This window comes from Kitasatospora purpeofusca, assembly GCF_000718025.1.
In the GTDB taxonomy this organism is placed as follows: domain Bacteria; phylum Actinomycetota; class Actinomycetes; order Streptomycetales; family Streptomycetaceae; genus Kitasatospora; species Kitasatospora purpeofusca.
The window spans coordinates 1-57474 of sequence record NZ_JODS01000039.1; the positions used below are offsets into that span (position 1 = coordinate 1).

The 57474-nt window shown below is 73.7% G+C and carries 48 protein-coding genes, 1 pseudogene and 2 riboswitches (1 of these 51 only partly in view); of the genes and pseudogenes, 25 read left to right on the forward strand and 24 right to left on the reverse strand.

Annotated features, from left to right (window positions below; translation table 11 throughout):
- From IF01_RS49430 to IF01_RS0136035, 3 genes and pseudogenes are all read left to right on the forward strand, one after another.
- Positions 1-89: pseudogene (locus tag IF01_RS49430) on the forward strand (IS5/IS1182 family transposase); the annotation flags it as partial.
- Between the two features lie 337 nt (positions 90-426).
- Entirely contained in the window at positions 427-1647 is a 1221-nt protein-coding gene (locus IF01_RS0136030) for an ROK family transcriptional regulator (protein ID WP_030397847.1), read from the forward strand.
- Between the two features lie 210 nt (positions 1648-1857).
- A complete protein-coding gene (locus IF01_RS0136035; protein WP_157855452.1) occupies positions 1858-3321 on the forward strand; it encodes a sulfatase family protein in 1464 nt (487 codons plus the stop codon).
- Between the two features lie 45 nt (positions 3322-3366).
- On the opposite strand, the gene IF01_RS0136040 is transcribed toward IF01_RS0136035, so the two are convergent.
- Positions 3367-3831 carry an HD domain-containing protein gene (locus IF01_RS0136040; protein ID WP_030397849.1) on the reverse strand — a complete coding sequence of 155 codons (465 nt, stop codon included), beginning with the start codon at positions 3829-3831 and terminating at the stop codon, positions 3367-3369.
- Between the two features lie 173 nt (positions 3832-4004).
- Between IF01_RS0136040 and IF01_RS0136045 the strand changes: the two genes are divergently transcribed.
- Complete coding sequence (locus IF01_RS0136045; RefSeq protein WP_030397850.1) at positions 4005-4931, forward strand: AEC family transporter; 927 nt, start codon at positions 4005-4007, stop codon at positions 4929-4931.
- A gap of 9 nt (positions 4932-4940) precedes the next feature.
- Here IF01_RS0136045 and IF01_RS0136050 read toward each other — a convergent pair whose 3' ends face one another.
- Positions 4941-5396, reverse strand: a complete 456-nt coding sequence (locus IF01_RS0136050) for a MarR family transcriptional regulator (RefSeq protein ID WP_030397851.1) — start codon at positions 5394-5396, stop codon at positions 4941-4943.
- Between the two features lie 359 nt (positions 5397-5755).
- On the opposite strand from IF01_RS0136050, the gene IF01_RS0136055 reads away from it, so the two are divergent.
- Complete coding sequence (locus IF01_RS0136055; protein ID WP_030397852.1) at positions 5756-6451, forward strand: alpha/beta fold hydrolase; 696 nt, start codon at positions 5756-5758, stop codon at positions 6449-6451.
- Between the two features lie 65 nt (positions 6452-6516).
- Here the strand turns inward: IF01_RS0136055 and IF01_RS0136060 are convergent, their stop codons facing one another.
- Positions 6517-6780, reverse strand: coding sequence for a dsRBD fold-containing protein (locus tag IF01_RS0136060; RefSeq protein WP_030397853.1), 264 nt, complete (start codon positions 6778-6780; stop codon positions 6517-6519).
- A 322-nt stretch (positions 6781-7102) separates the two neighbouring features.
- On the opposite strand from IF01_RS0136060, the gene IF01_RS0136065 reads away from it, so the two are divergent.
- Both IF01_RS0136065 and IF01_RS0136070 read left to right on the forward strand, forming a co-directional pair.
- Positions 7103-8113: a DMT family transporter gene (locus IF01_RS0136065; RefSeq protein ID WP_167349796.1), complete on the forward strand. Its 1011-nt coding sequence runs from the start codon at positions 7103-7105 to the stop codon at positions 8111-8113.
- A 56-nt stretch (positions 8114-8169) separates the two neighbouring features.
- Positions 8170-8835 (forward strand): DUF6629 family protein, encoded by a 666-nt coding sequence (locus IF01_RS0136070; RefSeq protein ID WP_030397855.1) that lies wholly within the window; start codon positions 8170-8172, stop codon positions 8833-8835.
- A 130-nt stretch (positions 8836-8965) separates the two neighbouring features.
- Here the strand turns inward: IF01_RS0136070 and IF01_RS0136075 are convergent, their stop codons facing one another.
- From IF01_RS0136075 to IF01_RS0136085, 3 genes are all read right to left on the reverse strand, one after another.
- Positions 8966-10402, reverse strand: a complete 1437-nt coding sequence (locus IF01_RS0136075) for an MFS transporter (protein ID WP_078880607.1) — start codon at positions 10400-10402, stop codon at positions 8966-8968.
- On the reverse strand, positions 10399-11019 hold the full coding sequence (locus IF01_RS0136080) for a helix-turn-helix domain-containing protein (RefSeq protein WP_030397857.1): 621 nt from the start codon (positions 11017-11019) through the stop codon (positions 10399-10401). The genes IF01_RS0136075 and IF01_RS0136080 overlap by 4 nt, the downstream gene beginning before the upstream one ends.
- 127 nt (positions 11020-11146) lie before the next feature.
- Positions 11147-12148: a histidine kinase gene (locus IF01_RS0136085; RefSeq protein WP_030397858.1), complete on the reverse strand. Its 1002-nt coding sequence runs from the start codon at positions 12146-12148 to the stop codon at positions 11147-11149.
- A 339-nt stretch (positions 12149-12487) separates the two neighbouring features.
- On the opposite strand from IF01_RS0136085, the gene polX reads away from it, so the two are divergent.
- Positions 12488-14218 (forward strand): DNA polymerase/3'-5' exonuclease PolX, encoded by a 1731-nt coding sequence (gene polX / locus IF01_RS0136090; protein ID WP_030397859.1) that lies wholly within the window; start codon positions 12488-12490, stop codon positions 14216-14218.
- Positions 14219-14550: 332 nt separating this feature from the next.
- Here the strand turns inward: polX and IF01_RS0136095 are convergent, their stop codons facing one another.
- Both IF01_RS0136095 and IF01_RS0136100 read right to left on the reverse strand, forming a co-directional pair.
- Entirely contained in the window at positions 14551-15210 is a 660-nt protein-coding gene (locus IF01_RS0136095) for a response regulator (RefSeq protein WP_030397860.1), read from the reverse strand.
- Positions 15119-16684: a sensor histidine kinase gene (locus IF01_RS0136100; RefSeq protein WP_244215727.1), complete on the reverse strand. Its 1566-nt coding sequence runs from the start codon at positions 16682-16684 to the stop codon at positions 15119-15121. Before IF01_RS0136100 ends, IF01_RS0136095 begins: the two co-directional genes overlap by 92 nt.
- Positions 16685-17317: 633 nt before the next feature.
- On the opposite strand from IF01_RS0136100, the gene IF01_RS0136105 reads away from it, so the two are divergent.
- Positions 17318-18112 carry a (2Fe-2S)-binding protein gene (locus tag IF01_RS0136105; protein ID WP_030397862.1) on the forward strand — a complete coding sequence of 265 codons (795 nt, stop codon included), beginning with the start codon at positions 17318-17320 and terminating at the stop codon, positions 18110-18112.
- A gap of 69 nt (positions 18113-18181) precedes the next feature.
- Here the strand turns inward: IF01_RS0136105 and IF01_RS0136110 are convergent, their stop codons facing one another.
- From IF01_RS0136110 to IF01_RS0136135, 6 genes are all read right to left on the reverse strand, one after another.
- Positions 18182-19162, reverse strand: coding sequence for an NHL repeat-containing protein (locus tag IF01_RS0136110; RefSeq protein ID WP_244215728.1), 981 nt, complete (start codon positions 19160-19162; stop codon positions 18182-18184).
- 257 nt (positions 19163-19419) lie between these two features.
- Positions 19420-20589, reverse strand: coding sequence for a hypothetical protein (locus tag IF01_RS0136115; protein WP_051756886.1), 1170 nt, complete (start codon positions 20587-20589; stop codon positions 19420-19422).
- A gap of 163 nt (positions 20590-20752) precedes the next feature.
- Positions 20753-22414, reverse strand: a complete 1662-nt coding sequence (locus tag IF01_RS0136120; RefSeq protein WP_030397865.1) for an alpha-amylase family glycosyl hydrolase — start codon at positions 22412-22414, stop codon at positions 20753-20755.
- A 247-nt stretch (positions 22415-22661) separates the two neighbouring features.
- The gene (locus IF01_RS0136125; protein WP_030397866.1) at positions 22662-23288 is read right to left on the reverse strand and encodes a bifunctional 4-hydroxy-2-oxoglutarate aldolase/2-dehydro-3-deoxy-phosphogluconate aldolase; all 627 of its coding nucleotides are present in this window, start codon (positions 23286-23288) and stop codon (positions 22662-22664) included.
- 277 nt (positions 23289-23565) lie between these two features.
- Entirely contained in the window at positions 23566-25281 is a 1716-nt protein-coding gene (locus IF01_RS0136130) for an N-acyl-D-amino-acid deacylase family protein (protein ID WP_030397867.1), read from the reverse strand.
- The gene (locus IF01_RS0136135) at positions 25281-26687 is read right to left on the reverse strand and encodes an alanine racemase (RefSeq protein WP_244215729.1); all 1407 of its coding nucleotides are present in this window, start codon (positions 26685-26687) and stop codon (positions 25281-25283) included. The genes IF01_RS0136130 and IF01_RS0136135 overlap by 1 nt, the downstream gene beginning before the upstream one ends.
- 179 nt (positions 26688-26866) lie before the next feature.
- On the opposite strand from IF01_RS0136135, the gene IF01_RS0136140 reads away from it, so the two are divergent.
- The 4 genes from IF01_RS0136140 (at position 26867) to IF01_RS0136155 (ending at position 30781) form a co-directional block, all read left to right on the forward strand.
- Positions 26867-28240 (forward strand): sugar kinase, encoded by a 1374-nt coding sequence (locus tag IF01_RS0136140; protein ID WP_078880610.1) that lies wholly within the window; start codon positions 26867-26869, stop codon positions 28238-28240.
- Entirely contained in the window at positions 28237-28986 is a 750-nt protein-coding gene (locus tag IF01_RS0136145; protein WP_030397870.1) for an IclR family transcriptional regulator, read from the forward strand. The genes IF01_RS0136140 and IF01_RS0136145 overlap by 4 nt, the downstream gene beginning before the upstream one ends.
- A 195-nt stretch (positions 28987-29181) precedes the next feature.
- Entirely contained in the window at positions 29182-29598 is a 417-nt protein-coding gene (locus IF01_RS0136150) for a RidA family protein (protein WP_030397871.1), read from the forward strand.
- A 460-nt stretch (positions 29599-30058) separates the two neighbouring features.
- On the forward strand, positions 30059-30781 hold the full coding sequence (locus IF01_RS0136155; RefSeq protein ID WP_051756888.1) for a DUF2470 domain-containing protein: 723 nt from the start codon (positions 30059-30061) through the stop codon (positions 30779-30781).
- Positions 30782-31041: 260 nt separating this feature from the next.
- Here IF01_RS0136155 and IF01_RS51235 read toward each other — a convergent pair whose 3' ends face one another.
- Positions 31042-32100, reverse strand: coding sequence for a M23 family metallopeptidase (locus IF01_RS51235; RefSeq protein WP_030397873.1), 1059 nt, complete (start codon positions 32098-32100; stop codon positions 31042-31044).
- A 3-nt stretch (positions 32101-32103) separates the two neighbouring features.
- Positions 32104-32269: riboswitch (cyclic di-AMP (ydaO/yuaA leader) on the reverse strand.
- A 309-nt stretch (positions 32270-32578) separates the two neighbouring features.
- On the opposite strand from IF01_RS51235, the gene IF01_RS0136165 reads away from it, so the two are divergent.
- Positions 32579-34108 carry an MFS transporter gene (locus IF01_RS0136165; RefSeq protein WP_037782494.1) on the forward strand — a complete coding sequence of 510 codons (1530 nt, stop codon included), beginning with the start codon at positions 32579-32581 and terminating at the stop codon, positions 34106-34108.
- A 105-nt stretch (positions 34109-34213) separates the two neighbouring features.
- Here the strand turns inward: IF01_RS0136165 and purB are convergent, their stop codons facing one another.
- The 4 genes from purB to IF01_RS0136185 all read right to left on the reverse strand — a co-directional run bounded on the left by purB (position 34214) and on the right by IF01_RS0136185 (position 37571).
- The gene (purB, locus tag IF01_RS0136170) at positions 34214-35653 is read right to left on the reverse strand and encodes an adenylosuccinate lyase (protein WP_199523405.1); all 1440 of its coding nucleotides are present in this window, start codon (positions 35651-35653) and stop codon (positions 34214-34216) included.
- A 201-nt stretch (positions 35654-35854) separates the two neighbouring features.
- Positions 35855-36298 carry a MarR family winged helix-turn-helix transcriptional regulator gene (locus IF01_RS0136175; RefSeq protein WP_030397876.1) on the reverse strand — a complete coding sequence of 148 codons (444 nt, stop codon included), beginning with the start codon at positions 36296-36298 and terminating at the stop codon, positions 35855-35857.
- A gap of 104 nt (positions 36299-36402) precedes the next feature.
- Positions 36403-36819: a DUF3037 domain-containing protein gene (locus IF01_RS0136180; RefSeq protein WP_030397877.1), complete on the reverse strand. Its 417-nt coding sequence runs from the start codon at positions 36817-36819 to the stop codon at positions 36403-36405.
- The gene (locus tag IF01_RS0136185) at positions 36816-37571 is read right to left on the reverse strand and encodes a HipA family kinase (protein WP_233290415.1); all 756 of its coding nucleotides are present in this window, start codon (positions 37569-37571) and stop codon (positions 36816-36818) included. The genes IF01_RS0136180 and IF01_RS0136185 overlap by 4 nt, the downstream gene beginning before the upstream one ends.
- Positions 37572-37933: 362 nt before the next feature.
- Between IF01_RS0136185 and IF01_RS0136190 the strand changes: the two genes are divergently transcribed.
- The gene (locus IF01_RS0136190; RefSeq protein ID WP_030397879.1) at positions 37934-39292 is read left to right on the forward strand and encodes an NAD(P)/FAD-dependent oxidoreductase; all 1359 of its coding nucleotides are present in this window, start codon (positions 37934-37936) and stop codon (positions 39290-39292) included.
- A 138-nt stretch (positions 39293-39430) separates the two neighbouring features.
- Here the strand turns inward: IF01_RS0136190 and IF01_RS0136195 are convergent, their stop codons facing one another.
- Both IF01_RS0136195 and IF01_RS0136200 read right to left on the reverse strand, forming a co-directional pair.
- On the reverse strand, positions 39431-40621 hold the full coding sequence (locus IF01_RS0136195) for a GDSL-type esterase/lipase family protein (RefSeq protein ID WP_244215730.1): 1191 nt from the start codon (positions 40619-40621) through the stop codon (positions 39431-39433).
- Between the two features lie 291 nt (positions 40622-40912).
- The gene (locus IF01_RS0136200; RefSeq protein ID WP_051756890.1) at positions 40913-42277 is read right to left on the reverse strand and encodes an aminotransferase class I/II-fold pyridoxal phosphate-dependent enzyme; all 1365 of its coding nucleotides are present in this window, start codon (positions 42275-42277) and stop codon (positions 40913-40915) included.
- A gap of 34 nt (positions 42278-42311) precedes the next feature.
- Between IF01_RS0136200 and IF01_RS0136205 the strand changes: the two genes are divergently transcribed.
- From IF01_RS0136205 to IF01_RS0136230, 6 genes are all read left to right on the forward strand, one after another.
- A complete protein-coding gene (locus tag IF01_RS0136205; RefSeq protein ID WP_078880613.1) occupies positions 42312-43082 on the forward strand; it encodes a pyridoxamine 5'-phosphate oxidase family protein in 771 nt (256 codons plus the stop codon).
- A gap of 11 nt (positions 43083-43093) precedes the next feature.
- Positions 43094-43768 carry an FMN-binding negative transcriptional regulator gene (locus tag IF01_RS0136210; RefSeq protein ID WP_063764391.1) on the forward strand — a complete coding sequence of 225 codons (675 nt, stop codon included), beginning with the start codon at positions 43094-43096 and terminating at the stop codon, positions 43766-43768.
- Between the two features lie 118 nt (positions 43769-43886).
- Positions 43887-45299, forward strand: coding sequence for a sugar porter family MFS transporter (locus IF01_RS0136215; protein WP_030397884.1), 1413 nt, complete (start codon positions 43887-43889; stop codon positions 45297-45299).
- 121 nt (positions 45300-45420) lie between these two features.
- A complete protein-coding gene (locus IF01_RS0136220; RefSeq protein ID WP_030397885.1) occupies positions 45421-46122 on the forward strand; it encodes a dienelactone hydrolase family protein in 702 nt (233 codons plus the stop codon).
- Positions 46123-46195: 73 nt separating this feature from the next.
- The gene (locus IF01_RS0136225) at positions 46196-47497 is read left to right on the forward strand and encodes an MFS transporter (protein WP_037782497.1); all 1302 of its coding nucleotides are present in this window, start codon (positions 46196-46198) and stop codon (positions 47495-47497) included.
- Between the two features lie 123 nt (positions 47498-47620).
- Positions 47621-48151, forward strand: a complete 531-nt coding sequence (locus tag IF01_RS0136230) for an HAD domain-containing protein (RefSeq protein ID WP_051756892.1) — start codon at positions 47621-47623, stop codon at positions 48149-48151.
- Positions 48152-48181: 30 nt separating this feature from the next.
- Here IF01_RS0136230 and IF01_RS0136235 read toward each other — a convergent pair whose 3' ends face one another.
- Complete coding sequence (locus IF01_RS0136235; RefSeq protein ID WP_030397888.1) at positions 48182-48970, reverse strand: CPBP family intramembrane glutamic endopeptidase; 789 nt, start codon at positions 48968-48970, stop codon at positions 48182-48184.
- A 126-nt stretch (positions 48971-49096) separates the two neighbouring features.
- Positions 49097-50602 (reverse strand): glutamate-cysteine ligase family protein, encoded by a 1506-nt coding sequence (locus tag IF01_RS0136240; RefSeq protein WP_030397889.1) that lies wholly within the window; start codon positions 50600-50602, stop codon positions 49097-49099.
- 362 nt (positions 50603-50964) lie between these two features.
- On the opposite strand from IF01_RS0136240, the gene IF01_RS0136245 reads away from it, so the two are divergent.
- Positions 50965-51585 (forward strand): hypothetical protein, encoded by a 621-nt coding sequence (locus IF01_RS0136245; RefSeq protein WP_051742888.1) that lies wholly within the window; start codon positions 50965-50967, stop codon positions 51583-51585.
- A 397-nt stretch (positions 51586-51982) separates the two neighbouring features.
- The gene (locus IF01_RS0136250) at positions 51983-52174 is read left to right on the forward strand and encodes a DUF5999 family protein (protein ID WP_030397891.1); all 192 of its coding nucleotides are present in this window, start codon (positions 51983-51985) and stop codon (positions 52172-52174) included.
- 219 nt (positions 52175-52393) lie between these two features.
- Here IF01_RS0136250 and gcvP read toward each other — a convergent pair whose 3' ends face one another.
- Positions 52394-55294, reverse strand: a complete 2901-nt coding sequence (gcvP, locus tag IF01_RS0136255; protein WP_030397892.1) for an aminomethyl-transferring glycine dehydrogenase — start codon at positions 55292-55294, stop codon at positions 52394-52396.
- 241 nt (positions 55295-55535) lie between these two features.
- Positions 55536-55639, reverse strand: a riboswitch (glycine riboswitch).
- Positions 55640-55802: 163 nt separating this feature from the next.
- Here gcvP and IF01_RS47140 point away from each other — a divergent pair.
- Positions 55803-57167, forward strand: coding sequence for a PRC and DUF2382 domain-containing protein (locus tag IF01_RS47140; RefSeq protein WP_094745728.1), 1365 nt, complete (start codon positions 55803-55805; stop codon positions 57165-57167).
- 143 nt (positions 57168-57310) lie between these two features.
- On the forward strand, positions 57311-57474 hold the beginning of the coding sequence (locus tag IF01_RS0136265) for an MFS transporter (RefSeq protein ID WP_078880616.1). It continues 1327 nt past the right edge of the window; 164 of the gene's 1491 nt are visible here — the first part of the coding sequence; it begins with the start codon at positions 57311-57313; the stop codon falls past the right edge of the window.

Genomic DNA, 57474 nt, shown 5'->3' on the forward strand with positions numbered 1-57474 from the left:
ACGAACGCGACCCCCGAAACTACCTGGCCTTTCTCGGCCTTGCCGCCACCCTGTGCTGCTACAAGCACCTGGCCCGCTTCACCACATAGGACACGGTCTAAGCCGACCCGAGGAATCCTCCACGGCACGGCATCCGGACCAACTGTCCCCCCTCACCCCGGGGTCGGACAGGGACCACCGGGGTGACCGAGGCCCGGCCGCGCGCGATCCGCGCGGCCGGGCCTTCGGCCGTTCCCGCTCCACTCTTTTCCCGCTCTCCCCTTTCTTCCTGCTCCCGCCGTTCCCCCGTTCCCCCGTTCTCCCGCTCCCGCCGCTCTCGTCTCCGCCCGCCGTGTCGTGCCCAGCGGATATATTCGGGCCGAGACGAAGTCCCGCCGCCGTTCGGGCCGTGCCCGGCCCCGCCCCGCCCCGTTCGAGGAGCACCCGGTGCCCAAGCCCCCGCGCCCGGCGACCGCCACCACCCGGACCGTGGCGCAGGTCAACCAGACCGTCCTGCTGGACGTGCTTCGCCGCAACGGCTCACTCTCCCGGCAACGGCTGGCGACCGAGAGCGGACTGTCCACCGCGACCGTGCACCGGCTGGTCGAGGCGCTGCGCACGGCCGGACTGGTGGTCGTCGAGCCCGAACGCGCGCCGTCCAGCGGCGGTCGGCCGCCACAGCTGATCCGCTACAACGCCGGGGCGCAGACCGTACTGGCCGTGGCACTGCGACCGCGCCGCGTCGTCGGCGTGGTCACGGACCTGCACGGCACGGTGCTGCACGAGGCCGAGCGGCAGTGGCCGCCGGCGCTGGGCCCCGACCGCACCCGCGAACCGTCCGCCGAGGACCTCACCGGACCGCTGCTGGCCCTTGTGGACGGCCTGCACGGCTGGGCCGCGCGCCACGCGGGCCCGCCCCGTGCCCTGGTGGTCGGGGTGCCCGGGGCGGTCCGGGACCGCGGCACCGGGCTGGTGGAGTTCGCCCCGGTACTGGACTGGCCCGGGCTGCGGCTGCGCGCCCCGCTCCAGGAGCGGCTGGGCGTACCGGTGGCGGTCGAGAGCAATGTCGACCTGGTCGCGCTGGCCGTCCAGCACAGCGAGGCGGGCGCGGGCGTCAGCGACCTCGTCGCCGTGACGGTCGGGATCGAGGTCGGCGCCGGCCTGGTGCTCGGCGGCCGGCTGCACCGGGGGCGGCTGGGCTCGGCCGGCGCCCTCGGCCACCTGATGACCGACTGCCGGGCCCTGGAGCGTCCGGCGGGGCGCACCGGCGACACCCAGGCGCGGATCGGTGACCGGGCCGTCGACCTGCGGATCACCGAGGCCGGACTGGCCGTGGCCGGGACGTCGACCGAGCGGGTCGCCGAACTGTTCCGGCTGGCCCGGGCGGGCGTGCCGGCGGCGGTGCGCCTGGTGGACGAGTTCACCGACGACCTGGCCCTGCTGGTGGCGCGGACCATCAGCGTTCTCGGCCCCGAACTCGTGGCCCTGGGCGGACGGCTGCTCCGGGAGAGCGGCGGCGGGATGCTGCCGGCGATCGAGTCCCGCCTCCAGGGCCGGGTGCCGGTGCTGCCGCAGCTGGTGACGATCCCGGCCGACGCCACCGAACTGGCCGGCGCGACCGCGGCCGCCGTCCGGCTCGCCGACGGGGCCACGTTCATCACGCGCTGAGCCGGGGCGGTGCCCCTCCCCCGGGCCGTTCCCCCGAGTATTTATTGGTGTGATAGGAACCACCGGTGTCCGTTCGCCCCGAGTGGACCGTGCCGCACCGTGCCGCCGCACCGTGCTGGACCGCGGTCGGCCCCGGGATGTTCGCGCGCACCGGCCGGGCCGGACGGACCCGCCACCACCGTACGAACGGCTCGAAACGGACGGCCCGACGTGACCGCACAACGCCCCAATGTCCTGGTGGTCCTGACCGGCCAGCAGACGGCCGACGCGATGGGCGCCGCCGGGAACCCCTACCTCGCCACCCCGCACATGGACGCGCTGGCCGCCACCGGAACCCGCTACCGCCGCGCGTACTGCGGCCGGCCGCTCTGCGCGCCGTCCCGGACCGGACTGCTCACCGGGCGACTGCCCAGCGCCACGGGGGCTGCTCGGGCCGCTGGAGCCGGTGGGGCCGCTGCGGGCGGGGCCGTTCCGGAACCGCCGCTGGGCCGGGTGTTCGCCGAGGCCGGCTACGACTGTGTGTACACCGGCTCGTGGCAGCTGCCCGAGCAGGAGGCGCCCGACGGCCGAAGCTTCCGCCGCCTCCACCCGACCGACGCCGACGGCACCAACGGCGACGACGCCGGGTTCACCCGTAGCGTCGCCGGCTTCCTCACCCGACCGCGCTCGCGGCCGTTCCTGCTGCTGCTCCCACTCCCCGAGCCGCACGGCATCTCCGCCTGGGCCCGCGGCCAGGACCCGTCCACCGGCCCGCTCCCCGCGCCGCCGCCCGCCGCGTTGTGCCCGCCGCTGCCCGCCAACCACCCGCGCGCGCCGTACGAGGCCGGACTCCCCCGGCTCGCCCAGCGGGCCCGACCGCACACCCACCCCACCGCCGAGTGGCGCGAGGACGACTGGCGGCGCTACCGGCACGCGTACTACGCACTGGTCGAGCGGGCGGACCAGCAGCTCGGCACCGTGCTGGCCGCCGTACGGGAGCACCGCCGGTGGAGCGGCCGGGAGACCGTCGTGGTGTTCACCTCCGACCACGGTGACGGCGCGGGCGCCCACGGCTGGAACGAGAAGTGGGCGCTGTTCGAGGAAGTGGTGCGGGTGCCGTTCCTGCTCAGCGGCCCCGGTGTCGCGGCCGGCGAGGTGAGCGACCGGCTGGTCTCGGTCGGCGAGGACTTCCTGCCCACGCTCTGCGACCTCACCGGAGTCCCGCTGCCGCCCGACCTCGCGGGCCCGACCGGTCCCGATGGCCCGACCGACCGGGTGGGGCCCGCCGGTCCGGCTCCTTCGCCTTCGGCCGGACATCGGCCGGATCCGCAGCCGCAGCTGCGGCCCGGCCTGCCCGGGCGCAGCGTGCTCGCGCCGGAGCCCCGGGAGACCGTGGTGGTGGAGACCGGCTGGGAACTGCCGGGGTTCGAGGACGCCCTCGGCCGGACGGTCCGGGACGAGCGGCACAAGTACGTCTGCTACGCCTGGGGCGACCACCGCGAGCAGCTCTTCGACCTCGCCGAGGATCCCGGCGAGATGGTCAACCTCGCGGCGGACGCCCGGAACGCGGCCCTGCTCGACCGCTTCCGCACGCTCCTCGCCGAGCACTGCGCGGGGACGGGGGACCTGTTCGGACGCTTCGTCCCCGTACGCGACACCCACGCGCCCTGCGCCCACGGGCCGGACGGAGGCTGACCCCGGCGCGGGCCGGACGTGGTGCCGACCTGGTGCCGACCGGCGTCAGTCGGACTCCGCCGCCAGGCCCAGCAGTTCACGGGTGCGGCGGTACTTGGCGGCCAGCCGCGCGGCGGTCGCCGGGTCGAGGCTCGCCAGCCGGGCCGGGTCGGAGTTGTGCGCGAGGTCGGCCCGCTTGACGACGAGGGCGCCCGGCGTGGCGAGGATACGTGCGGTGTACTCCTCCAGCGGCTCGCCGGGGCGCTTGGTGAGCGCGTCCACGATGGCCTTGGTGGCGTCGCTCAGCGCCGCGTCGGCCAGCCACTCGCGAGTCAGCGCGTCGTCCTCGACGGCGTCGTGCAGCCAGCCGGCCGCGATCTGCTCGGGGCTGCCGCCCCGCGCCGCCACCCCGTGGGCGACCGCCGCCAGGTGTTCGGCGTACGGGTGGCCGTTCTTGTCGGTCTGCCCCGCGTGCGCGTTCCGGGCGATCTGCTCGACCTCGGCCAGGCTCAGGTAGTCCACGCCACCCATCGTAGGCACCCGCCCCGCCCGGCCGCGCGGGGGCCTGCCCACCGACGGCGTCAGGGCGGCTGATTGACTTCCGAGGTCCTACCCACCCCGGGCGGCCGGTCCACGGCCGTCCGCCCGACCGGCATGCCGACGACCGCCCTGACGATCACTCCGACGACCGCGCCGAGGAAGCCATGCCCAGCCTGCACCCGTTGCTGTCCGGTTTCGCCCCGATCTGGGCCCTGACCGGCGTCGGGTACGTCCTCGGCCGCAGCAGACTGCTCGGCGACCAGGCCGAGCAGGTGCTGAACCGGTTCGTCTTCCACGCGGCCATGCCCGCCGCACTGTTCCTGATGATCGCCCGTACACCGCTGGACCGGTTCGCCAATCCCTCCATGCTGGCGTTCACCGCGAGCACCCTGGTGGCGGGCGGGCTCGGACTGTACGCCTCGTACCGGCTGTTCGGCCGGGCGCTGCCGGAGCGGACGCTCGGCGGGATGGCCGCCGGGTACGTCAACTCGGCCAACCTCGGCATCCCGGTGGCCGTGCAGGTACTCGGCGACGCCTCCTTCGTCGGCCCGGTGGTGCTGTTCCAGATCCTGGTGGTCACCCCGGCGGTGCTGACCGTGCTGGACTCCGGCCGGGCGGGCCTGCGGGCGGCGCTCACCCTGCCGCTGCGCAATCCGATCCTGCTGGCGGTGGGCTTCGGCGCCGTGCTCTCGGCGACCGGCTGGCGGCCGCCGGCCGAGCTGAATCGTTCCTGCGAACTGCTGGGCGGCGCCGCGGTACCGACCGCCCTGGTGGCACTCGGCCTGTCGATCTGCCACCCGCCCGCGGTCACCGGCGCCTCCCGCTACCTGGAGGTCGGGACGGCGGTCGCGATCAAGAACCTCGTCCAACCGCTGACGGCCTGGGCGGTCGGCGCACTGGTGCTCGACCTGCCGCCCCACCAACTGCTCACCGTGGTGCTGTTCTCGGCCCTGCCCACGGCCCAGAACGTGTTCACCTACGCCCGCGAGTACAACCACGGCGCCGTCTTCGCACGCGACACCGTCCTCGCCTCGACCCTCCTGTCGATGGTCACCCTGTCCCTGGTCGCCTGGACACTCGGCCCGGCATAGACGCCCGCCCTAATCCGCCCGGGCCGCGGCCACCACCCCGGTCATCGCCACCAGGAACCTTCGCGCCACGGCGAGTTCCACCTCCCCGAAGGCGCCCATCGCGGCCATCAGGTCGGCGACCAGACCGCCGAAGAAGGCCTCGCCGAGCTCGACCGCACGCTCCTCCACCACCAACCGGACCTTGCGGCGGTCCTCCTCGTCCCGCTCCCGCCGGATCAGCCCCGAGCGAGCCAGCCGGTCGACCAGCCCCGTCGTCCCGGCCGAGTTCAACCCCAACGCCGCTCCGAGCCGCCCCGGAGTCACCACAGCCCCGGCCCGATCGGCGTCCAGCAGATGGATGAGCCCCCGCAGATCCGTCGGATGCAAACCGTTCCGCGCGGCGAACTCGGCACCGAACAGGTCGAGTTCGGACGTCAGCCCGCGCAGCAGTCGGATCAGCTGCGTCGGCGTCTGCGACGGCTCCACCTCATCGCCCCTTCCCCGGAGTCCCTCAATACGCCCAGAACCCCATCCCTACCCCCACCCACCCCGGCCCAATACCCTCCACCGCCCTGCCTCGCCCGGTCCTGCCCCGCACCGCACCGCCACCCCACTCGGCACGGGCGGTCGGTGTCGGTGCGGGTGGGCGAGGGTGGGCGAATCGTCCGCACCTCGTCTCCCGCCCGCGCGCCCCGAAGTGTCCAGAAGTTGTGCCGGGAGGTGTCCCGCGAGGGTCCCGGCAACCATGTCCGTCGGAGCTCCGCCGGGCGGGTGGCTGTGGCCACCGCCGGCGAAGGGAGCGAGCATGGTCGGCGGAAGCCGTCGAGGTCGACACGGAGGTGGCGATGAGGGTCGTGTTCGTGCACGGGGCGTGCGTGCGGGACGGGTCGTGGTGGTGGCGCCGAACCGCCGAACTGCTGCGGGAACGCGGGGTGCCGAGCGCGGCCCCGGAGCTGCCGAGCTGCGGCGAGGCGGGACAACCCGCCGGCGCCGACGGGCCGGGGCTGCCCGAGGATGTGGCGGCCGTACGACGGGTGCTGCGGGCCGACGACGAGCCGACCGTCGTTGTCGCCCACAGCTACGGCGGAATCGTCACCGCGGAGGCCGCCGCGGGGATCGGATCCGTACGCCATCTGCTGCTGGTCTCCAGCTACCTGCCCGAGGTCGGGCAGAGCCTGTCGGACTTCGGGGACGGCGGCCCCGCCCCCTTCCTGGACGTCGATGCCGACAGCGGTACCTTCGGCGTCCGGCCCGAGCTGCTCGTGGACACCTTCCTCCAGGACTGCGTCCCCGAGGACCAGGAGCAGGCGGGACACCACCTCGCCCGGCAGAGCGTGCGCGTGACCGCGCAGCCGGTCGGCGCGGCCGCCTGGCAGCAGGTGCCCACGACCTACCTCGTCTGCGCCCAGGACGGCGGTACCCCGCCCGGGCGGCAACGCGACTTCGCCCGCCGGGCCGGCCGCATCGTCGAACTCGACGCCGGCCACCACCCGTTCCTGTCCCGGCCTGCTGCGGTCCGGGATCTGCTGCTGAGCCTGTGACAGCAGCCTGGCCCGGCCGTTCACCCGGCCGGGCCAGCGGACCCGACTACCGGCTCAGTACCGGCTCAGTAGATCAGGTACCCGGGCCGGTGCCCTTCGTCGTCGATCTCTCCGGTCGCCTGAGCCCGTAGCTTGCGCGAGAGCGCCTCCAGGGCCCGGGAGGCCGCGACCTCCTCGCCGATCCTGGCGAGCGGGCGGTCTTCCGCGCTCTTCGTCGCCTCCCCGTGCGCCGTGAGACCCGGCGCCCGGGCGCCCATCAGCCTCGCCTGGCATCCGGTGTGGACACCGTCCTCCTCGAAGCTCAGCTCCACATCCCACTGGTTGTGCATGCCACACCTCCTGGCGCCGGCGCCCGTCGCGCCCGCTCGGGCCGGTCCGGGCAGTGCTCCCGTGGCGGCCGCTCACACCAGCGTGCGCCCGTCGGTACGGCAGCGGCAAGCCGACCGGGACGGCGGCGCCCGTCGCCACGCCCGGGCCGTTACCGGGGGTCGGCGCCGCACCCCGGCGGTAGGCTGGCCACAGCGCGCCGAACCCGCGAAAGCCCTGCTCCGGAACACCGAAACCCCCTGGGCGCACCCGCCCTAGGCACCGGAGCCCGGCGGTGCGGCGCGGTCGGCAACCATCGGTCGGCAACCATCGGGCGGTCCCTCCGTGGCGGTCTTCCTCCTGGCATTGAGTGCCGCCTGCTTCCTGGGCCTCGGATTCGTCCTCCAGCAGCACGCGGCACAGCGGGCCCCGCGTGCCGACCTGCTGCACTGGCGGCTGCTGCTGGACCTGCTACGGATGCCGGAGTGGCTGCTCGGCACCGGATTCATGGTCATCGGGTTGATCCTCTCCGCGCTCGCCCTCAACCAGGGCGAGGTGTCGCTGGTCGAACCCCTCCTCGCGACCAACCTCATCTTCGCGATGGCACTCGCCAGGGTGCTGACCCGCCAGACGCTAGGACGCTCCGGCTGGGCGGGGGTGGTGCTGCTGGCACTGGGCGTGACGGTGTTCATCGTGGCCGGCCGCCCCACCGGCGGCGGCCCCCCGGCGAGCGAACTGCGGCACTGGCTGGTGATCGGGACGGTGGTCGGGCTGACCCTGCTGCTGGTCTCGTTCGCCCGCCGGCTGCCGCTGTTCGAGGAGGCGACCCTGCTCGCGCTGGCCGCGGGCCTGCTCTACGGGCTCCAGGACGCGCTCACCCGGACCACCACCCAGCGGCTCGACCACCAGGGACTGGACGCCGTCCTGCGCAGTTGGCAACCGTATGCCGTCGTCGCGGCCGGTGTGGTCGGCCTACTGCTGGTCCAGAGCGCGTTCGAGGCCGCGCCGCTGCGGATGTCCCTCCCCGCGCTGACCGCCGCGCAGCCGATCTCCGGCATCGTCTGCGCGGTCGGCTTCCTCGGCGACCGCCTCCGGGTCACCCCGGGTGCACTGGCGTGGGAGGTGATCGGTCTGATCGCCGTCGTGATCGGCGTCGTGGTGATCGGCCGCCACCCCGCCCTTCCGGGCACCACCGGCATTTCCGGCGGCACCGGTGGTACCGGCGCTGGTGACAGTGGCGGCGCTGGTGGCACCGACAGCGGTCCGCCGCCCGGCCCGACCGGCCGCCCACCCCGGACCTCCACCGAGGAGGACACCCCCGGCACCGGCACCGGCGGCCCCACGGACACGGGCTGATCGCCCGACCCCGGACCCGTTGACCGACCGACCCATCGCCGACCACCGGAGACCCCATGTGCTGGAGTGCCCAGGCGGACCTCGTCGTCGGCAGCGCCGTGACGGCCGTCGGCGTGCTCTGCCTCGTGCGCGCCCACCGCGCCGGCCGACCCGAACGCCTGCCGCTCGCCGCTCTCCCGCTCGTCCTCGGGGTGCACCAGCTGATCGAGGCCGCGGTCTGGTCGGGCACCGACGGTGACCTCTCGCCCGCGCCGGCCGCCTGGGCCCGCACAGCCTGGGCGGTGATCGCTCTACCCCTGCTCCCGCTCCTGGTCCCGATCGGCGTCCGCTGCGCCGCCAGGGTCGACCGCCCACGTCAGCGACTGCTGACCGGGTTCGTGATCCTCGGCCTCCTCGTCGCCGTGCCCTTGGCCCACACCGTCGCCACCCATCCCGTCGGCGCCACCGCCCATGCCCACACCCTCGACTACCGCCTCGGCGCCCCGTACCCCGCCCTCCTTCTCACCGGCTACCTCCTCGCCACCGTGGGCTCGCTCCTCCTCAGCGGTGACCGCCTCCTCCGTCGTCTCGGTCTGCTGACCGGAATCGGCGCCCTGGTCTGTGCCCTCCTCTGGCAACTCGCCTTCGTCTCCACCTGGTGCGCCCTCGCCGCCCTCGCCTCCGTCCTTCTGCTCCGCTGGACGACCTCACCACTTCCCGCCGCTCGCCCCCGGACTTCGTAGCCCCGAGTCCGTCATCGCATCCGTCACCGCGTCCGGCGGGCGCCCCGGCCGCCGCGCGGGGGCGTCCGGCCGCCGTGCGGGTGTCCGGCGGGCAGGTGGCTGCCGCCGCGGCCGCCCGGCCCCGCCGAGGTCAGCCGGCTGCCGGGGCCGTCGGGCCCGGCACCTTCTGCTCCGGGGTGCTGCTCGCGTCCGGGGCCGCCGCCGAGGCGCGACCACGCTTGCGGTCCATCTCCCGCCACTCGGGCCGCAGTCCGGACAGGGCGGTGGTGGCGACGTACAGACCGCCGCACGCGAGCAGCACCGGTATGAGTCCGACCATGGACACGGCCGCGCCCGCGAGCAGGCCGCCCACCGGGATTCCCGCCCAGGCGAGCGAGTCGCCCAGCGCATTGACCCGGCCCAGCAGGTGGCGGGGCACCCGTTCGAGCTGGACGGCACCGAGGATCGGATTGAGGAAGCCACCGCCGAAGCCGCTGACCGCGAAGACCGCGACCACCAGTCCCATCGGCACGTCCACCGCGAGGACGAGGAAGCGTGGGGCGCCGACGAGCAGGAAGCCGACGAAGAACACCGTCCGGCGCGGCAGGCGATGGGCGACCGCCGCCGCGATCAGGCTGCCGGCCACCGCCGCGATCCCCCAGGCGCTCCCGGTCAGACCGATCGCGGCCGGGCCGCCGCCCGATTCCCGGGCCCAGACGGGCACCAGCACACTGAGGAACGCCGCGTCCAGGAGGTTGGTCACCGCGACCGTCACGATGACGGTCAGCAGCAGAGGCTCGCCCCGCAGGAACGCGAATCCCTCCCGGAACATCCGCCAGTAGCCGACCGGCCGGTCCCCGTCGGCGGCGTCGGCCCCGCCTCCCGTCGGCACGGTCGCCGGTCCGGACGCCCCCGGCACCGCGGCCGAGCGGCCCATCCCCCGGGGAAGCGCGACGGCGATCACGAGCGAGCCGAGTGCGAAGGCGACCGCATTGACCGTCAGACCGGCCATCGGGCCGAGCAGGGCGATCAGCCCGCCACCGACCGCCGGACCGATCGTGGTGGCAAGCCGCTCCGTCACCCCGGAAAGACCGGTGGCCCGCTCCATCGGAATCCGGCCCAGATCGGCCGCCTCGGCGACCATGACCTCCTTGGCCAGGTCCCCCGGGCCGCGGGCGGCGCCGATGATGGCGACCATGACCAGCAGGAGCCAGAACGGCAGCAGGCCGAGCGCGTGCAGCAGCGGGACCAGGCCCGCCGCGACGGCGCTCACCGCGTCCGTCGTCCAGGAGACGACACGCGGACCGATCCGGTCGACCACCGGGCCGGCGAAGGCCTTGACGAGCACATAGGGCGTCAGCTCGACGAACGCGACGACTCCGGTCATGGTGGCACTGCCGGTCGTGGCCAGCACGAACCATGGCAGGGCGATCGCCGAGACCCGGGTGCCGGTGAGCGAGACGGCCATCGCCGTCAGCACCCCGACCAGAGGCCGGAAGCTGCGCGGCCCGCTGGCCGGACCCTTGGTGGCCGCGGCCGTCGCCCCGGGCGGCGGCACCTGGGCCGGAACCGTGGCGTCGGCGCTCATGACCGGTCCTCCGGCACGTCGTCGTCAGCGGCCTGCGGCTCGGGAAGCACCTGGACGATCACGGCCACCCGGTCCGTGCCCTCGGGGGTGGGACCCCCCGGGTCGATGCGGCGGTAGCGGGCGACCACCTCCGACATTTCTCGGGCCAGGGTCCGGGCCTCCTCCGGGGTCAGTTGGAGCACCATGTCACTGAGGTCCATCGCCTGTCGCCACTCGGGCGTCATCGTCTCGTAGGCGTTGAGCGCCGTCTGTGCCGTGAGGGTGTGGGCCGTGACGATCGACCGCAGATAGCCGAGCGCCGCCTCCGGATCGTCCCCGCTGTCCGTCCACCAGCTGGTCTGGTGGACCGCCTTCCACCAGCGGTCCCGGGCATTGCCGCGCTCGGTGTCCTCGGCGACGAATCCGGACGCCGCGAGCTGGCGGAGGTGGTAGCTGGTCGCTCCCGAGTTCAGCCCCAACTGCTCGGCCAGCTTGGTGGCGGTGGACGGGCCGTTCTTCCGGAGCAGCCCGATCAGCTGCACCCGCACCGGATGGGCCAGGGCCCGCAGGCCCTTGGCATCGATCACGACATCGGTCTGCGGGTCCGGACTGTGCAACCACCTGCGGTCATCGGTCATGGCAACACAGTAGAACCGCAAAGTGTTCTTCGCAAAGGTTTTTTGCGAAGAACCCTTTGCGGTTTCGAACAGGGGCCGCGCACCGCCGCAGGACCGGCCCGCGCCGACCGGGGAGCGGGCCGCCGTCTCAGTCCCGCGCGACAGCCAGCACCAGGACCACGGTGAGCCCGCCGCCCGCCGTCTGCTCCACCCTCAGCCGGCCCCCGGCCGCGCGCACCAGCGCCGAGATCGACGGCCCGACCGGTTCCTGTCCGCCCGCCCCCCGCCGGGGAGCGGTCGCATCCCCCGCGCCCTCCACGGCCCAACCGCTCCCGCCACCACTGCCGGGACCGCCGAACCCGCCACCCGGTGCCCAGCCGGCGCCCGGGATTCCCGGCTCGCCGTACATCCCGGCCAGCAGCCACTGACGGGCCTCCGGCGGCTCCGACGCCCCCCGGTCCACCACCCTCAGCTCGACCCGGGCGGGCTCGGCAGTCCACGCCTCCGACCCGCCGAACGCTCCCCCGGTGAACGCCCCCTTGCCGAGCACTCCCCTGCCGAGGGAGCCCTTCCCGGAAGCCCCCCGGCCGAACACCCCTCCCGGCCCCGCCCCGCCCCGAGCACCCAGCAGGCCGTCGGGACCGGGCAGCGGATCGGCCCGGACCAGCACCCGGGCCCCCGCCGGACTGCGCCGGATCGCGTGATCGACCAGCCCGGCCAGGGCCGCCTCCAGCCGCGGGGAGTCCGCGATCACGACCGGAAGCCCCACCGGAAGCCGAACCGCCACCGTGGCTCCCCGGCCACCACCCCGCAGTACCCGTCCGACCACCTCGGCCACCTGCACGTGCCTCGCGTCCGGCACACAGCCGGCGGCCCGGTCGATCCAGCGCAACCGCTCCAGTTCGGGCCGCGACAACAGCTGCGGTCCGGCCATGCCGCCGACCGCGGACCGGCCCGAACTCCCGGCACCCACCGGCCCGATCGGCGCGGCGAGCATCACGCCGTGCCGGTCCGGCTCCGGCCGGCCACCCCCGCCCACGCCCTTGAGCAACCGCGCGCCCGCCAGCGCCCCGGACCGCCCGAGCGGGCCGAGCCCGCCCAGCGCCCGGGCACCCGACGCGACGTAGCCCCAGAGCTTCCCGCCTGCCATCGTCCTGCCCTTCGTCCATCGCGGACCCGATCCGCCACCCCATGACGGACCGGTGCGGGCCGATTCCCCGGCCCTGCGCCAAGCCTGCGCCCCCGCCGCCCGGGTGACAATCCGGCCCCGGTGCCACACCAGCCGCTGCTACCCCGCCGACCAGCGGGGCCGCCCTCCGGCAACCGGCGGGAGCACCACACCGGCGCGCGTCGGTCCGTACGCGCCCCCTTCCCTGCCACCGACCCCTCTTCGGGCGCCGGCCGCGACTCTCCCCCGCGCTTCTCCCGCGCCCGCCGGCCGGGCTCGCGGCACCCGGCCCGATCCGGCCGGCGAACCTAGACTGACCCCATGGCCCGGCTCAACGACAAAGTCAGGGAGCTGCTGCAGGAGTACGCCGACCTGATCTCGATCACCGGCGGCGACGCCTTCCGCGCCCGCGCCTACGAGAAGGCCGCCCGAGCGGTCGGCGGCCACCCCGCGGACATCGACGGCCTCGACGTGAAGGGGCTCCAGCAGATCCCCGGGGTCGGCAGGTCCACCGCCGAGAAGATCGCCGAGTACCTCGCCGGCGGGCGGATCGAGGCACTGGAGACGCTCCGGGCCGAGATCCCCTCCGGGGTGCGCGCCATGATGTCCGTCCCCGGCGTGGGACCGAAGCGCGCGCTCGCGCTCTACCGTGACCTCGGCATCGCCTCCGTCGACGAACTCGCCGAGGCGATCCGCGCCGACCGGCTGAGCGACGTCCCCGGCCTGGGCGAACGCAGCGGCGAGAAGATCCTGCACGGCATCGAACTGATCCGGCAGTCCGGCGGCCGGACGCTGCTGGACTCCGCCACGGCGCTGGCCGACCGGATCGTCGCGGCACTGGCAGCCGTGCCGGGGTGCACCCGCTGCGCGTACGCGGGCTCGCTGCGCCGGATGCGCGAGACGGTCGGCGACATCGACATCCTGGCCACCGCCGAGGATTCCGCGCCCCTGATGGCCGCGCTCACGGCGCTCCCCTACACGGCCGAGGTGATCGGCACCGGGCCGACCAAGACGTCGATCCGCACCACGGACGGGATCCAGATCGACCTGCGGGTCGTCCCGGAGGAGGACTGGGGCGCGGCCCTGGTCTACTTCACCGGTTCGAAGGCGCACAACATCAAGCTCCGGACGATGGCGGTCCGGGCGGGCCTGAAGCTCTCCGAGTACGGGCTGTTCGACGCCGAGAGCGGCGAGAAGATCGTGTCGGCCGACGAGGACGAGGTGTACGCCGCGCTCGGCCTGCCCTGGGTCGCGCCGCCGTTGCGCGAGGACCGGGGTGAGATCGAGGCAGCCCTGCGCGACGAGCTGCCGGAGCTGGTGACCGAGGCGGACCTCCGCGGCGACCTGCACACCCACACCGATCTCACCGACGGGCTGGCCACCCTGGAGGAGATGATCGACACCGCCGCCGCGCGCGGCTACGCGTACTACGCGGTCACCGACCACGCCCCCGACCTGGTGATGCAGCGGATGACGGACGAGAAGATGCTCGCCCAGCGTGAGCAGCTGCGCGAACTGGCCGGGCGGCACCGGCGGATGCGGCTGCTGCACGGCACCGAGTTGAACATCGGACCGGACGGCACCGTCGACTGGCCGGCCGAGTTCCTGTCCGGTTTCGATGTCTGCGTGGCGTCCGTGCACTCCCACTTCGGCGCGGACCGGGACGCCCAGACGCGTCGGCTGATCCGCGCCTGCGAGAACCCGCACGTGCACATCATCGGCCACCTCACCACCCGCCGGATCGGCCGGCGCGGGCCGATCGACGTCGACCTGGACGCCGTCTTCGCCGCTGCCGCCCGGACCGGGACCGCGATCGAGATCAACAGCTCGCCCCAGCGCCTCGACCTGCGGGACGAGGACGTGCTCCGGGCCAAGCGCCACGGCGTGAAGTTCTCGATCGACAGCGACGCCCACGCCACCCCCCACCTCGCCTACCCCAGGTACGGGATCGGCACCGCCCAACGCGCGTGGCTCACCGCCGAGGACGTGATCAACACCTGGCCGTGGCAACGCCTCAAGCGGTTCCTCCGCAAGGACGCGCTCCGTACCTGAGTGTCCGATCCGGGGTGGTGCGACCAGGGTCAGAAAATTGTCCGATTTGTGGGAATTTTTTCCGGATACCCCTGGTGCGGCGGTCACCCGAGGCGCATCATGGTGATGGACCTGCGAGGTAGCCGCGGAGGTTCGACCGCAGGAGGCAGTGGCGACAGATCGAGACGGATCAGGGTCTGCCGCTGGTACCTCGGTCGACGATCGAACTAGTTGGCCGGAGGACGGGACGTCCGGAGGCCACCCCCACCTCGCAGGTTCCCCATGTCCGGCCGAACCCCTCACCGGCCGGACATCCCACGTCGACCCGCCGGTGCCCCGGCGCCGGTTCCGCGCTACGACGCGGTCGGCACCGCATACCCCATCTCCCACGCGTGCACGGCGATGCCCACCCGGTTCTGCACGCCCAGCTTGCGCTGGATGCTCGCCACGTGCGTCTTCACCGTGCCGGGGGAGATGAAGAGTTCGGCGGCGATGTCGGCATTGGTCCGACCGGCGGCCACCTGGCCGGCGATCTCCACCTCTCGTTCGGTCAACGGCGCCGCGGGAGCCGATCGGCGGTCCACCCTCCGGGGTGCGGTCACATGCTGGAGCAACCGCACGGTGACCGCCGGGCTGATCAGGCTCTCCCCTCCTGCCGCCGCCCGGACCGCCTCGGCGAGCAGGGCGGGACCGGACCGCTTCAGCAGGAATCCGGAAGCCCCGTGCCTCAGCGCCGGATAGACGTACTCGTCCAGGTCGAAGGTGGTCAGCACCACCACGCGCACGGGCGTGACCGCCCCCGGACCGGCCAGGCGCCTGGTGAGCTCCAGACCGTCCATCCTGGGCATCCGGATGTCCACGAGCGCGACGTCCGGGCGCAGCTCCGCCGCGAGTTCGAGCGCGGCGACCCCGTCGGCCGCCTCACCGACCACGGTGATGTCGTCCTGGGCCTCCAGGATCCGCCGCACGCTCCGGCGGACGGCTTCCTGGTCGTCCGCGATCAGGGTACGGATGGGATCCGGATTCGGACTCGTCACGCACGGAAGTCTCGCACGGCCGGACTCGGTCGGGCGCGGCCCCCTTGTCGGCCTGACGGTCGGTCGCGGTGGGACCGGTGGGGACCGGGGTGGATGCGGCAGCCATGGCAGGCCCTTCTTCTGACGCGGGGTACGGTCGATCACGACTACGAGCATCGCCGCTCACCGAGCCGTTGCCATCTGCCGATCGGCATACTTCTGCGGCCGATTTCGCTCCGCACCCCTGCCGTTCGGCCTGGTGGACCGGCAGTTCGCAGCTCGTCCGCCAGCCCGTCGGACGCAGCGGCGCGGGCTCCAGCGGTCCTGCCTCCAGCGTTCCGCCGTGGCGGGCGAGGCGTTCGGCGAGCGCCGGCAGACCGGTCCCGCCGTTGTCCCGGAGGCGGCGCAGCCCACGGATGCCGCCCGGCACCCTGCCGTCGTTGCTCACCGACACCCGTACCACCGCGACCGTTCCGTCCGCGGCCGCACGGGCCTCCACCCGGACCAACGCCTCCGCGGCACCCGGAGCGTGCCTTCGCACATTCGTCAGCGCCTCCAGCACGACCGCGTACGCGGCGCCCTCCGCCTCCGCAGACAGCAGCCCCGTGACCTCCCGCGCCGCCTCGAGCCGGGCCCGGGTGGGACCGGTCCGGTCGAAACGGCCCACCAGCTCCGGCAGATCGGCCAGCCCGTACACCCGGGTCGCGCCGGTCGCGCCTGGCGGGTCTGCCCCGCCGTCCCCGCCGCCGTCCCCACTGCCCTCGCCGCCTTCGTGCGGTTCCCGCAGCGCCCCCACCATCGCGTCCATCGAGTCCAGCGCGCGCAGCCCCGCCTCCTCCAGCCGTCGCAGCAGCGCCGACGTCTCCTCCGCTCCATGATCGCCCGGCAGTTGACCGGCCTGGGCCTCCAGCACGATGCCGGTGATCTCGTGCGCCACGAAGTCGTGCAACCCACGCGCCACCTCCAGACGCTGTTCGCGCCGCGCCTTCGCCACCGCGCGCTCGCGCCGCGCGTCCAGCACTCGCAGATACACACTCGCGCCGACCACAGCCGCCAGCGGCACCCCCGAGGTCAGGACGGCCAGCACGGAGGCGGTCCCACCACCGTTCGGGGTCCGGACGGTGAAACGCAGGGGCACAGCCACCACCGCCGTGGCCACCAGGGCACCCACCGGCCCGGCCCACCGCCCCCGGGCCCGCCGGACCACCCGGCCCGCCAACATCAGCAGGGCCGCCCACTCGAACGGCAGCCAGAAGGCCGGCAGTCGGTACGGGCCGGGGTAGACCAGGTCGAGCAGCAGCGAGGCCGCGGCCATCCAGCCCACCGCACCGGCGAGCGTCACCCGCCCTCGCGGCCACGGCACCGCGGCCACCAACACCGCCACCGCGGCCATGGCGGCCAACAGAAGCGCGGCGGCACGCTGGCCCGGATGCGCCAGCAGGACGGGCGCGAGCACGAACAGCGCGGCCACCACCCCCACCGGCCCTCGGAGCGCCGTGCGACGACTCGCACCGCGGCGGGACGCGGGAACGGCTCTGGCGGGAGCGGTGGACCGGCCGTGGGCCGCGTCCACCGAGGAATCGGCGGGCATACGTCCGAGCCTAAGGTCGCGGCTGCCGACCGACTGTCGGCCCCGAGCCGGGCCAACTCCTCCCGACGAGAGCCGAATCCACCACAAGCAAGGTCAAACTCGCTCGTCCGAGGGAGGTACGAGCTCCGGAAAGGGGGGATGTTGGTCCGTGACCGAACAGAGAGCCGGACGGGCTCGAACAGGACTCAGGAGAGGACGCTCCCATGCGCTTCCGCATCATCGCCACGACCGCCACGGCCACCCCGGCCGACTCCTACGGGCCTTCGGGGTGCCCGTCCGGGACCACCGGGGCGCGGTACCGTTCTTCGGGACCAGCACCGGTACCTCCTCGGCCGTCGCACCGGACCGAACCGCCGCCGCGCACCGGTGCCACCACCATTCGCTCCAACTCGCCGCACGGATCCGGAGAACCAACCCGATGCCCACCCGCAACCGTCCGTCCCCCGGCCCCGTGCGGGCACGCCTCGCCCCGTCCCCCGCCGCCGGCCGCACCGCGACGACGGCCTGCCGCCGATGAGCGTCGCATCCGGCCTCGGACGGCTCGCCGGCGTCGGCCCGTACTTCGCGCTGGACACGGCCGAGACACCCGGGCAGGGCCCGCCGCCGGGCTTCCGACCGCTGCGGGAGTTCTACGCCCCGGGCCAGGGCAGCCTGTTGGCGGGCCGGGTTCGGGAGGTCGGCCGGAGGCTCGGCACGACCGAGGCACGGGTCGCGGCCTCGATCCTGCACCTGGGCCTGGCCTCCAGGTTCTGCTCGGTGGGCCTCGGCGCCGCCGTGCTGCTCGGCGAAGTGCCCGACCTGACTCCCGATGAAGCGTGGGTCCGCATCCCCGAACAGGGGCCGATCGACCTCTGGGCGCCCTACCCGCCCACGTCGACGGCAGGGCCCACCTCGGAGGACGCGGGCAGGTCGGCCGATCCGGCTGAGCTCGCCGACCGGTTCCGCCGGACCGTCGTCGAGGGTCAGCTGACGGAGCTTGCGGCAGCCGTCCGCTCCACGGTCCCGCTCTCCGAGGGGCTGCTGCGGGGGAACGCGGCCTCGGCCCTGGCCGGTGCCCTGCGCATGCTGGAGGCCCACATCGCGCAGGCGGCCCGCGACGGAGCCTCCGCGGATCCGGGGCTGGCCCGGCTCCTGGTCGCCCGCGCGCTCGACCACCCGCCTCTGGCCGGCACCGGAACCCTGACCGTCGGCGGCGCTCGGAGCGGCACCGGGTTCCGACGCACCAGCTGTTGCCTCTACTACCGGATCGGTCCGCAGGCGGGCGTCTGCGGTGACTGCTGCTTCACCCGTCCACCCCGCCGCCCCTGAGCAGGAAGGAGCCCACGAGAGGGCCGCAGGCCCGGCCCGCCCGGCGGCCCCACGCGCAGTCCCGGCGCCCTACCGCTCCAGCGTCGCGGCCAGCAGGTTGGGATCGCTCCTCGAGTAGAAGGCCGCACTCGGCACGTACACCCGGTCGCCCCGGATCCCGACCGAGGTCGGGTTGGAGAGACCGTCCGAGGCGTCGAGAACGGTGTGCCGAGTACCGTCACCACGGAGGTAGACGGCCTCGCTGGAGGTGTTGAGCGCCGCGATCAGCTCGTCACCGATCCCGACGAAGGCGAAGTCGTCGAGCCCTGCGAGCCCGTCGGCGCGGACCTCGACCGGGCCGGCGGAGCCGTCCGGACCGATCGGGATGCGCAGTAGCGAGCCAGTGTCGGTGTTGCCGACCCAGACCGCGCCACGGTGCACCTTCAGGCCATTGGCACCGAAAGCGACGGTGGGCTTGAGGCGGGCATCGTCGGACCAGACCACCGGAGCGCCGCCGGCCGTCGGCACGACCCGGACCAGGCCGAGCGCCGAGTCGGCGGAGTACAGCACGCCGGCGCGCTCGTCCAGCGCGAGGCCGTTGGGCAGGCTGTTCGCGGGGAGGGCGGCGATGCGCTCCGGCTCACCGCCGGGGCAGAGCCTCCAGATCCCGGTGAGGTCCTCGGTACCGGTGGCATAAGCGAAGTACAGCGTGCCGTCGTGGGCGCGGGCCAGGCCCGAGACGGCCGCGGCGCCGATGACCGGGGTCGCGGGGTGTGCGGGTACGGGCATGCTGGCAAGGACGGTGAGCCGCCCGGCGCGGTCGAGGTGGACGACCTGGCGGGCGAAGGAGAGGGTGAGGTCCACGGAGCCGTCGGGTTCGACGGCGATGTTCTCGGGCTGGCGGCCCTGGGACAGATCGAAGTGGGCGACGATCCGGGGCTGCGAGAGCGGTGGCGCGACGGCGACGGCCGGGGTCGCGGCGAGCAGCGCCAAGGCGATGGCGGTGGCCGGCACCGCTGCCAGCACCCGGTCGGCAAGAGCGCTACGGGCAGGTCGGAAGGGGCGAGGCACGGTGGTACTCCTCGGGGACGGCGAACGGACGGGGCGACGTCCCCCGTCGGCAGAGCACGCCCGATCCTGCCATCCGGGAGGCAGCGGGCTGTGCCGCCACGCAGATCACCCGATCCACCACGCCGGGGCGGCGGCGCGCGTTCCGCCGGCCGGGGCCCGCAACCGGCTTGTCCAGGGCCGGTCGCGGGCCACCTGTCCCCACCCGGAGTCGATGCCCCTCGCACCGGGTGAAGTTCTCCCGCCGAGTTGACGGACAATCAGATCGCGACCGCCGACTCCTCCATCTCCTCCTCGGCACCGGGCCCCTCTCCGGGCGACGAGTCGGCAGCGCGCGCCACACCGGCCGCCCCGGCCGACCCGGCTGAGCCGACCCACCCGGCCGTACCGCCGCCACCTTCGGCAGCCCCCGCGCCGACCGCACTCGACGCCACGGCCCGGCCGCGCCGTTCGTACCGCGCGGCTCCGACCACGAGCACACCGGCGGCCGCCAACCACAGCACCAACGTCAGGAGATGACCGCCGAAGCCGGCACCGCCATCGAAGTACAGCAGACTGCGGGCGCCCTCCAGGAAGCCCGCACCGGCCCAGCAGGAGTGCAGCCCGGCGAAGAAGCCGTTCTGGAGCTCCGGCCGGTACACACCGCCGGAACTGGTGAAGTTCAGCATCACGAACAGCACCATCATCGCCAGCGTGGTCCACCGCTTGAGGAAGGTGTGGAGACCGATGCCGATCCCGATCACCCCGGCCGAGTAGAGCCAGCCCAGCGCCCAGATCCCGGCCAGGTCGTGGTCCACCACATGGAAGACCGGCCCTGCGGTGAGAATTCCGATCACGCTCACCGCCAAGGACACACCCACCCCGACCAGCACCCGGATCCGCATGGCCAGCGCCGCACCCGCCGCGCCGATCACCGCGACGCTGCCGTAGGAACCGATGCTGAGCGCGACCAGCAGGAAGAACAGGCCCTGACCGGTGGGATCGCCCTCGCTCGGGGTGGTGAGGTCCGTGACGGCCAGGGGGACGCCCTGCTGTGCGGTCACGCGCTGGAAGACCTTCTCGGCCGCCATCGCCGAGGTGTCCGAGTTGGCCTTGGCGACCAGGAGTTCGGGGTGGCTGGCGTCGGGGAGGAAGGCGCCGACCAGGTCCCGGTCCAGCAGTCCCTGTTCGGCGGCGGCCCGGTCCGGCAGCGTGCTCACGTCCAGCGCGTCTCCCGCCCTGCTCTGCACCGCTCCGGCCAGCGCCCGCGCCTCCGGGGTGACGCCGACAACGGCGACCTTCAGATGGTGCGGCTCGGGCTGGTGGAAGGCGCCCTGGTACGCGAGCGCCATGCCGAGGCACATCAGCAGCGGGGTGAGCAGGTGGAACGCCAGGTGCTTGAGCGAGTGCCCCACGGCGGGCGCTGCGGCTGTGGTCCGGGGTGTGCTCATGAAGTTCGGTCCGTCCTCCGGCGGTCGCCAGTGAAAGGTGGGCATGAAAGATGGTAAATGCAACCATCTGGATGCAGTGTACAACCACTTCGGGGGCGGGCCGAAGCCCGCCCCCGATCAGCCCACGCCTCGCAGGGCTGCGGCGTCGGCAGCGCCGGGACCGTCACCCCAGGTCGAAGACCCCGTACGAGAAGCCGTCCGCCCGCAGCTCACCCGCCGCTCCGATCCGCACACCCTGGGCCTCCAGCGGGGTGACCCCGCCAGCCCGGCCCGCCCTGCCCACCCGGTCGGCCCCACCGGACACGTCGGACGCACCGGACGCACCGACACCGTCCAGCAGCCCGTCGAGCGGGAGAACCGCCGGTTCCCGCCGCGGGTTGATCACCACCAGGTACCGCCCGGCCCGGGTGTACACCAGCGGGTACCCGGCGTGCCGCACCTCCAGCGAGCCCCGCGCCCCCAGCCCCGGGTGCTTGCGGCGCAGTGCGATCAGCCGCCGCACGGTGTGCAGCAGCGAGGTCGGGTCGGCCCGTTGGCCGGCGACATCCGGCCTGCGCGGGTCCGGATCCACCGGGAGGTAGAGCCGCTCCGCCGGGGCGGCCGAGAAGCCCGCGTTCGGACCGGGTGCCCACTGCATCGGCGTGCGCGAGCCGGCCCGGTTGTACGTCGGGCCGAGCACGCTGCCCTCGACGTCGGGGAGGTCCGGCACATAGCGCATGCCGATCTCGTCGCCGTAGTACACCGCGGGCAGGGTGGGCCAGGTCAGCACCAGGGCGAAGGCCGGGGCGAGTTGCTCGGCGGTGCGCGGACCGGTCGCCAGCCGGGAGAAGTCGTGATTGGCGGTGGGGAGGGCGATGTGCCCGGCGCCCTCGGTCAGTTGGGACGCCGAGCGCCAGGCGTCCAGGAACACCTGGGGCGTGCCGCGCCCCTCGGCCTCGAAGTAGCACGGGCCCTGCTTCCAGAACTCCTCCACCGTCCCGGCGTTGTTGTTCCAGAGCGAGCGCAGCGGCAGTCCGTGGTCCGTGCCGCCGAACTGGAGCAGGAAGTCCGCGTGGAAGCCCGCGGCGACGGCGGCTGCCGGGTCGCCCCATTCGGCGAACAGCGCGGCCTGCGGGTGGTCGCGGTCGAGCCAGTCGCGCAGTTCGGTCCAGAGCTTGCCCGTCTCGGCGAAGCCCGGGTCGTCCTTGACCAGGGAGGACGCCATGTCGACCCGGAAGCCGGCCAGCCCCAGGTCCAGCCAGTGCGCCATGATCCCGCGCAACGCGGCGCGGTTGGCCCGGGGGCCCTCGGCGTCGACGGGCTGGCGCCAGGGCTGTTCCGGATCCTCGCGCCCGTAGCCGAAGTTGAGTGCGGGCTGGCACTCGAAGAAGTTCGGCCGGTACCACCCGGCCCGGCCGCCCGGGGAGGCGACGAAGCCGTCCACCGGCCGGTCGGACCAGATGTAGCGGTGGTCGGACGGATCCTCGGCCGAGGCCCGGAACCAGGGGTGCTGGTCGGAGGTGTGGCCGGCGACCAGGTCCAGCAGGATCCGGATGCCCTTGCGGCGCGCCGCCTCGACCAGTGCGGCGAGGTCGTCGGCCGTGCCGTAGCGCGGGGCGGGTGCGAGGTAGTCGGTGACGTCGTAACCCGCGTCACGGAAGGGCGAGGCGAAGCACGGGTTCAGCCAGACCGTGTCCACGCCCAGCCAGGCGAGGTGGTCGAGGTGCTCGGTGATGCCCGCGAAGTCGCCGATGCCGTCGCCGTCGGAGTCGGCGAAGGTCTGGGGGTAGATCTGGTACAGCACGGCGTCGGTCAGCCAGTCGGGGCCGGGGCGGGTCGAGGTCATGGGTGGGATCCTCCTGCCGGGTGCCGGGGGGCTACCGATTCTCGTCGAATCCCCGTCGCCCCAACAGTCCGGCTCGGCCACTCCCGGACCGGCGCGGGACTCCTGGAAGGAGCCCCCGCCCATGCCGCGCGCCCTCCCGAGCCCCTCCCACTCCTTCGCGCCCCACGATCGACGCCCGCCGTGCGGGGCATGCCGCCCCGCAGGGCGTCGCAACATCGGCCACGGTGCTCGCCCCCGCTCGCCCCCGTTACCGGAGCGCGCAGGCCTCCGTGAACGCCCGGGCCCGACGGGTGATCTCCGCCCAGTCCCCGGCCGCGACGACCTCCGGCGGCACCACGTCCGTCCCGGCACAGACGGCGAGTGCCCCGTGCGCCAGGAACTCCGCCGCGTTGCCCGCGTTGACACCGCCGGAGGCGACCAGCGGGACATCGGGGTACGGGCCCCGCAGATCCTTGAAGTAGCCGGGGCCGAACGCCCGGGCCGGGAAGATCTTCACCGCCGCGGCACCGAGATCCACCGCCTGGGCCACCTCGGTCGCGGTGAGGGCGCCGAGGATCACCGGGACTCCCGCCGCGTGCGCGGCATCCGCCACCTCGGGTCGCAAACCGGGCGTGACCAGGAAGGACGCCCCGGCAGTGAGCCCCTGCTCGGCCTGCTGGGCGGTGAGCACCGTTCCGACCCCGACCCGGTGGCCGGCCTGTGCCGCCCGGTGCAGGTGGGTTGTCACATCGGGTGTGGTGAAGGTGAATTCGGTCCAGGTGATTCCGCCCTCGGCGAGCGCGGCGCAGAGTGCGGCGGCGTCCGGTATCCGTGGCGCACGGACGACCGCGACCACCGGCGAGGCGGCGAGCGCGGCCCGCGCCGCTGCCGCCATGGCGGCAGCGGAGGGCGTGCGGCTCCCGGAGCCCGGGCTCCCGGCACTCGGACCCGCCGACTCCCGATCCACGAAACCCTCTTCGACCGGCCTCGGACCGACTGAACTCGAATTCACGGCGTTCGCTTCCATTCCACTCGGATTCGCTTGGCACCCTGATTCACCAGGCACCCTGATCTACGGGAACCGGCCCCACCGCCACCGCTCCCACCGACGCCGGCCCCACCGCCACACCTGCACCCGCACCCGCCGGGCTCGGCTCCACAGCACGCGGCCGTCATACCGCCTCCGCCCCGCGCCCCGTCCGGCGCAGCGCCCGACCGGGCCGCGCGCCCGTGGTGCGGCCCTGCTCCACCACGGCCACGCCGTTCACATAGACGTGTTCCACACCGACTGCGGGCCGCCTCGGCTGCTCGAACGTCGCGCCGTCCTGGACCTTTTCGGGGTCGAAGAGGACCAGGTCGGCGTGGAAACCGGGGGCGATCCGCCCACGCCGGTGCAGCCGCAACCGGGCCGCGGGCCGACCGGTCATCCGGGCGACCGCCTCCTCCAGTGTGAGCACGCCGGAGTCGCGGACGTACCGGGCCAGGTAGCGGGGGAAGGTGCCCCAGGCCCGCGGGTGCGGGCGGGCGCCGACCAACAGCCCGTCGCTGCCGACGGTGTGCACGCGGTGGCGCATGATCGCCCGGACGTTCGCCTCGTGGCCGACGTGCTGGAGGATAGTGGTGGCCAACTCGTCCCGGAGCAGCAGGTCGAGGAAGACCTCCGTGCCGCTCCGGCCCTGCTCGGCGGCGAGTTCGGCGACGGTCCGGCCGACCGCGTCGGCGAGTTCGGGGGCCCGGACGCCGGAGAGCTGGATGGTGCTCCAGTCGGTGACCACACCGTGGCAGCCGTCGCTGCCCTTCTCCTCCACCTCGTACCGGATCCGCTCGCGCGCGGCGGGGTCGCCGAGCCGCGCCAGGGTGGCCTGCGGTCCGCCCTCGGTGGCCCAACTGGGCAGCAGGGCGGCCAGGGTGGTGGATCCGGGCAGGTAGGGGTAACTGTCCAGGGTGAGGTCCACACCGTCGTCGAGGGCCTGGTCGAGCAGGGCCAGCAGTTCTCCGGCGCGGCCCTCGTTGACACCGAAGTTCATGGTGGCGTGGGTGAGGTGGAGCGGGCAGCCGGACCGCCGGGCGATCTCGACCATCTCCGCGTATCCCTCCAACGCCCCGGCCCCGTAGGAGCGTTGGTGGGGGGCGTGGAATCCTCCGAAGCCGGCGACGACCCTGCAGAGTTCGACCAGTTCGGCGGTTCCGGCGTACATCCCGGGGGTGTACGTCAGGCCGCTCGACATCCCGACCGCGCCTTCGACCAGCCCCTGCGCCAACAGCTCGCGCATCCGGTCGAGTTCGGCGGCGCTCGGGGCCCGGTTCTCCCAGCCCATGGCGAGCATGCGCAGCGAGCCGTGCGGCACCAGGTAGCAGGCGTTGACGGCGGGGCCGGTCCGGTCCAGCCGGTCCAGATAGCCGCCGACGGTGCGCCAGTCCCAGTCCAGGTCGTCCGGGTCGCCGTTCCAGCCGGCGATCTGGCGGCGGAGCGCGGGCAGGGTGGTGTCGTCGACCGGCGCGTAGGAGAGGCCGTCCTGGCCGAGGACCTCGCAGGTCACGCCCTGGGTGACCTTGGCCGGGTGCTCCGGTTCGCGGAGCAGCGCGAGGTCGGAGTGGGCGTGCATGTCGATGAACCCGGGCGCCAGGACCAGCCCGTCCGCGTCGACCGTCCGCGCCGCGCCCGCACCCGACCGGCCCACGCCACCGGCACCCGACCGGCCCGCACCCGCACCCGCACCCGCACCCGACGCCACCGTCCTACCCGACGCCACCGTCCCGCCCGGCGCCCCGACCTCGACGATCACCCCGCCGGCGATCCGGACGTCCGCCCGGAACCGTCCCGCTCCCGTGCCGTCCACCACCGTGGCACCACGGAACAGCACGCTCCCACCGGCCCTGGCGCTCATCAGAAGAACGTCCTGACCAGCCCGGTCACCTTCGGCTCGGCCGCCGAGGCATCGTCCAGCACCGGGATCAGCGTCCACTTGTCGAAGGCGGTGCACGGGTGCGAGATGCCCAGCCGCAGCACCGCGCCGACCGGCGCGAGGTCGCCCGCGTCCCGGAGGAACGCGTGCTGGTCGTTGAGCGCGGTGATCCGCGCCGCCGTGCCCGTCAACTCCGCCCCGCCCCGCACCAGATGCGGTTCCGGAAGGCCCTCGTCGAACGGCAGGTCGCGCTTGCCCGCGTCCAGCAGCGCCAACTGCGGCTCCGGCCGGGAGACCACTCGGGCCCACCCGTGCAGCGCCCCGCGCAGTGCCCGGCCACCACCGGCCCCCGGCTCCGCCGCGCCCCGGGCGAGCGGCGAGATCCCCCGGTAGAAGCCGTCGTCGTGCGCGAGGTACGCACCCGAGCGCAGCACCACGAAGGCCTCCGGCAGCGCAGCCAACTCCTCGGCCACCAGGTCGAAGTAGGCACTGCCACCGGCCGTGACCACGGGCGCGGCGTCCTCGGCGTACCGACCGGCCAGCCGCCCGTGCAGCTCGGCCAGCGACCGCAGGTACCCGCGCACGGTACCGAGCCCGCCCTCGCTCGCGTCGTGCGCCAACGCACCCTCGTACCCGCCGATGCCGGCCAGCCGGAGGGTCGGCGCACGGCGGACGGCATCCGCGATCTCCACCGCCCCGTCGACGGTGCGCGCGCCGGTGCGGCCGCCGGGGCCGCCGAGTTCGAGCAGTACCTCGACCCGACGCTCGGCACCGGCCGCGCGCAGTGCCTCGTCCATCAGCCGGACGCTCTCCACCGAGTCGACCCAGCAGGTGAAGGCGAAGTCGGCGTCGGCGGCGAGCTCGCCCGCCAGCCAGCGCAGGCCGGCCGGGTCGAGCAGGGAGTTGGCGAGCAGCAGCCGGCGCACACCGAAGGCGCGGGCGACCCGGAGCTGCGGCAGGTTGGCGAGGGTGATGCCGTGGCTGCCCGCGTCCAGCTGCGCCTTCCAGAGCGCGGGGGCCATGGTGGTCTTGCCGTGCGGAGCGAGCGCCATGCCGGCGTCCGCGCACCAGCGGGCCATGGTGCGCAGGTTGTGGTCGAGCGCGCCCTCGTCGAGTGTGAGCAGCGGGGTGCCGAGGTCGGACAGGGTGGGTCCGGTGGCCAGATACTGGCGGACGGTCAGGCCGTCGGCGGCCGACGGCAGCGCCTTGAACCGCCAGTCGAGCACCTCCTCGGCGAGTGCCGCCACCGCACCCGCGTCGATGCCCGAACCGCCACCGCCGGGCTCACCACCGAGCCCACCATCGGGCCCACCGCTGCCGCTGCCACCACTACCGCCGCTGCCACTTCCGCCGCCGTCGCTGCCACTGCTCGCGAAGGTCTGGTCCACCGTCTTCCTCCATCTGCCATGTTGCAACATGTGCAATGAGGGTTGCACATGCTGGCAACACGGTTCTAGCATCGGCGCCGGACGAAGGTCAACGACAGCCGCCCGCCGCACGCGGGTCAGCCAGGCTCGCCGCAGCACCCCCACCCCGGCCGGCCGCAGTACTCCGAGGAGCCCAGCAGATGCCACGCCAGGACGCCGCCGCGAGCGAGGCCACCCCGTCGCCCGGCGATCCGACGGCCGCACCGCCCCGCACACCGGCCACCCCGGAGCCGTCCCCGACACCGCCCCTGCCCCACACCGCGCCCCACACCCCGCCCCGGACACAGCCCCGGACACAGCCGCCGACACCCGCCACGCCCCCCACCCCCCTGGCCGTCTGCGTGGGCGAGTCGATGGCCGTACTCCTCCCCGACCGCGCGGGCCCGCTGGAGTCCGTGGAGAACTTCCGGCTCGCCGTCGGCGGCGCCGAGTCCAACGTGGCCGGCGCCCTGGCCGCCCTCGGCGTGCCGAGCGCCTGGATCAGCCGGGTCGGCGACGACGGCTTCGGCCGCCGCCTGCTCGGCGAACTGACCGCCCGCGGGGTGGACGTCTCCGCCGTCGCGGTCGACCCGCACCGCCCGACCGGCGTCTACCTCAAGGAGGTCGGCGGCACCACCGGCGACCGCCACGACCTCGGCCCGGGGCGCAGCCGGCTGCACTACCACCGGCGCGGTTCGGCGGCGGCCGCCCTCTCCCCCGAGTTGCTGGACGACCCGACTGCCGCCCGCCTGCTGGCCGGGGCCCGGTTGCTCCACCTGTCCGGCATCACGGCCGCGCTCTCCGACGACTGCCTCGCCCTGCTCCGCGCACTGCTGGCGGAACGCCGCTCCGACCGCCTGGTCAGCTTCGACCTCAACTGGCGTCCGGCGCTCTGGCGCGACCGCGACCTCTCGGTGCTGCCGCCCCTGCTGGACGCGGCCGACCTGCTCCTGCTCGGCTCGGACGAGGCCGAGGCCGCCTTCGGCACCGGGGAGCCGCACGCCCTGCGCCGCCTCTTCCCGTCGCCGGCCACCGTCGTGGTCAAGGACGCGGCCCGGCTGGTCACCGCGATCGGGCGCGACGGCACCACCGTCGCCGAACCGGCGCTGACGGTCGAGGTGGTCGAGGCGACCGGCGCGGGCGACGCGTTCGCCGCCGGCTACCTGGCCGGTACCGTGCGCGGCCTCGACCAGCGGCGCCGCCTGCGACTGGGCCATCTGAGCGCGGCCTGCGCGCTGACCAGCCACGGGGACCAGGGCGAGCTTCCGCCCGAATCGGTGGTCGGCGCCCTGCTCGACGCCTCACCCGAGGCCTGGGCGGCCACCCGGGTGTCGGCGGATGGCATCGTGTCCCCAGCGCTCCCCGCAGCGCCCACCAGCACATACGCCTTCCCCACCGACCCACCCACCCCGTCGCCCGCCTCTTCCCGCACCGCCGCATCCGCCTCCCCCACCGACCGCTCCGCGCCCGTTCCACCAGGGGGCGGTGCCCCCGACCCTCGACCGGCCGCCACCCCGGCCCTTGGAGCGCCATGAGCCAGACCGTCACCCGCGCCCTGCGCATCCTCGCCGAACTCGGTGAGGGCGAGCGCTCCCTGGACCAGTTGGCCGAGGTGCTCGGTGTGCACAAGACGACCGTGCTCCGGCTGCTCCAGAGCCTCGAAGAGGAACGATTCGTCTACCGCGACGCCGGATACCGCTACCACCTGGGCGCCGGTCTGTTCGCACTCTCGGGGCTCGCCCTGGAACAGCGCGGGGTCCGCCGGATCGCCGCGCCGTACCTCGCCGAACTGAACGCCGGCACCGGCCAGACCGTGCACCTGGCCGCTTACGAGGGCGGCGAGGTGGTCTACATCGACAAGTACGACTCCCGGCACCCGGTGCGGATGTACTCGCGGATCGGCCTCCGGGCCGCCCTGCACAGCGCCGCGGTGTCCAAGGTGCTGCTCGCCGACCTGCCCACGCCCGAACGGCGGCGGGTGGTGGCGGGCATCGACTTCACCCCGCACACCGCGCGCACCCTCACCACACCCGAGGCGCTGCTGGCCGAGCTGGAGAAGGTCGCCGCCCAGGGCTGGGCGCAGGACCACGCCGAGCACGAGGCGTTCATCAACTGCGTGGCCGCGCCGATCCGCGACGCCAGCGGCCGAGTGGTCGCCGCCGCCTCGATCTCCGTCCCGGACGTCGTGCTCCCCTACGAGCAGGTGTTGGAGTTGCTGCCCCAACTTCTCGCCACCGCAAGGGCGATCTCCGCCGACTGCGGCCAGCCCCCGCGCCACTGACGACCACAGCACCCCCGACGACCACCGCACCACCACCGCACCACCACCGCACCACCACCGCACCACCACCGCACCACCACCGCACCACCACCGCACCACCACCGCACGATCTCACCACTGCACCACCTCACCACCTCACCACTGCACGACCGCACGACCCACAACCCACCTCCCCCGCACAGGAAGTGAGCACGCATGAGCACCCGGAACGACAAGACCGAGATCCGCACCGACGGCGCCCCCGCCCCGGCCTGGATGTTCTCCCAGGGCGTCCGCAAGGGCCCGATCCTCCAGGTGTCGGGCCAGGGCCCGCAGGACCCCGCCACCGGCGAGTACCTCCACCACGGCGATGTGAAGGCACAGACCCGCCGCACCCTGGAGAACGTCAAGGCGATCGTCGAGGCGGGCGGCGCGACCGTCGAGGACGTGGTGATGTTCCGCGTGTACCTCACCAAGCGCGCCGACTTCCCGCTGATGAACGAGGTCTACGCCGAGTTCATCGAGGAGAACATCCCTGCCGGCGGCGTGAAGCCGTGCCGGACCACGATCTTCTGCGAACTCCCGCAGGAGCCGATGCTGGTGGAGATCGACGCCCAGGCGGTCGTCGTCTGACCCGCACGCACCGTCCACCCCGGAAGGGCCCCGACCTCGGCACTCAGGCCGAGTCGGGGCCCTTCAGCATGTCCGGCCCCGCCACATCGCCATCCGGCCGCCACCCCATCAAAAGCAAGGCAAGGCTCGCCTAACCAACAGACCGATTCGTTCACTATTGACCCCGGACCCTCGGCCCGCATCCGCACATCGTCGAGATTTCCGGGCCCGCCGGCACCGACCTGATCGATAGTCTGCTGACTGCCGCCACTTCGGCGCCCCTCGCCCCGACGGCGGGCGGCACAGGCCCACCTACCTCGACAGCACCATCCCCACCAGGAGCCCCCGGACTCCGAGCCGGAGCCCTGCACGCACTCCCGGTGCGCCCCACCCTCGCGACACCTTGCCCTCACCCCCTCAATTCATTAGGTTAGGCTCACCTAACTAAAAGGTCAGCTCGTCCGCCGGAGGTCCCGATCCCATGAGCCCGCACCCGCAGCACGATGCCGAGATTCCCGAGCCCACCGCCGCCGAACGGATCGGCAGCCTGCTGACCGCCACCTCCTCGGTGGTCCTCCGCGCCGGCGGCGAGCAGCACGAACTCTCCACCCCCGTCTCGGTGCACGGCTCCCGGCTCCGGCTGCACGCGCCGCTCGACTCCCCGGTGACCTCCGCCGCCGCCCGCGAGCAGGACGGCCTCGCCGTCGTGCTCGACCTCACCGACATCGCCCCGGTGGCCGTCCGCGACCGGGTCCGCGGGCGTCTCACCCTGGCCGGCCGGCTCCACCTCGCCCACCTCGCCGACGACGGCCTCAGCGTGCACCTGCGCCTGGACGTCGCGCACGCCGTGCTCTCGACCCCGTACGGCACCACCGCGATCACCGGCGCCGACCTCGCGGCGGCGGCCCCCGACCCGCTGGCCCGCTACGAGGCCGGACTTCTCACCCACCTCGCCGACGACCACCCCGACGCGCTCGCCGTGCTCACCCGGCTGCTCGACCCGGCGCTGCTCACCGACCGTCCCGACGTCCGTCCGCTCGCGCTCGACCGGTACGGCCTGGTGCTCCGCCTGGACCACCCGCACGGCCACCGCGACGTCCGCCTCGTCTTCCTCGAACCGGCCCGCGACGCCGACGAGTTCGGCCACCGGGTGCACCAACTGCTGTCCGCCGCCGAGCAGGAGCCGGCCGCCCACAGTTCCTGAACCCACCGGAAGCAGAACCGGGCTACCCCGAACCAACTCTGAAGCCTGATCAACTCCGCCGCAGCGGACCCCGGGCACGACGACGGCCGGCCCGGCCCACGAGAAGTCTCGTGAGCCGGGCCGGCCGGCAGGACGGGCGTGTCCCGCGCCCGTCGATCCACTCGGATGCGGCGTCCACCCGGTCCAGCGGTCACCCGACATGACCATTCCGGGAGGTCGTTTCGCCCCGCATCCGGCGGAGGCAGATGATCCGACCGAGGTCAGATCGCGACGCCGTGCGCCCGCAGGTAGGCGATCGGGTCGATGTCCGAGCCGTACTCCGAGCCGGTGCGGATCTCGAAGTGCAGGTGCGGGCCGGTCACATTGCCGGTCGCACCGGAGAGGCCGATCTGCTGGCCGGCGGTGACGGTCTGACCGATGGACACACCGATCGAGGACAGGTGCGCGTACTCGGCGTACTTGCCGTCGGCGAGCTTGATCTCGACCTCGTTGCCGTAGGCGCCGCCGTTGCCGGCCTTCACCACGGTGCCGGCCGCGACCGCGCGCAGCGGGGTGCCGGTGGCAGCGACGAAGTCGGCGCCGGTGTGGTGGCCGGAGGCCCACATCGAGCCGGCCACGCCGTAGGCGGTGCCGAGCTTCGGGTTGGCCAGCGGGGCGAAGAAGCCGGAGGTGGCGGCGACCGGAGCCGCGGTGGCCGGCTTCGCGACCGGGGCGACGACGGCCTGAACGGCGGGCTGGGGGGCAGGCTTGGCGGCGGGCTTGGCGGCCGGGGCCGCCGGCTTCGCGGCCGGAGCGGCCGGCTTCACCGAGTCCTGCGAGGTCTGCGCCTTGGCCGCGGGGGCGGCCGGCTTGGCGGCCTCGGCCGGGGCGGCGGGCTTCGCGGCCTCGGCGGCCTTGGCGCCGAGCGCGAGGTGCTGACCCGGGAAGATGAGGTTCGGGTTGGCGCCGATGACCGAGCGGTTGTGCTCGAACAGCGCCTTCCAGCCACCCTCGACGTTCTTCGCGTCGGCGATCTTCGACAGGGTGTCCCCGCCGACGACCTTGTAGTCGACCGGGGCGGCCGGAGCGGCCTCGGCGGCGGGAGCGGCGGCGGCAGCCGGGGCGGCCGGGGCGTTCTCGGCAGCGGCCGGCGCGGCGTCGACGCTGGCGGCGCCGGTCCAGGTGCTGGTCTGCTGCGAGTGGCCGGCGGCCGGGGCCTCGTGCGCCTGGGCGGTGACGGTGGTCACCAGCGGGAGGGCGAAGGCGGCGCCGGTGACGGCGGTGGCGATGCCGATGCGGACGGCGCGGGGCATGGCGATACGACGAGCCTGTGCGGGCATGGAAGCTGTCCTCTCCGACGCCTGCGAGGTGAGCTGTCGGGTTCGGGCTGGAGTTGCCCGGCCGCAGAGAAATGCGGCTTCACCCCAAGCCGGACCGTCAATTCGGGTCCGGCGACTTACCTGTGGGTCCCCCGCTCCTGCCGTACAGAGTTCGTTGCGAACCACCGGGCAGCGGCAGGACTAGGCGTTCCACCCGGTGGCCACCCGGGCTGACGCCGGGCGGTCGCTGAACTAAAACCCATCCGTTCGGGTGAAGCAATGTCGATCTCCGGAGCCCGGGACCAAAGTCCGGAACACCGTGACGCTCCGCATGAAAGGCATGCACAGTACGCACACAATCCATTCACTGCGCGCACGTGATCCGCAACCCTCCGCCGATGTCGTCATCAGTGCGCACACGATCACTCACGGAACGGACATCCCCGACACACCCCCGGTGACCCTTGTCACGTCGGCCCCGTGGGCCCCACCATGGGCCGTGACCACCACCGATGCAGGCACCCTGCGGTTGGGCACCGCGCAGGGACGCTGGGTACTTCTGGCGACGGTGCTCGGCTCCAGCATGGCGATGCTCGACGGAACCGTCGTGAACGTCGCACTGCCCCGGATCGGCACCGATCTCGGTGCCCAGCTCGACGCCCTGCAATGGACGCTGAACGCCTATCTGCTCACCCTGGCGGGCCTGATCCTGCTCGGCGGCGCGCTCGGCGACCGGTACGGGCGGCGCCGGATCTTCCTGCTGGGCGTGGTCTGGTTCGCCGCCGCCTCGGCCGCCTGCGCCGCCGCGCCGACCATCGAGGTGCTGATCGCGGCCCGCGCCGTGCAGGGCATCGGCGGGGCGCTGCTCACCCCGGGCTCGCTGGCGATGCTCCAGGCGGTGTTCCATCCGGACGACCGCTCGGCGGCGGTCGGCCTCTGGTCCGGCCTCGGCGGGGTCTCGGCGGCGGTCGGCCCGTTCCTCGGCGGCTGGCTGGTGGACGGCCCGGGCTGGCGCTGGATCTTCCTGCTGAACCTGCCGCTGGCCGCGATGGTGATCGCGGTGGCCGCCCGGCACGTCCCGGAGAGCCGCGACGAGAGCTCGACCGGGCGGTTCGACGTGCTCGGCGCGGTGCTGGCCGCTCTCGCGCTCGGCTCGATCACCTATGCGCTGACCGCCGCCGGGGGCGGCCTCTCCGCCACGGTCTGGGTCACCGGCGCGGCCGGCCTCCTGCTCGGCGCCGCCTTCATCGTGGTCGAGCGCCGCACCGCGGAGCCGATGCTGCCGCTGGGCCTGTTCTCCTCACGGCTGTTCACCGCCGTCAACCTGGTCACGCTCGCCGTGTACGCGGCGTTCAGCGGGGTCTTCTTCCTCCTGGTCGTCCAGCTGCAGATCGTCTCCGGCTTCTCGCCGCTGGTCTCCGGACTCGCGCTGGTGCCGATCACCGTGATCATGCTGGCGCTCTCCGCCCGGGCGGGCCGGCTGGGCAAACGGATCGGCCCGCGGCTGCCGCTCACCGTCGGCCCGCTGCTGTGCGCGGTGGGCGTGCTGCTGATGCTGCGGATCGGGCCCGACGCCTCCTACTGGACGGACGTGCTGCCGGCCGTCGCGGTGATGGGGAGCGGAATGGTGCTGCTGGTCGCACCGCTGACCGCGACCGTGCTGGCGGCGGTCGAGGTGCGGCACGCGGGCATCGCGAGCGGGGTCAACAACGCCGCGGCCCGGGCGGCCGGACTGCTGGCCGTTGCCGCGCTGCCCGCGCTGGCGGGTCTGAGCGGCGACGCCTACCGGGTGCCGTCGGCGGTCGACTCCGCCTTCCACACCGCGATGCTGATCTGTGCCGGACTGCTCGTGGCGGGCGGGCTCACGGCCCTGACCACCGTCCACGGCAACGTCCTGGCCCCCGAGGACCACCGCCCGGTGGCCGAGCCGGACTGCCGCTACGCCTGCGGCACCAACGCGCCGCCCCTCGACCCGGGCCATCCCGCCCCGCCCCTCGACCCGGGCCGTCCGGCTCCGGAGCAGGGCTGAGCCTCCCCGCAGCAGAAGACCCCCGGACCGCCGGGCCTCCCGGACACGCCGAGGGCCCCGCCACCTCGACGGTGACGGGGCCCGGCATCCGGGGTCGGACAACCGTCAGAGGATGTCGCCCGGCGCGTACTTGGCGGCCTCCGGGTACGCGGCCGCGACGGCCTCGACCTGGCGGACGACCTCGGCGACCTGGGCACCGGCCGCACCGGTGAAGGACAGCCGGTCGGCGAGCAGCGCGTCCAGCCCGGCCCGGTCCAGCGGGATCCGGTCGTCGTTCGCCAGCCGGTCCAGCAGCTCGTTCTCCCGGGCCCCGGCCCGCATCGCGAGCGCGGAGGCGACGGCGTGCTCCTTGATGACCTCGTGCCCGGTCTCCCGGCCGACGCCCGCGCGCACCGCGCCCATCAGCACCTTGGTGGTGGCCAGGAACGGCAGGTAGCGGTCCAGCTCGGCCTCGACCACGGCCGGGAAGGCGCCGAACTCGTCGAGGACGGTCAGGAAGGTCTCCAGCAGGCCGTCGAAGGCGAAGAAGGCGTCCGGCAGCGCGACCCGGCGGACCACCGAGCAGGAGACGTCGCCCTCGTTCCACTGGTCGCCGGCCAGCTCGCCGGTCATCGACGCGTAGCCGCGCAGGATCACCGCGAGGCCGTTGACACGCTCGCAGGAGCGGGTGTTCATCTTGTGCGGCATCGCGGAGGAGCCGACCTGGCCCTCCTTGAAGCCCTCGGTCACGAGCTCGTGGCCGGCCATCAGGCGGATGGTCTTGGCGAGGCTGGACGGCGCGGCGGCCAGCTGCACCAGGGCGGTCAGCACCTCGAAGTCCAGCGAGCGCGGGTAGACCTGGCCGACGCTGATCAGCACGTTGTCGAAGCCGAGGTGGCCGGCGACCCGGCGCTCCAGCTCGGCGAGCTTCTCGGTGTCGCCACCGAGCAGGTCCAGCATGTCCTGGGCGGTGCCGACCGGGCCCTTGATCCCGCGCAGCGGGTAGCGGGCGATCAGCTCCTCCAGCCGGCGGAAGGCGACCAGCAGCTCGTCCGCGATCGACGCGAAGCGCTTGCCGAGGGTGGTGGCCTGCGCGGCCACGTTGTGCGAGCGGCCGGCCATGACCAGCTCGGCGTGCTCGGCGGAGAGCCGACCAAGGCGGACCAGCACGGCGACCGTGCGGTCCCGCACGTGCTCCAGGGACTGCCGAATCTGCAGCTGCTCGACGTTCTCGGTCAGATCCCGGGAGGTCATGCCCTTGTGGATCTGCTCGTGGCCGGCGAGGTCGCTGAACTCCTCGATCCGGGCCTTCACATCGTGTCGGGTGACCCGCTCACGGGCGGCGATGGAGCCGAGGTCGACCTGGTCGATCACCCGCTCGTAGTCGGCGACAGCGGTGGCGGGCACCTCGACGCCGAGGTCCTGCTGGGCCTTCAGGACGGCGAGCCACAGGTGGCGCTCGAGGACCACCTTGTGCTCGGGGGACCACAGCTGGGCCAGGGTCGCCGAGGCGTACCGGGAGGCCAGGACATTGGGGATCTGGGGCTTCGCGCTCACGCTTCGCAAGCCTAACAGCCGAGGTCAGCCCGACCCGCGCCGGACCGGCCCAGCGCGATCCGCAGGCAGCGGAAGCGGCCTGGAGAGCGGCCCGGAGAGCCGCCCGGCACCCGGACGCAGCGGCCCCGTATTCGGACACACCGTGCCCCGACACACCGTGCCCGGACACACCGCGCCCGAAGACGCCGCGCCCGGACACAGCACCGAGACCTACTGCCGTCCGCTGAGCACCGGGAGCACCTGGAGGCAGATCGAGTGCAGCGCGCTCCGCTGCTCGTCGCTGAGGGTCTCGAAGGACTGGTGGGTGCGGCTCATCTCGCCGCGGACCAGCGACAGGATCTCCCGGCCCTGCTCGCTGATGACCACGATCTTGACCCGCCGGTCCCCCGCCGAGGCCTCCCGGCGGGCCAGGCCCAGGGCCTCGAGCCGGTCGACGATCCCGGTCACGTTGGAGGCGTCGCAGCCGAGCCGCCCGGCCAGCGCGCGCATCGGCACCGGCTCCTGGACGGCGCCGAGCGCCTTGGCCTGCGAGGAGGAGAGACCGTGCCTGGCGGCGGCGGCCGCGAAGTCCTGGAAGTACGCGGCACCGACGGCGGCCAGCGCCTCCATCAGCTCGGCGTTGGTCGGTACGGTCGTGGTCACTGTGGAACCCATGAGGTCAGCCTACGACCGAGTGCTTCAGTATCTCAAGCTTTGATCACGGCAAAGATCCGGCAGTCAACCGCCGCACCGTACCGAGGGCCCGACCGCCCGGGCCCTCAGAGCACCAGTTGGTCGAACAGCCGGCGCAGCTCGGTCTCCGGGTCCGCGGTCAGCCCGGTGTGCACCGGGCCCGGCTGCACCACCGCGCTGCGCGGCGCGGTCAGCCAGCGGAACCGCTGCCCCGGGTTGTCCGACGCCGCCGGACCGGCCTGCGGTCCGCCCTCGCAGACCGCCTCGATCCCCTGCAGCGCCCGCCGCACCCCGGACACGTCGGCCACCGGGTCCAGCGCCAGCAGCCGCGCCTGGTCGAGATGGGTCCGGGCGGCCAGGTGGGCACTCTGCCGGCAGTAGAGCAGCACACCCACATTGACGCACTCACCGCGCTCCACCCGGGGCACCGCCCGGATCACCGCGTACTCGTAGTCGTGCAGCTCGGCGACGGCCGGCAGCGCCGACCGGATCGGCTCGGTCATGCGGACACCTCCGGCAGCCAGTCGCGCGGACCGGCCAGTCGCTCGGTCAACTGGGTGCGGTACGCCGCGCGCACCGCCTCGGGCGAGTCGAAGCCGGGCTCGTCCACCAGCCAGACGTCCGGGATCCGCGCCACCGCCTCCTCGATCGCCGCCTCGGCCAGCGGCGCGAGCGCCTTGTCGGCGGCGAGCAGGTCCGGCTCGGCGCGCAGCAGCGCGTGGTCGGAGGCGTCGTACGGCCGCCGGATCCAGGCGGCCGCGCCGGCCCAGTTGTGGTGGAAGATCAGGCTCGCGCCGTGGTCGATGAGCCGCAGTCCACCGGTGGCGACCAGCAGATTGGGGTTGCGCCAGGAGCGGTCGACGTTGCCGATGAGGGCGTCGAACCAGAGCACCTGCCCGGCCAGCCCGGCGTCCACCTCGAAGCAGAGCGGGTCGAAGTTGAGCGCGCCGCTGACGAAGGCCATGCCCAGGTTGAGTCCGCCGCTGGCGCGCATCTGGTCCTGGATCTGCGGGTCCGGCTCGCTGCGGGCCAGTACCGGGTCCAGGTCGACGGTCACCAGCTCGGGCACCGGCAGCCCGAGCCGCCGGCCGAGTTCCCCGGCCAGCACCTCCGCCACCAGCGCCTTTCGGCCCTGCGCCGCGCCGACCCATTTCAGCGCGTACAGCCGCCGGTCGTCGGCCTCGACCAGGCCCGGCATCGAGCCGCCTTCTCGCAGTGGCGTCACATAACGGACCGCCGTCACCTCGGGGAGCACGGCGGACAGCCTATCGGGCATATGCACGGGGCGGGTGTCGCTCGACCCGCTCGCCCGCCCGGGTCGTCCCGGTGGCAGCCCCCGCCGCGCCGTGCGAACGTGGCGGACAGTAGCCGGGGAACGCTACGGCCCCGACCGGCAATCGGCCACGACCCCGACCGGCCACGACCCCGACGGGCCGCAGCCGCAGCCGGCCGAAACCGCAACCGGCCACGACCCGCATCGGCCATGACCCGCACCACCGCACTCGCACCGCCGTACCCGTACCGCCGCCTCCGCGCCCACCGAGGGCCTCGACGTGGCGGAACGGCCCTCGGCGCCTCGACCCGCGGCGGAACGACCTGCACTGTGAGGGACGCACGATGGAACGAGCCCGGATCCTGATCGTGGGCGGCGGCTTCGCCGGACTGGAGTGCGCGCGCCGGCTGGAGCGCAAGCTCTCCCCGGCGGAGGCGGAGATCTCCCTGGTCACCCCGTTCAGCTACCAGCTCTACCTGCCGCTGCTGCCGCACGTGGCGGCGGGTGTGCTCACACCGCAGTCGGTGGCCGTCTCGCTGCGGCGCTCGCTGCGCCGCACCCACATCGTCCCCGGCGGCGCGATCGGGGTGGACCCGGCCGCCAAGGTCTGCGTGGTGCGCAAGATCACCGACGAGGTGGTGGCGCAGAAGTACGACTACCTGGTGCTGGCCCCCGGCAGCGTCACCCGCACCTTCGACATCCCCGGTCTGACCGACTACGCGCGCGGCATGAAGACCCTCGCCGAGGCGGCGTACGTCCGGGACCATGTGATCGCCCAGCTGGACCTCGCCTCCGCCACCCCGGACCAGCGGGAGCGCGAGTCCCGGCTCCAGTTCGTGGTGGTCGGCGGCGGCTACGCCGGCACCGAGACCGCCGCCTGCCTCCAGCGCCTCACCACGGCCGCCGCCCACCGCTACCCGAGGCTGGACGCCCGGCAGATCAAGTGGCACCTCATCGACATCGCCCCCAAGCTGATGCCCGAGCTCGGCGACGCCCTCGGCACCGCCGCCCTGGAGGTGCTGCGCGAGCGCGGCATCGAGGTCTCGCTCGGCGTGTCGGTGGCCGAGGTCGGCGCCGAGTCGGTGAAGTTCACCGACGGCCGGGTGCTCCCCTGCCGGACCCTGATCTGGACGGCCGGCGTCGCCGCGAGCCCGCTGATCGCCACCCTGGACGCGGAGACGGTGCGCGGGCGGATCGCGGTGACGGCGGAGATGCGGGTGGCCCCGTTCGAGGGCGTGTTCGCGCTCGGCGACGCCGCCGCCGTCCCCGACCTCGCCAAGGGCGACGGCGCGATGTGCCCGCCGACCGCCCAGCACTCGGCCCGCCAGGGCCGGGCGGTGGCCAACAATGTGATCGCCGCGCTCCGCAACCAGCCGCTGGAGCCCTACTACCACAAGGACCTGGGCCTGGTGGTGGACCTCGGTGGCAAGGACGCCGTCTCCAAGCCGCTCGGGGTGGAGCTGCGCGGTGTGCCGGCGCAACTGGTGGCCCGCGGCTACCACCTGATGGCGATGCGCACCAACGCCGCCAAGTTCCGGGTCGGCGCGAACTGGCTGCTCAACGCGACCGCCGGCGACGACTTCGTGCGCACCGGGTTCCTCGCCCGCCAGCCCGCCCGGCTCCGCGACTTCGAGTACACGGACGCCTATCTGACGCGGGACCAGGTCAAGGAGCACACCCAGGCGCTGCTCGCCAAGGGCTGACCCGAGCCGCAGGAACGGGACGTCGCCCTGTCCCCCGCCGCACCGGCGGGGGACAGGGCGACGTCCCGTTCCCGACGGCTGCCTCGCCGCCGGCTGCCTCGCCGCCGGCTGCCTCGCCGATGGCTGCCTCGCCGCCGGCTACTTCGCCGTCAGGTACATCCCGTTGGCGTCCTGCCCGGCGGTGTTGCGGCACCCCCAGTCGCCGCTGGTCCGCCCGTACAGCAGGGTCAGGCAGCGCCCGAGCGCCTGCTGCGCGTAGTAGTTGGGGTGCAGCGACTCCTGCAGGGTGCCCTGCGAGGAGTTGAGCCCCCCGTCCAGGAACCGCGCCCACTCGCTGGTGGTCGCGGACGGCGCGCTGGTCGAGCCGGCCTGACGGGTCGCCTTGGAGCAGACCTCACGGCCCTGGAGCATGTCGCTCAGGTCCAGGAACTGCACACCCTTGGCCTTGGCGACCCCGGCGAGCGCCCGGGAGATCTGCGGCACCAGCGAGTCGCGCGCCCAGTCCGCGTCGCCGTTCCAGAGCGGACAGCCGCCGGTGTCGGAGCGGCTCCAGCCGCTCTCGGGGTAGCGGATCTCGGCGGCGCGCGGGATCGGCGAGGGGTAGGACTGCAGCACGATCCGGTAGTCCCCGGCCGCGTACCCGGCGCCCGCCATCACGGCGCGGATCTCGTCGAGCGCCTTGCCGACGCCCGCCATCGCGTCCGGCATCCGGCCGTCGACCGCACTCTGTTGATCATCGTTGCAGTAGGAGTACCAGACGAGGTAGTCCTGCACGCAGGTCGAGATCACGTCGCCGAAGCCGAGGTCGTTGCCGCCGATCGACAGGGTGACCAGCTTGACGTTGTTCTGCCGGGCCACGGTGGCGAGCTGGTCGGCCTGCGGGGCCTCGCCCTTGAACGACTGCCCGCCGTTGGCGGCGCGGAAGACGTTGGCGGCGACGGCGCCCGAGCAGGCCAGGTTGATCTGGGTCTGGGCCACGGTCGGCGCGCTGCGCACCTCGGCCACGTCCGAGCGGTCGCACCCGCTCGCGTAGGTGGCGCCGTAGATCCGGCTCGGGTCGTAGCCGCTGCCGGTCCAGGCCCGGTCGGTGCCGGCCCGGTTGCCGCCGCTGGTGACGGAGTTGCCCTTCCAGCGGCCGGCCTCGCCGGAGATGTAGCTGTCGCCGAGGCTGACGCTGGCGGTCGGGCCGCTCGGGGCGGCGGCCCGGGCCGGGGCGGCGGTTCCCGCCACCAGTCCGGTGGCGGCGAGCGGCAGGGCGAGCGCGGCGGCGAGCAGCCGTCCGCGCCACCGGGCGGTGGTGCGGGAAATGCTCGAACGGTTTTCGGGCACGACGGAACTCCAACGATCGGTCTCGCCCGCAGGTGGGGGCGGGGAGACACGGGGTGAGGGTAGGCCGCCGGCCGGTGGCGCGTTGAATCTGACATGCCCGCGCTTGTTACCGCTAGGTATCTGCAGTGAATTTCTCGCCCTGTTACCAATCAGTACTGATCGGCTCGGATCGTTTTAGTCGGTCAATGGCGATGCCAATTTCGATTCGATCCGGATCGAATCGAAATTGGCATCGCCATTGACCTGGAATCGAAGGCCCACCATTCCCCCCGGGGTGGACGCCGGACCGAATCAGACCAGCCGCGACGGCGCCCCGTCCGCCCCCGCCCCGGTGATCCCGTGCCATCCGCTCAGCACGGACGCCAGGTCCTCCGCCAGCCGCCCGGCATCGGCCGGGTCCAGCTGCGCGACCGTGACCCGCAGCCCGGGCGGCGACTGGAGCCGGTAGCGCGCGCCCGGCGCCACCACCCAGCCGCGCTGCACCAGGGCGGCCAGTGCGACGGCCTCGTCCGGCACCGGCACCCAGACGTTCAGCCCGCTCGCCCCGTGCGCCGCGACGCCCCGCGCGGCCAGTTCGCCGATCAGCGCCCCCCGGCGCGCGCGGTAGGCACCGGCCACCCGCCCCACCGGCGCGGCGTCGGTGCGCCACAGTTCGGCCACCGTCTGCTGGAGCAGATGGCTGACCCATCCGGCGCCCAGCCGCTGGCGCCCGAGCACCCGTCCGACGGTGTCCTCGTCGCCCACCGCGACCGAGAGCCGCAGGTCCGGCCCGTAGGCCTTGGCCGCCGAGCGCACCACCGCCCAGTGCCGCGAGCCCGCACCGGCCAGCGGGTGGTAGGGCTGGTCGACGATGCCGTGGCCGTGGTCGTCCTCGATCAGCAGCACGTCCGGACGGGCGGACAGGACGGCGCGCAGCTCCTCGGCCCGCCCGGCGGTGATCGCGGCGCCGGTCGGGTTCTGCGCCCGGCTGGTGACCACCACCGCCCGGGCGCCGCCGTCCAGCGCCTCGGCGAGCGAACCGGGCAGCGGACCCTCGTCGTCGAGCCGGACGGGCGCCGCGCGCAGGCCGAGCGCCGGCAGCAGGTCCAGCAGGCTGCCCCAGCCCGGGTCCTCGACGGCGACGGCGTCGCCGGGGCGCAGCCGGGTGGCCAGGATCCGCTCGATGGTGTCCAGCGAGCCGGAGGCGACGGCGATCGGGCCGGCCGGCAGGCCGTCCGCGGCGAAGGCCGCGCCGGCCAGGGCGAGCAGTCCGGGGTCCACGGTCGGGTCGCCGTAGCGGACCGGTGTGCGGCGGGCGGCCTCGGCGGCGGCCGCGAGGGCCGGGGTGAGGTCGGGCAGCAGCGCCGGGTCGGGGTTGCCGTCGGCGAGGTCGCGGGCGTGCGCCGGGACGGGCAGCCGGATCTCGTCGCGCGGGGTGTGGGCGGGGCGCGGGCGGATCCGGCTGCCCTTGCGGCCGGCGGTCTCGATCACCCCCCGGTCGCGGAGCAGCCGGTAGGCGGCGGCCACGGTGTTGGGGTTGACGCCGAGTTCGGTCGCGAGGTCGCGCAGCGGCGGCAGCGGCGTCCCGGGGGCGAGCTGCCCGGCGCTGACCCCCCGCTCGATCTCGGCCGCAATCTCGCTGGCACGCCGACCGGTGATCCGATAGTCTCCTAGCACAAAACAGAGTATGCACTAGTACATAGAGGTTGTCATGTCGACCGTACCGGACAACGACACGTCCTACGCCCGTACCCCGCGCACCACCCCCACCCGCTACAAGGACCGGGCCACCTGGGAGCGCGAGGCCATCCACGCGGTCCTGGACGCCACCTACCTCTGCCACCTCGGCTTCGTCGTCGACGGCGCGCCGGTCGTGCTGCCCACCATCCACGCCCGGGTCGGCGACCGCGTCTACGTGCACGGTTCCACGGGCAGCCGGCCGCTGCGCGGCGCCCGGGGCGAGCAGGGCCTGCCCGTCTGCCTCACCGTCACCCTGGTCGACGCGCTGGTGCTGACCAAATCGGCCTTCAACCACTCGGTCAACTTCCGCTCGGTGGTGGCGCACGGCACCGCGTACCAGGTCACCGACCCCGAGGAGCTGACCGTCGCGCTGGACGCCCTGGTCGACCAGGTGGTGCCCGGCCGCTCCGCCGAGGTCCGCCCGGCCAACGCCAAGGAGCTCGCCGCCACCGCGGTAATCCGGCTCGACCTCGACGAGGTCTCCGCCAAGAGCCGGAACGACCTCGCCGCCGACGACGCCGAGGACCTCGACCTGCCCCACTGGGCCGGCCTGGTCCCGGTCACCAGCGGCTACGGCACGCCCCTGCCGGACGCCTCCACCACCGTGCCGCTCCCCGCGAACCTGCGCGCCCTCACCGCCCCGAGCCCCACCCCCGGCGCCGACACCATGCCCGACTCCGACACCGCCCCTGCCCCCGACCCGAGCGCCGGGGCCGACGACTCCACCCGCTCCGCCGGCTGACCGGGGCCCCGATGCTGATCCGCTCCTGGGACCGCGGCGACGAGGCCGAATGGCGCGCCTGGCTCGCCGAGGGCCGCGACTTCGGCCTGCTCGCCGCCAACGGCGGGCCGGGCCAAGGCCCGGTGCTCGTCCCCACCCACTTCCTCCTGGACGCCGACCGCGGCGAGATCCTGCTCCACCTCGCCGCCCCCAACCCCCTGCTGTCGGCCGTCCGGGCAGACCCGGAGGTCACCCTCGCGGTCACCGACGACTACGCCTTCGCCCCCGGCCACTGGCGCGGCGAGCCCGGCACGCCGACCAGCTACTACGCCTCGGTGCACTTCCACGCCACCGCGTCGCTGGTCACCGACCCGACCGGCAAGGCGGAGATCCTCAACCGCCAGCTGGCCCACTTCCAGCCGGAGCGCCCGGACGTCAGGGTCGTCCCCGGCGAGGGGGAGTTCGCCCGACTGCTCCCCGGACTCACCGCACTGCGCCTGACCGTCCGCGAGGTCCGCGCCAAGTTCAAGTACGACGACAAGAAGCCGGCCGCCGAGCAGTACGCGATGGCCGACCGGCTCGCCGAGCGGGACCGGGGCGCGGACGCCGGGGCCCGCACCCAGCTGTTGCGCCGCAACGCCCGCCGCACCGGCGCGGTCCGAGGGCCCCGCCCCGGGCCCGTTCCCCCGGACCGCGCAATCAACTGACGCTCCGTCACCCGTTCGGCGCAATCATCGAGGCGGCGCCGCCCGGGCACTGGTCGAATGTGAGCCGAACCCTGCCCGCTCGGCCGCGCGGACGGGACCGTCGACCCGGGGAGCGTGCGTGTCCAGGACCCAGACCCATCCGGCATCCGGCGAGGCGCACCTCGGGCACGTCGTCTTCATCTCGGCCGCCGCCGCGATGGGCGGCTTCCTGTTCGGCTACGACAGCGCCGTGATCAACGGCGCGGTGACGGGCATCCAGAAGCACTTCGGGGTCGGCAACGGCACGACGGCCTTCGTGGTCGCGATCGCCCTGCTCGGCTCGGCGGCCGGGGCGGTCGTGGCCGGGCGGCTCGCCGACCACCTGGGCCGGGTGCGCACCATGCTGCTGGCCGCGGGACTGTTCGCGATCAGCGGCATCGGCTCGATGTTCCCGCCGAACCTGGAGCTGCTGGCCACCTGGCGGGTGGTCGGCGGCGTGGCGATCGGCATCGCCTCGGTGATCGCGCCGACGTACATCGCCGAGGTCGCCCCGACCGCCTACCGGGGCCGGCTGGCCTCGTTCCAGCAGATGGCGATCGTGCTCGGCATCACCGTCTCCCAGCTCGCCAACTGGGCGCTCAACCAGGCCGCCGGCGGCGAGTCCACCGGCCACCTCGGCGGCATCCAGGCCTGGCAGTGGATGCTCGGCGTGGAAACGATCCCGGCCCTGGTCTACGGGCTGATGGCGATGTCCATCCCGGAGTCGCCGCGCTATCTGATCGCCGACCACCGGGAGGAGCAGGCCCGCAAGGTGCTGCTGGAGGTCGAGGGCGAGGGTGTCGACCTCGACGCCCGGGTGGCCGAGATCCACGGGGTGCTGGCGTCCACCCACAAGCCGCGGCTCAAGGACCTGCTGGGCGGCCGGTTCGGGCTGCTGCCGATCGTCTGGGTCGGTATCGGCGCCTCGGTGTTCCAGCAGTTCGTCGGCATCAACGTGATCTTCTACTACTCCTCCTTCCTCTGGCAGTCGGTCGGCATCAACGAGTCGAACTCGCTGCTGATCAGCCTCTCCACCTCGATCGTCAACGTAGTCGGCACGGTGATCGCGATGGCCCTGGTCGACCGGATCGGCCGCAAGCCGCTCGCCCTGGCCGGCTCGGCCGGGATGGCCCTCGCACTGGGCACCGCCGCCTGGGCGTTCTCCTACCGGCAGGGCACCGGCGACTCCGCCACCCTGGACGACACCTACGCGACGGTGGCGCTGGTCGCCGCGCACGTCTTCGTCTTCTGCTTCGCGTTCTCCTGGGGCGTGGTGGTCTGGGTGCTGCTCGGCGAGATGTTCCCCAACCGGATCCGCGCGCTCGCGCTCTCGGTCGCCGCCTCCGCCCAGTGGATCGCCAACTGGGCGATCACCGTCAGCTTCCCCGACCTCGCCGACTGGAACCTCTCGGCGACCTATGTCATCTACGCGGTGTTCGCGCTGCTCTCCATCCCGTTCGTGGCCTTCTGCATCAAGGAGACCAAGGGCCGCGCCCTGGAGGAGATGGGCTGACCACCCGCCCGCCCCGGCACCGGACCCAGCACCCTCCGGCACCGGCACCGGCACCCGGCCCGGACCCGGCACCCACCCCGACCAGCCGCCGCGCCCGGCGGCCCGTCCCCGAGAGGAAGCCATGCCTGAGCAGGGCGGCTCCCGGCAGAACGTCACCTTCCCCAGCGGCGGCCGCCAGGCCCACGGCTATCTGGCCCGTCCTCCCCAGGGCGTCGGCCCCGGCCTGGTGGTGGTCCAGGAGTGGTGGGGCCTGACCCCGTACCTGGCCGACGTGGCGGACCGGTTCGCCGCCGAGGGCTTCACCGTGCTCGCGCCGGACCTCTTCGGCGGCGCGACCACCCACGACAGCGCCGAGGGGGCCCGGCTCAGGAGCGAGCTGCCGGTCGAGCAGGCGATGCGGGACCTCGGCGGCGCGGTCGACCTGCTGCTCGGCCTGGAGGGCGTGGTCGGCGACGCGGTCGGGGTGGTCGGCTTCTGCATGGGCGGCGGTTTCGCCCTGCTGCTGGCCGCCGCCGAGGGCGACCGGGTGGCCGCGGCGGTGGCGTTCTACGGTCTGCCGCCCGACCCGGACTTCGAGTACCGGGGCCTGACCGCCCATGTGCTCGGCCACTACGGGGAGGAGGACGAGTACATCCCGATGGCCGCCGTCGACGAGGCCGCGATCAGGATCGGCGAGGCCACCGACGTCCGCCCGGAGTTCCACTTCTACCCGGCCGGGCACGCCTTCATGAACGAGCAGAACCTGCTCGGCACCTACGACCCGCTCCAGGCCGCGATCGCCTGGAAGCGCACCCTGGCCTTCCTCTGGGGCCACCTGGGCTGAGCCCCCGACGGCGCCCCGGCGTCGGTCCGTTTATCGGATGGACACGGACCACCCGCCCCGGCATAGTCGCGGAGTGCAGAGCCGAACCCCGCCCCCGCCCACCGGCCGCTTCGCCTGGGCGAGCCGCAACTTCCGGATCCAGACCGCGGCCACCGTGGTCAGCGGGCTCGGCAACGCAGGTGCCCCGATCGCGACCGCCTTCGCGATCCTCGACGGCGGTGGCTCGACCGCCGACGTCGGCTACGTCACCGCGGCCCGACTGCTGCCCACCGTCCTGCTGCTGGTGATCGGCGGCGCGCTCGCCGACCGGCTGCCGCGCCACCACGTCATGGTCGGCGCCAACCTGTTCAGCGCCGTCTCCCAGGGCGCCCTCGCCCTCCTGGTGCTGACCGGCGAGCCGACGCTCTGGCAGCTGATGCTGTTCTCGGCCGGCGCGGGCGCCGGTTACGCGTTCTACTCCCCCGCCTCCGGCGGCATGATCCTGGAGAGCGTCACTCCGGAGCACGCCGCCCGGGCCTTCTCCGTCTACCGGATGGGCTTCAACGGCGCGCAGATCGGCGGCGCCGCGCTCGGCGGCGCGCTGACCGCGGCGGTCGGCGCCGGATGGGTGCTCGCCCTGGACGCCGCCTGCTTCCTGACCGCCGCCGCGCTGCGCTTCCTGCTCGAACCGCAGCCGCCGAGCGCCCCGGCCGAGGGCGGCGGGATGCTCCGCGACCTGCGCGAGGGCTGGCACGAGTTCTCCTCCCGCCGCTGGCTCTGGGTCGTCGTGCTCCAGTTCTCGGTACTGGTCGCCTGCGTCGGCGCGGTCGAGGCGGTGTACGGGCCCGCCGTGGCGAAGGAGCGGCTCGGGGGCGCCCGCGACTGGGGCCTGGCGATGGCGGCCTACGGCGTCGGCCTGGTCGCCACCGGCCTGCTGATGGTCCGCTGGCAGCCGCGGCGGATCCTGCTGGTCGGCAACTGGGGCGTGTTCCTCTTCGGTGTGCCCGCGCTGGCCCTGGCGGTGTCCGCCCCGCTGCCGGTGCTCTGCGCGGCGATGTTCCTCTCCGGCGTCGGCGTCACCGTCTTCGGCGTCAACTGGATGATCGCGCTGCAGCAGGAGATCCCGGCCGAGGCGTTCTCCCGGGTCGCCGCCTACGACGAGCTCGGCTCGCTCTCGCTGGCACCGCTCGGCACCGCCCTCGCCGGCCCGGCCGCCGACCTGCTCGGCCTGTCCGGCGCGCTCTGGACCTGCGCGGTGGTCTCCCTGGTGCTCAGCGCCGCCGTCCTGCTGGAACCGCAGGTCCGCCGACTCTCCCGCCGCCCCGCCGAGCCGCCCGCCGAGCCGCCCACCGGCGTCCTCCCGGAGCCGATCGGGGCGCCCGCCGCGGCGCCCTGAGCCCGGATCGCGACCCGCTCCGAGCGCCCCCGGTACGCCCCCGTGTGCGCCCTTCGGCGGGCAACCGCCGGGGGTCCCGGCTCGTCCGACCAGGTGACGACGCACGAGACCTGGGGGCGCCCGATGCCGAAGCCACTGCTGTTCCTGGACGTCGACGGTGTGCTCAACCCGGTCTGTCCCCACCCCGGGGCCGGGTTCGACGCCCACACCCTGCTCGGCTACACCGTGCTGCTCTCCGCCCGCCACGGCGGCTGGCTGCGCGAACTGGCCGGAACGTACGAACTGGTCTGGGCGACCACGTGGGAGGAACACGCCAACACCCACATCTCCCCGGCGATCGGCCTGCCCGAGCTGCCCTTCGTCCGCTTCACCGGCTACGTCCCGCAGCCCGGCGACCCGCGCGTCCCGCTGATGGAACTGTTCTCCGCCCGCAAGTGGGCACCCCTGCTGCGCTACGCGGCGGGCCGCCCCTTCGCCTGGATCGACGACGTCATCCCGCCCCGTCTGGTCCGCGGCTCGCTCTGGCGGCGCGACCGGGTGCTGCTGCCGATCGACCCCGGTGAGGGGCTCGAACGGCGCCACGTGGACCGGCTGCTGGCCCGCCCGCCGCGCCCCGGCGCGATGTCCTCGGTCAAGTACCGGGCGGCCGACTGACGCACCCGGCCGGGGCCGTGCCCTCCCCGGTCAGCCGGTGGGCAGCCAGCTCACGTGCCCGGCCAGCAGCGCGTACCCGACGAACGCCACCGTGTCGATCAGCGCGTGCGCCACCACCAGCGGCATCACCCGCCCCCACCGCCGGTACAGCAGGCAGAACACCACACCCATCACGATGTTCCCGACCAGCCCGCCGACCCCCTGGTACAGGTGGTACGAACCGCGCAGCAGCGAACTCGCCGCCACCGCGGCCGGCCACGTCCAGCCCAGCTGCGTCACCCGGCGCAGCAGGTAGCCGAGGACGACGACCTCCTCCAGGATCGCGTTCTGCCAGGCCGAGAGGACCAGCACCGGGATCCGCCACCAGACGTCCGGCAGCCCGGACGGCGCGACCGTCAGGTTGTAGCCGGCCGCCTGCGAGCCCAGGTAGAGCACCAGCCCGGAGCCGCCGATCGCCGCCGCCACGGCCGCGCCCCGGCCGAGGTCGCGCAGCTTCTGCCCGAGGTCGAAGCCCAGCACCCGCAGCGACACGTCCTCGCGGACCAGCAGGTAGCCGACCAGCACGACCGGCATCAGCCCGCGGCCGATGTAGTAGAGCTGCCAGACCAGGTCGAGCCAGGGGCGGCCGGGCGCGCGCGAGCCGTTCAGGGTGGCCACCTGCTGGCCCAGCTTCAGGGTCTCGGTGAGCGAGCCGGTGAAGCTGATCAGCGCGCCGATCCCGCTCGCCCCGAGCGAGAGGCCGAGGACGGTCAGCAGTTCCACACCGAGCAGCCGACGGGTCGGCTTCGCGGTCTCCGGTGCGGTCGGAACGGTCGTCACGGGGGTGCTCCAGCGCGGACGGCGGCGGGCGGACGGTGCTCCGGCCGCCGGCGGGCGACGACGGCGGACCGGAGCGGTCATCCTGCCACAGCCCGCCGCGCGGGCCCCGGGCGCGGACCGGGAGGCCTACCCCACCGGCCAGGTGTGCACCGGCTCGCCGCCGCGCATGTGCTCCATGTAGCGCCGGGTCATCGCCGCCAGCGCGGACGAGCGGTCCGTCCCGTACTGCTCGCGCAGCCGGTGGAAGGTCGCGCTCTGCCAGGCCGCGCCGTTGGTCCGGCGCAGACAGCGCTGCTCGATGATGCCGAGGTAGCGGTCCCGGTCGGCCGGCTCCACCCCCCACGCGTCCAGCCCCTGGTGGGCCATCGGCAGCAGTTCGTTGAGCACCAGGTCGACGGCGGAGATCGTGGTCGTCCCGCCGCCGCGCCCGGCCCGGCCGGAGCGGGGCCACTGGAACACCGCGTCGATGCCGTACCGGGCCGCCTGCCGGAAGTTCTCGTCGGCCAGCTCGAACGGCAGCCTGGTCCAGATCGGCCGGGACTGCTCGGCCAGCACCCGCACCACGCCGTAGTAGAAGGCGGCGTTGGCGAGCGTGTCGGCCACGGTCGGCCCGGCGGGCAGCGCCCGGTTCTCCACCCGCAGGTGCGGCACGCCGCCGCTGACGTCGTAGACGGGCCGGTTCCACCGGTAGATGGTGCCGTTGTGCAGCCGCATCTCGGCGAGCCGCGGGACCCCGCCGGAGGCCAGCACCTTCGCCGGGTCCTCGTCGTCGCAGATCGGCAGCAGCGCCGGGAAGTACCGCAGGTTCTCCTCGAACAGGTCGTAGGCCGAGTCCACCCAGCGTTCGCCGAACCAGGTGATCGGCCGCACGCCCTGGGCCTTGAGCTCCGCCGAACGGGTGTCGCAGGCCTGCTGGAACAGCACCGGCCGGGTCTCCCGCCACAGCTCCCGGCCGAACAGGAACGGCGAGTTGGCGCCCAGCGCGAGCTGCGGCCCGCAGATCGCCTGGGCGGCGTTCCACACCGAGGAGAACCGCTCCGGGGTCACCTGGAGGTGGAGCTGGAGCGAGGTCGCGGCGGCCTCGGCGACCATCGTGATCGAGTCCAGTTCGAGGCGCTCCACGCCCTCGATGTCCAGGGTGATGTCCTCGCCGCGGGCGGCCAGGATCTGGTCGCTGAGCAGGCTGTACCGCTGGTTGTGGGACATCGCGTCGAGCCCGGTGTGGTCGAGCTCCAGGGTCGGCAGGATGCCGACCATCACGATCCGTGCACCGGCCTCCCCGGCCCTCCGGTCGGCGTAGCGCAGGCCGGTGTCGATCTCCTCGCGGAGCTCCTCGAAGACGTGTCCGCCGAGCCGGTGCGGCGCGATGTTGACCTCGATGTTGAAGCGGCCCAGCTCGGTCTGGAAGTCGGCGGAGCCGATCGAGGTGAGCACCTGCGCGTTGTTCAGCACCGGAAGGCCCTGCTCGTCGGCCAGATTGAGCTCGATCTCCAGGCCCATCACGGCCTTCGGACGGTCGAAGCGGTCCTCGCGGAGCATCCGGCCGAGCGTCTCCAGGCAGGACTGGAGCTTGCGGCGGTACATCTGCCGGTCCGACAGTTCCGCTCGAGTCGCCACGACCTTCTCGCCCATGGTCCCCTCCTCCTGAGCCGGCCGGCCCTCGACCGTGCAAGCATCATGCCCACCCCGAAGATCGATACCCGAACGCGTCGAATGGCTTGCAATGCAAGGGAACTGACGTCGTTTCAGCTCAACTGCCGACTTGCCCGACGCCACCGCCTGTGATAAACAGGTCACCCTGCGCACCTGTTCGAGTAGAATTCGCACTGCGCCACGGCGCGGTCGGCCATCGCCCGAGACCCGAGGACGGCCGCCACGCCGGCACCGCGATCCTGCCCAACCGGACAAGGCCCAGGTCCCGTCACCGCCGACGCACCCGCCATGCCGGTATGCCGCACTCGCACGCCGATCTCGCACGGAGAGGCGACCTTGCCATGACTCTGCAGACCCCCCAGCCCCCGCCCAGTGCCCTGCGCGCGGTGCTCGCCGCGCTCGACTCGGAGACAGCGCTGCGCCAGCCCGCCGCCGCCGCGCTGCGCCGTCCGACCGGGCCGCTCCTCCCCGCGCACCCGCTCGCCGTCCACGTCCTGGACGGGCCGCGGGCCGAACTCGCCGCCGCCCGCCGGACCGGATGGCGCTTCCTGATCAAGGACGGCACCGAGGTCGCGGCCGCGGCCGAGGTGGTTCAGGGGGCCGAGGGCCATACCTTCTCGCACTTCACCGCCGGCCCCTACCTGGACTCGACCGTCAGAGCACTGCGCCAGGCGTGGCAGCTCGCCCAGTCCTCCCGGACCCGCTGCCAGCCGAGGTTGCTGACGTTCCCGGGCCAGTACGCGACGGCGCTGTGGCTGCACAGTCCGGACGGCGGTCCCGGCACCGATCTGCTGATCCCCCTGGCCCCGGCGCCGATGGGGGTCACCGCGCACCGTGCCCACCCGGCCGCCGAACTGCTGCCGGTGCTGGCCCGGGGGCCGCTCGCCCGTTCGCCGATCGCCCGCCCGGTACTCCTCGGCACGCCCGTCGATCCGGCGCGGCTCGCCTCCGGGGCGCTCTGACCCGTCGCCGACCTCCGGTCCGGACCCGACCTCCGGACCCGACGTCGGAACCCACCCGATCGGTTCACTCGTCCGGACCCACCCGTCCGGGCCATCCGGCATGGCCCGGACGGGCCGTCGGACCTCTGACCCGTTCGGCATCGATTCCGGCCGCTCACCACCTGAACGGGTGATCTCTGGCCGGGGGTTGTGGCGCGTGTCACCAAATCGCTGCGCGCGGGTCCCGGGATGCCGACACTGGGAACCAGCGTGGAAGGACCTCCTGTCCTACCCACTTGAGCGCCGGTCCACACCTGGCCCGGCGCCGGACAGGATCCGACCGCCGCGGCGGCGCCCGCCGGCCATCCGACGGCACCGCACCACGGGGAGGATCGCGGAGCGAAGCGAGGGTACGCGTATGTGCCAGCACCGTCCTGAGTGTCCGTCGGCCGAGTCCGAGGACCGCGAGGCCGCCTTCACGGTGGCCTGTCACCCGGAACAGGGGTGGAGCCTGCTCTGCAACGGCGTCCTGCTCTTCGAGGACACCGGCGAGCTGCTGCCCGACGGCCGGGTGATCGCCCCGCGCCGTCCGGCCGCCAGCGTGGTCTGAGCCGCCGGGCCGACCCGGGGGCGACGCACCGACCGCGCCCCGGGCAGCACCGGCCGCAGCCGCAGCCGCAGCCGCAGCCGCAGCCGCACGGACAGCCGAGCACCACCGGGCACACCAGGGCACCACGGAGCACCACAGGGCAGGGCCCCGGCGGAAGCACCGCCGGGGCCCTGCCACATGCCGTTCCGTGCGCCGTCCGGTCCGGACGGCGCAGCGGGATCAGGCGCCGTACTCGTCCATCGGCGGGCAGGAGCAGACCAGGTTGCGGTCGCCGTACGCGCCGTCGATCCGGCCGACCGGCGGCCAGTACTTGTCCGCCGGGTTCACGCCGGCCGGGAAGACCGCCTCCTGCCGCGAGTAGCCGTGCGCCCAGTCGCCGGCCAGGGTGGCGGCGGTGTGCGGGGCGTTGCGCAGCGGGTTGTCGTCGGCGGCCCACTCGCCCGAGCCGACCTTCTCGATCTCCGCCCGGATCTCGATCATCGCGTCGCAGAACCGGTCGATCTCGTACAGGTCCTCGGACTCGGTCGGCTCGATCATCAGGGTGCCGGCGACCGGGAACGACATGGTCGGCGCGTGGAAGCCGTAGTCGATCAGGCGCTTGGCGATGTCGTCCACCGTCACGCCGGTCTCCTTGGAGAGCGGGCGCAGGTCGATGATGCACTCGTGCGCCACCAGGCCACCGGGGCCGGTGTAGAGCACCGGGAAGTGCGGGGCCAGCCGCTTGGCGATGTAGTTGGCGCTCAGCACCGCGACCTGGGTGGCGCGCTTGAGGCCCTCGCCGCCCATGAGGCGGACGTAGGACCAGGAGATCGGCAGGATGCCCGCCGAGCCCCACGGGGCGGCCGAGATCGGGCCGACACCGGTGGCCGGGCCGGCCTCCGCCTGCAGCGGGTGGTTCGGCAGGTACGGCGCGAGGTGCGCGCGCACCGCGACCGGGCCGACGCCGGGGCCGCCGCCGCCGTGCGGGATGCAGAAGGTCTTGTGCAGGTTCAGGTGCGAGACGTCCGCGCCGAACTTGCCCGGCTTGGCGAGGCCGACCAGGGCGTTGAGGTTGGCGCCGTCGACGTAGACCTGGCCGCCGGCCTCGTGCACCAGGCCGCAGATCTCGGTGATCTGGGTCTCGTACACGCCGTGGGTGGACGGGTAGGTGACCATCAGCACCGACAGGTTGTCGCGGTGCTGCTCGATCTTGGCCTTGAGGTCCTCGACGTCGACGTCACCGTCGACCAGGGTCTTGACCACGACCACCCGCATGCCGGCCATGACCGCGGAGGCGGCGTTGGTGCCGTGCGCGGAGGACGGGATGAGGCAGACGTCGCGCTGGGTGTCGCCGTTGCCGTGGTGGTAGGCGCGGACGGCCAGCAGACCGGCCAGCTCGCCCTGGGACCCGGCGTTCGGCTGGATGGAGACGGCGTCGTAGCCGGTCACCTCGACCAGCTGCTGCTCCAGGCCGCGGATCAGGGTGAGGAAGCCCGCGGCCTGGTCGACCGGCGCGAAGGGGTGCAGCTGGCCGAACTCCGGCCAGGTCACCGACTCCATCTCGGTGGTCGCGTTGAGCTTCATGGTGCAGGAGCCCAGCGGGATCATGCCGCGGTCCAGCGCGTAGTCCCGGTCCGACAGGCGGCGCAGGTAGCGCAGCATGGCGGTCTCGGAGCGGTGGCTGTGGAAGACCGGGTGGGTCAGGTACTCGTCCTCGCGCAGCAGCGCGGCCGGCAGGGTGTCGGCGTCCTCCGCCACCTCGACGGCCTCGACGCCGAACGCGGCCCAGACGCCCGCCAGGTCCTCGCGGGTGGTGGTCTCGTCGGTGGAGACCGAGATCCGGTCCTCGCCGTCCTGGAAGACGTTGATGCCGTTGGCGCGGGCGGCGGCGGCGATCGCGGCGGCGCGGCCCGGAACGACCGCGGTGACGGTGTCGAAGAACTCGCCGTGCAGCAGCTCGACCCCGCCGGCCCGCAGGCCCTGGGCCAGCGCGGCGGCGTAGCGGTGGGTGCGGCGGGCGATGTCGGCCAGGCCGTCGGGGCCGTGGTAGACGGCGTACATCGAGGCCATCACGGCGAGCAGCACCTGGGCGGTGCAGATGTTGCTGGTGGCCTTCTCGCGGCGGATGTGCTGCTCGCGGGTCTGCAGGGCCAGGCGGTAGGCGCGGTTGCCGTGGGTGTCGACGGAGACGCCGACCAGGCGGCCGGGCAGCGAGCGGGCGTAGTCGGCGCGCACCGCGAGGTAGCCGGCGTGCGGGCCGCCGAAGCCCATCGGCACGCCGAAGCGCTGCGAGGTGCCGCAGGCGATGTCGGCGCCGAGCGAGCCCGGGGACTTCAGCAGGGTGAGCGCGAGCAGGTCGGCGGCGACGGCGACGATCGCGCCGAGGCCGTGGGCCTGCTCTATCACCGGGGCGAGGTCGCGGACCGCGCCGGTGGCGCCCGGGTACTGGAGCAGCACACCGAAGACGCCGCGCTCGGCGATCTCGGCCGGGATGCCCTCGGACAGGTCGGCGACGACGACCTCGACACCGGTCGGCACGGCGCGGGTGTTGATCACCGCGACGGTCTGCGGCAGGGTGTCGGCGTCGACCAGGAAGACACCGCCCTTGACCTTGGTGACGCGGCGGGCCAGCGCCATCGCCTCGGCGGCCGCGGTGCCCTCGTCCAGCAGCGAGGAGCCGGAGGTGGGCAGGCCGGTCAGGTCCGCGACCAGGGTCTGGAAGTTGAGCAGCGCCTCCAGGCGGCCCTGCGAGATCTCCGGCTGGTACGGCGTGTAGGCCGTGTACCAGGCCGGGTTCTCCATGACGTTGCGGAGGATCACCGGCGGGGTGAAGGTGCCGTAGTAGCCCAGGCCGATCATCGACCGGAGGACGGAGTTGCGGTCGGCCAGCTGGCGCAGCTCGGCCAGGACCTGGGCCTCGGAGCGGCCGGCGGGCAGGTCCAGCGCGGCGATCGAGCGGATCGCCTCGGGAACGGCGGCGGTGGACAGCTCGTCCAGCGAGCCGTAGCCGACGTGGGCCAGCATCTTCTCCTGCGCAGCGGCGTCGGGGCCGATGTGGCGGTTCTCGAAGGGGCTGGCCTGTTCGAGCTCGGTGAGGGTCGCGGGGGTGGTCGGGCGTCCCGAGTTCGGCTGGGCGTTCATGGTGGTCGAGGCCTCCTGGTCACGGACCGGCGGGGGTGCGCACGCCGGGCTGCCTCGCCGCTGCGGACAACAGCGGAGGACCCGGTCGGACGAACCCGACAGGCCTCCCCCTCTGTCATCGGGACCTGAGAGCTTCGCCCGCGCGGAGGCGCCGTGGGACGCCCCGCCGGCTTGCACCGTCGGTGAGGGTGGGGTCCGCCGGCTCCCTCGCCCGCGTTCCTGCCCTGCTTTCCAGAGTGACCTATCCCGCACGGTACGGATGCCTGAGAGATTCCGGGGAGGAGTTGCTCCTTCGGCGCCCCGACCAGCGGTTTCCACTGCCGGGGACTCTCCCGCGCGGGCTCGGCGGTCGCGCCCAGGGTACCAGCGGGAGGGCCGACGATCACGGGTGCGTCCGGTCACTTCGCCGCCGGGGCCCGCTCGCCCGGCCTGCCCCGGACGGCTCAGCGCCGCGCCCGTCCGGCCCCGCCCCGGTCGCGCGGGTCCGGTTCATGGCTTTTGGTGTGAAGTGGCGGACCGGGCGGGCGGGCCGGCCGTCGTCCTGCGGGAGTTCCGCAGGATCACCGCACTGGAGGAAAGAGTGCAGACCGACATCGACCCCCGGGACCTCATCGGCCACAAGGCGGTCGACCGCAACGGGGACAAGATCGGCACCATCGACGAGGTGTATCTCGACGACGCCACCGGCCGACCCGAGTGGGCGGCCGTGCGGACCGGCATCTTCGGCCGGGACGCCTTCGTCCCCCTGACCACGAGCGAGTTCTCCGGCGACGAGCTGAGGGTGCCGTACGACAAGTCCCTGGTGAAGGAATCACCGGACTTCGGCGTCGGCCAGCACCTGTCGCCCGCCCAGGAGCTCCAGCTCTACCGCTACTACGGGCTGGACACCCCGGTGGACGGCCGGCCGTCGGCGGGTGACGGCTCGGGCTCGGAACCGGCCGACCTCGACTTCGGCACCACCGCCGACCGGGGCACGGCAGCCGGCACGGCCGCGGTGGGCGCGGCCGCCGCCAACGCCACGGGCACCACCAACGCCAACGCCAACGCCACCGGTACCGCCACCGGCACCACCAATGGCATCGGCACGACCAATGGCATCGGCACGACCAACGGCACGGGCACCGCGCATCCGGCCAAGCCGCTCGGCCTCCACCAGTCCCCCACTCCCGTCCCGAGCCCGGCCGCCGACCTCGGCAAGCCGTCCGACCCCGCCCCGGAGGCCCCCGTGCGGACCCTCGCCACGCCCCTGCCCACCACCACGACACCCTCCGCGCCGCAGCAGGCCGCCGAACCGCGTCCGCACACCCCGGCGGCCCCGTCGGTCGCCCCGGCCGGCGCGGCCGCGACGCCCGCCGCGGGCAGCGCGCAGCCCGAGGGCGGCCCCGCCGCCTCCTCCCCCAGCGGCCCGGTGGAGATCACCTGCCGCGAGGAGCGCCTGGACATCACCACCGAGTGGCATGTGCTGGGCACCGCCAAGCTGCGCAAGTACGTCACCAGCGAGCCGGTGGAGCGGCGGGTCGCGGTGGTCCGCGAGCGGGTCCGGGTCGAGCGGATGCCGGTCGGGGACGCGGAGCGGGCCGCTCTCAGCGAGAAGGAGATCGCCGAGGCGGTGGAGGAGGTGACCCTTCGCGAGGAGCGTCCGGTGGTCCGCAAGTACCTGGCGCCGATCGAGCGGGTCCGGCTGGTGGTCGAGCGGTACACCGCCGAGGAGGTGGTCCGGGACGAGCTGCGCCGCGAGCACGTCGAGGTCCACGACAACACCGCGGCCGCGTCGACTCCGGCGCCGTCCGCCGCGCACGCGCCGGCCCGTCAGGCCGCCCACCCGGCGGTCGAGGACCAGGCCCGCCCGGCTCCGCTGCGGCCGCTCGCCTGACCCACCGGAACGCCAGGACCCCGGCCGATCATGGCCGGGGTCTTTCCTTTTTGCCAAGGCTTAACCAATGAATATTTGACACACTGAAGTATCTCCCTGCATGGTTACTTCAGTTCATTCACTATGTACGAGAGGAAGCAACCGTGAGTGAGGCACCACAGCCCACCACCACGACCGAGAAGCAGAGCAGCGCCCGGGTCCTGCCGGCCCTCATCCTGGCGATGCTGTCGTTCAGCGTGGTGCAGACCGCGGTCGTTCCGATCCTGCCCTCGCTCGCCAAGGAACTGAGCGTCTCCGGCTCCAGCAT

What these genes read in the sequence shown, in the direction of transcription:
- IF01_RS0136040 (WP_030397849.1), bottom strand. Translation starts at nt 3,831, where the DNA reads ATGGGTGGCGTGGACTACCTGAGCCTGGCCGAGGTCGAGCAGATCGCC.
- IF01_RS0136045 (WP_030397850.1), top strand. Translation starts at nt 4,005, where the DNA reads ATGCCCAGCCTGCACCCGTTGCTGTCCGGTTTCGCCCCGATCTGGGCC.
- IF01_RS0136055 (WP_030397852.1), top strand. Translation starts at nt 5,756, where the DNA reads ATGAGGGTCGTGTTCGTGCACGGGGCGTGCGTGCGGGACGGGTCGTGG.
- IF01_RS0136060 (WP_030397853.1), bottom strand. Translation starts at nt 6,780, where the DNA reads ATGCACAACCAGTGGGATGTGGAGCTGAGCTTCGAGGAGGACGGTGTC.
- IF01_RS0136070 (WP_030397855.1), top strand. Translation starts at nt 8,170, where the DNA reads ATGTGCTGGAGTGCCCAGGCGGACCTCGTCGTCGGCAGCGCCGTGACG.
- IF01_RS0136075 (WP_078880607.1), bottom strand. Translation starts at nt 10,402, where the DNA reads ATGAGCGCCGACGCCACGGTTCCGGCCCAGGTGCCGCCGCCCGGGGCG.
- IF01_RS0136080 (WP_030397857.1), bottom strand. Translation starts at nt 11,019, where the DNA reads ATGACCGATGACCGCAGGTGGTTGCACAGTCCGGACCCGCAGACCGAT.
- IF01_RS0136085 (WP_030397858.1), bottom strand. Translation starts at nt 12,148, where the DNA reads ATGGCAGGCGGGAAGCTCTGGGGCTACGTCGCGTCGGGTGCCCGGGCG.
- polX (WP_030397859.1), top strand. Translation starts at nt 12,488, where the DNA reads ATGGCCCGGCTCAACGACAAAGTCAGGGAGCTGCTGCAGGAGTACGCC.
- IF01_RS0136105 (WP_030397862.1), top strand. Translation starts at nt 17,318, where the DNA reads ATGAGCGTCGCATCCGGCCTCGGACGGCTCGCCGGCGTCGGCCCGTAC.
- IF01_RS0136115 (WP_051756886.1), bottom strand. Translation starts at nt 20,589, where the DNA reads ATGAGCACACCCCGGACCACAGCCGCAGCGCCCGCCGTGGGGCACTCG.
- IF01_RS0136120 (WP_030397865.1), bottom strand. Translation starts at nt 22,414, where the DNA reads ATGACCTCGACCCGCCCCGGCCCCGACTGGCTGACCGACGCCGTGCTG.
- IF01_RS0136125 (WP_030397866.1), bottom strand. Translation starts at nt 23,288, where the DNA reads ATGGCGGCAGCGGCGCGGGCCGCGCTCGCCGCCTCGCCGGTGGTCGCG.
- IF01_RS0136130 (WP_030397867.1), bottom strand. Translation starts at nt 25,281, where the DNA reads ATGAGCGCCAGGGCCGGTGGGAGCGTGCTGTTCCGTGGTGCCACGGTG.
- IF01_RS0136140 (WP_078880610.1), top strand. Translation starts at nt 26,867, where the DNA reads ATGCCACGCCAGGACGCCGCCGCGAGCGAGGCCACCCCGTCGCCCGGC.
- IF01_RS0136145 (WP_030397870.1), top strand. Translation starts at nt 28,237, where the DNA reads ATGAGCCAGACCGTCACCCGCGCCCTGCGCATCCTCGCCGAACTCGGT.
- IF01_RS0136150 (WP_030397871.1), top strand. Translation starts at nt 29,182, where the DNA reads ATGAGCACCCGGAACGACAAGACCGAGATCCGCACCGACGGCGCCCCC.
- IF01_RS0136155 (WP_051756888.1), top strand. Translation starts at nt 30,059, where the DNA reads ATGAGCCCGCACCCGCAGCACGATGCCGAGATTCCCGAGCCCACCGCC.
- IF01_RS51235 (WP_030397873.1), bottom strand. Translation starts at nt 32,100, where the DNA reads ATGCCCGCACAGGCTCGTCGTATCGCCATGCCCCGCGCCGTCCGCATC.
- IF01_RS0136175 (WP_030397876.1), bottom strand. Translation starts at nt 36,298, where the DNA reads ATGGGTTCCACAGTGACCACGACCGTACCGACCAACGCCGAGCTGATG.
- IF01_RS0136180 (WP_030397877.1), bottom strand. Translation starts at nt 36,819, where the DNA reads ATGACCGAGCCGATCCGGTCGGCGCTGCCGGCCGTCGCCGAGCTGCAC.
- IF01_RS0136190 (WP_030397879.1), top strand. Translation starts at nt 37,934, where the DNA reads ATGGAACGAGCCCGGATCCTGATCGTGGGCGGCGGCTTCGCCGGACTG.
- IF01_RS0136205 (WP_078880613.1), top strand. Translation starts at nt 42,312, where the DNA reads ATGTCGACCGTACCGGACAACGACACGTCCTACGCCCGTACCCCGCGC.
- IF01_RS0136210 (WP_063764391.1), top strand. Translation starts at nt 43,094, where the DNA reads ATGCTGATCCGCTCCTGGGACCGCGGCGACGAGGCCGAATGGCGCGCC.
- IF01_RS0136220 (WP_030397885.1), top strand. Translation starts at nt 45,421, where the DNA reads ATGCCTGAGCAGGGCGGCTCCCGGCAGAACGTCACCTTCCCCAGCGGC.
- IF01_RS0136230 (WP_051756892.1), top strand. Translation starts at nt 47,621, where the DNA reads ATGCCGAAGCCACTGCTGTTCCTGGACGTCGACGGTGTGCTCAACCCG.
- IF01_RS0136240 (WP_030397889.1), bottom strand. Translation starts at nt 50,602, where the DNA reads ATGGGCGAGAAGGTCGTGGCGACTCGAGCGGAACTGTCGGACCGGCAG.
- IF01_RS0136245 (WP_051742888.1), top strand. Translation starts at nt 50,965, where the DNA reads ATGACTCTGCAGACCCCCCAGCCCCCGCCCAGTGCCCTGCGCGCGGTG.
- IF01_RS0136250 (WP_030397891.1), top strand. Translation starts at nt 51,983, where the DNA reads ATGTGCCAGCACCGTCCTGAGTGTCCGTCGGCCGAGTCCGAGGACCGC.
- gcvP (WP_030397892.1), bottom strand. Translation starts at nt 55,294, where the DNA reads ATGAACGCCCAGCCGAACTCGGGACGCCCGACCACCCCCGCGACCCTC.